General features: G+C 44.4%; 35 protein-coding genes (2 of these 35 running past the window's edge). 13 read left to right on the top strand and 22 right to left on the bottom strand.

Annotated features, from left to right (window positions below; translation table 11 throughout):
- On the bottom strand, positions 1–439 hold the 5' end (the start) of the coding sequence (locus B3E00_RS12730; protein WP_293938682.1) for a hypothetical protein. It extends 566 nt beyond the left edge of the window; the window shows 439 of its 1,005 coding nt (coding positions 1–439); it begins with the start codon at positions 437–439; its stop codon lies beyond the left edge, outside the window.
- A gap of 360 nt (positions 440–799) precedes the next feature.
- On the opposite strand from B3E00_RS12730, the gene B3E00_RS12725 reads away from it, so the two are divergent.
- Complete coding sequence (locus B3E00_RS12725) at positions 800–2,395, top strand: TlpA family protein disulfide reductase (protein WP_293938681.1); 1,596 nt, start codon at positions 800–802, stop codon at positions 2,393–2,395.
- A 175-nt stretch (positions 2,396–2,570) separates the two neighbouring features.
- Here B3E00_RS12725 and B3E00_RS12720 read toward each other — a convergent pair whose 3' ends face one another.
- From B3E00_RS12720 to B3E00_RS12695, 6 genes are all read right to left on the bottom strand, one after another.
- Positions 2,571–4,253, bottom strand: a complete 1,683-nt coding sequence (locus B3E00_RS12720; RefSeq protein ID WP_293938679.1) for a RagB/SusD family nutrient uptake outer membrane protein — start codon at positions 4,251–4,253, stop codon at positions 2,571–2,573.
- 16 nt (positions 4,254–4,269) lie between these two features.
- Entirely contained in the window at positions 4,270–7,248 is a 2,979-nt protein-coding gene (locus tag B3E00_RS12715; RefSeq protein WP_293938677.1) for a SusC/RagA family TonB-linked outer membrane protein, read from the bottom strand.
- Positions 7,249–7,643: 395 nt separating this feature from the next.
- Entirely contained in the window at positions 7,644–8,024 is a 381-nt protein-coding gene (locus tag B3E00_RS12710) for a response regulator (RefSeq protein ID WP_293938675.1), read from the bottom strand.
- On the bottom strand, positions 7,999–10,266 hold the full coding sequence (locus B3E00_RS12705; protein WP_293938673.1) for a PAS domain S-box protein: 2,268 nt from the start codon (positions 10,264–10,266) through the stop codon (positions 7,999–8,001). Before B3E00_RS12705 ends, B3E00_RS12710 begins: the two co-directional genes overlap by 26 nt.
- 183 nt (positions 10,267–10,449) lie before the next feature.
- On the bottom strand, positions 10,450–10,623 hold the full coding sequence (locus B3E00_RS12700; protein WP_293938671.1) for a hypothetical protein: 174 nt from the start codon (positions 10,621–10,623) through the stop codon (positions 10,450–10,452).
- A 39-nt stretch (positions 10,624–10,662) separates the two neighbouring features.
- Positions 10,663–12,222, bottom strand: coding sequence for a fimbrillin family protein (locus B3E00_RS12695; RefSeq protein WP_293938670.1), 1,560 nt, complete (start codon positions 12,220–12,222; stop codon positions 10,663–10,665).
- 248 nt (positions 12,223–12,470) lie between these two features.
- On the opposite strand from B3E00_RS12695, the gene B3E00_RS12690 reads away from it, so the two are divergent.
- On the top strand, positions 12,471–13,100 hold the full coding sequence (locus B3E00_RS12690) for a response regulator transcription factor (protein WP_293938668.1): 630 nt from the start codon (positions 12,471–12,473) through the stop codon (positions 13,098–13,100).
- 68 nt (positions 13,101–13,168) lie between these two features.
- Here the strand turns inward: B3E00_RS12690 and B3E00_RS12685 are convergent, their stop codons facing one another.
- From B3E00_RS12685 to B3E00_RS12655, 7 genes are all read right to left on the bottom strand, one after another.
- Complete coding sequence (locus tag B3E00_RS12685) at positions 13,169–13,660, bottom strand: DUF3347 domain-containing protein (RefSeq protein WP_293938666.1); 492 nt, start codon at positions 13,658–13,660, stop codon at positions 13,169–13,171.
- A gap of 65 nt (positions 13,661–13,725) precedes the next feature.
- Positions 13,726–16,239: a zinc-dependent metalloprotease gene (locus B3E00_RS12680; protein WP_293938665.1), complete on the bottom strand. Its 2,514-nt coding sequence runs from the start codon at positions 16,237–16,239 to the stop codon at positions 13,726–13,728.
- A 19-nt stretch (positions 16,240–16,258) separates the two neighbouring features.
- The gene (locus B3E00_RS12675) at positions 16,259–17,683 is read right to left on the bottom strand and encodes a RagB/SusD family nutrient uptake outer membrane protein (RefSeq protein WP_293938663.1); all 1,425 of its coding nucleotides are present in this window, start codon (positions 17,681–17,683) and stop codon (positions 16,259–16,261) included.
- Positions 17,684–17,695: 12 nt separating this feature from the next.
- Positions 17,696–21,304, bottom strand: a complete 3,609-nt coding sequence (locus B3E00_RS12670) for a SusC/RagA family TonB-linked outer membrane protein (RefSeq protein WP_293938661.1) — start codon at positions 21,302–21,304, stop codon at positions 17,696–17,698.
- Between the two features lie 31 nt (positions 21,305–21,335).
- Complete coding sequence (locus B3E00_RS12665; protein ID WP_293938659.1) at positions 21,336–22,499, bottom strand: FecR family protein; 1,164 nt, start codon at positions 22,497–22,499, stop codon at positions 21,336–21,338.
- Between the two features lie 56 nt (positions 22,500–22,555).
- On the bottom strand, positions 22,556–23,140 hold the full coding sequence (locus B3E00_RS12660; RefSeq protein ID WP_209579346.1) for an RNA polymerase sigma factor: 585 nt from the start codon (positions 23,138–23,140) through the stop codon (positions 22,556–22,558).
- A gap of 177 nt (positions 23,141–23,317) precedes the next feature.
- Positions 23,318–23,659 carry a helix-turn-helix domain-containing protein gene (locus tag B3E00_RS12655; protein WP_293938657.1) on the bottom strand — a complete coding sequence of 114 codons (342 nt, stop codon included), beginning with the start codon at positions 23,657–23,659 and terminating at the stop codon, positions 23,318–23,320.
- Between the two features lie 274 nt (positions 23,660–23,933).
- On the opposite strand from B3E00_RS12655, the gene B3E00_RS12650 reads away from it, so the two are divergent.
- From B3E00_RS12650 to B3E00_RS12615, 8 genes are all read left to right on the top strand, one after another.
- The gene (locus B3E00_RS12650; RefSeq protein WP_293879800.1) at positions 23,934–24,488 is read left to right on the top strand and encodes an RNA polymerase sigma factor; all 555 of its coding nucleotides are present in this window, start codon (positions 23,934–23,936) and stop codon (positions 24,486–24,488) included.
- 46 nt (positions 24,489–24,534) lie between these two features.
- The gene (locus tag B3E00_RS12645) at positions 24,535–25,575 is read left to right on the top strand and encodes a FecR family protein (protein ID WP_293938655.1); all 1,041 of its coding nucleotides are present in this window, start codon (positions 24,535–24,537) and stop codon (positions 25,573–25,575) included.
- Positions 25,576–25,734: 159 nt separating this feature from the next.
- On the top strand, positions 25,735–28,941 hold the full coding sequence (locus B3E00_RS12640) for a SusC/RagA family TonB-linked outer membrane protein (protein ID WP_293938654.1): 3,207 nt from the start codon (positions 25,735–25,737) through the stop codon (positions 28,939–28,941).
- Between the two features lie 5 nt (positions 28,942–28,946).
- Positions 28,947–30,542 carry a RagB/SusD family nutrient uptake outer membrane protein gene (locus B3E00_RS12635; RefSeq protein WP_293938652.1) on the top strand — a complete coding sequence of 532 codons (1,596 nt, stop codon included), beginning with the start codon at positions 28,947–28,949 and terminating at the stop codon, positions 30,540–30,542.
- A 12-nt stretch (positions 30,543–30,554) separates the two neighbouring features.
- Positions 30,555–31,430, top strand: coding sequence for an endonuclease/exonuclease/phosphatase family protein (locus B3E00_RS12630; RefSeq protein ID WP_293887187.1), 876 nt, complete (start codon positions 30,555–30,557; stop codon positions 31,428–31,430).
- Positions 31,431–31,438: 8 nt separating this feature from the next.
- On the top strand, positions 31,439–32,239 hold the full coding sequence (locus B3E00_RS12625; protein ID WP_293938650.1) for an endonuclease/exonuclease/phosphatase family protein: 801 nt from the start codon (positions 31,439–31,441) through the stop codon (positions 32,237–32,239).
- 385 nt (positions 32,240–32,624) lie between these two features.
- The gene (locus B3E00_RS12620) at positions 32,625–35,675 is read left to right on the top strand and encodes a SusC/RagA family TonB-linked outer membrane protein (protein ID WP_293938648.1); all 3,051 of its coding nucleotides are present in this window, start codon (positions 32,625–32,627) and stop codon (positions 35,673–35,675) included.
- A 5-nt stretch (positions 35,676–35,680) separates the two neighbouring features.
- On the top strand, positions 35,681–37,327 hold the full coding sequence (locus tag B3E00_RS12615; RefSeq protein ID WP_293938646.1) for a RagB/SusD family nutrient uptake outer membrane protein: 1,647 nt from the start codon (positions 35,681–35,683) through the stop codon (positions 37,325–37,327).
- 115 nt (positions 37,328–37,442) lie between these two features.
- On the opposite strand, the gene B3E00_RS12610 is transcribed toward B3E00_RS12615, so the two are convergent.
- Genes B3E00_RS12610 through B3E00_RS12600 form a run of 3 tightly spaced genes read right to left on the bottom strand, consistent with a single transcriptional unit; the run spans position 37,443 to position 43,437 of the window.
- The gene (locus B3E00_RS12610; RefSeq protein ID WP_209579354.1) at positions 37,443–38,369 is read right to left on the bottom strand and encodes a hypothetical protein; all 927 of its coding nucleotides are present in this window, start codon (positions 38,367–38,369) and stop codon (positions 37,443–37,445) included.
- A 2-nt stretch (positions 38,370–38,371) separates the two neighbouring features.
- On the bottom strand, positions 38,372–40,231 hold the full coding sequence (locus B3E00_RS12605; protein WP_293938645.1) for a RagB/SusD family nutrient uptake outer membrane protein: 1,860 nt from the start codon (positions 40,229–40,231) through the stop codon (positions 38,372–38,374).
- Positions 40,232–40,242: 11 nt separating this feature from the next.
- A complete protein-coding gene (locus B3E00_RS12600; RefSeq protein ID WP_209579356.1) occupies positions 40,243–43,437 on the bottom strand; it encodes a SusC/RagA family TonB-linked outer membrane protein in 3,195 nt (1,064 codons plus the stop codon).
- A 335-nt stretch (positions 43,438–43,772) separates the two neighbouring features.
- Between B3E00_RS12600 and B3E00_RS12595 the strand changes: the two genes are divergently transcribed.
- The gene (locus tag B3E00_RS12595; protein ID WP_293938642.1) at positions 43,773–44,750 is read left to right on the top strand and encodes an Rpn family recombination-promoting nuclease/putative transposase; all 978 of its coding nucleotides are present in this window, start codon (positions 43,773–43,775) and stop codon (positions 44,748–44,750) included.
- A 110-nt stretch (positions 44,751–44,860) separates the two neighbouring features.
- Here the strand turns inward: B3E00_RS12595 and B3E00_RS12590 are convergent, their stop codons facing one another.
- Positions 44,861–45,925, bottom strand: coding sequence for a glycoside hydrolase family 43 protein (locus tag B3E00_RS12590; RefSeq protein WP_293938641.1), 1,065 nt, complete (start codon positions 45,923–45,925; stop codon positions 44,861–44,863).
- 242 nt (positions 45,926–46,167) lie between these two features.
- Here B3E00_RS12590 and B3E00_RS12585 point away from each other — a divergent pair, with 242 nt between their 5' ends.
- Both B3E00_RS12585 and B3E00_RS12580 read left to right on the top strand, forming a co-directional pair.
- Positions 46,168–49,344 (top strand): ligand-binding sensor domain-containing protein, encoded by a 3,177-nt coding sequence (locus B3E00_RS12585; RefSeq protein ID WP_293938639.1) that lies wholly within the window; start codon positions 46,168–46,170, stop codon positions 49,342–49,344.
- 2 nt (positions 49,345–49,346) lie between these two features.
- A complete protein-coding gene (locus B3E00_RS12580) occupies positions 49,347–50,111 on the top strand; it encodes a response regulator transcription factor (protein ID WP_209579360.1) in 765 nt (254 codons plus the stop codon).
- 88 nt (positions 50,112–50,199) lie between these two features.
- On the opposite strand, the gene B3E00_RS12575 is transcribed toward B3E00_RS12580, so the two are convergent.
- The 4 genes from B3E00_RS12575 to B3E00_RS12560 all read right to left on the bottom strand — a co-directional run.
- Positions 50,200–51,738 carry a family 43 glycosylhydrolase gene (locus tag B3E00_RS12575; RefSeq protein WP_293938637.1) on the bottom strand — a complete coding sequence of 513 codons (1,539 nt, stop codon included), beginning with the start codon at positions 51,736–51,738 and terminating at the stop codon, positions 50,200–50,202.
- A gap of 70 nt (positions 51,739–51,808) precedes the next feature.
- Entirely contained in the window at positions 51,809–52,810 is a 1,002-nt protein-coding gene (locus B3E00_RS12570) for a DUF4973 domain-containing protein (protein ID WP_293887199.1), read from the bottom strand.
- Positions 52,811–52,890: 80 nt separating this feature from the next.
- Positions 52,891–54,909, bottom strand: coding sequence for a RagB/SusD family nutrient uptake outer membrane protein (locus B3E00_RS12565; RefSeq protein WP_293938636.1), 2,019 nt, complete (start codon positions 54,907–54,909; stop codon positions 52,891–52,893).
- A gap of 10 nt (positions 54,910–54,919) precedes the next feature.
- On the bottom strand, positions 54,920–57,671 hold the 3' portion of the coding sequence (locus tag B3E00_RS12560) for a SusC/RagA family TonB-linked outer membrane protein (protein WP_293938635.1). Its footprint extends 317 nt past the window's final position; only the last 2,752 of its 3,069 coding nucleotides appear in the window; its start codon lies beyond the right edge, outside the window — the gene reads right to left on this strand; its stop codon occupies positions 54,920–54,922.

The raw sequence follows: 57,671 nt of genomic DNA, 5'->3' as shown, positions 1-57,671 counted from the left end.
GGATTTTTTCTTCCTCTATGGATAATTTATAGCTCCAGGTGTCATCATTAATATGCACTGGTGGACCCATTAACATTTCTGTTTCTTCCCGAGATGCGCTCGGTGGAGGGAGTACATCCCAAAATTCTTCAGGTTTGGGATCAGGATGTTTATCAGAATGTTCTCTATGAGTGAAGATGATGCTGGATAAGTAAGCTTTAAATTTATAATTGTCGTTACGAGGGCTAATTGGGGGTTGATAATGATCATTAATAATATCGTAAGCAAACCAAAATGATATATTTAATGATTTACAAATAATGCTTTTTGTCCCCTGATTGCTAGTGATTGTTTTTGGCAACTTTCCTAAACCATGATGCTCAAAAAACTGTACCAAAGAGCTATCTGTTGAGGCTAGTCCAACTAATTTGATTAACTCGCTCTGTTTAAATCCACTCATAAATATGTTTATATTTTTAAATCAATCCATTATTTAAAATAAGAGCTTAATTATTTGCAGCGGATACACTCATCATATGGAGTGTGAAGACACGCAAGCTCTTTATCTGAGTAATACAATATTACAAAATGGCAAGTTTATCTGGGCTTGTTAATCTACAATTGGTAAGGTTGAATTTGTATTTGGTATATCCCAAGCGATTTTCTCGAGCATGCTAATAATATTGAGAATTTTGAAGGTTATACGTAAGCTGTTAAAACCATTTCCGAAACGGCGTGGCTTTAATGAATTCAAGCTTCTGTAATTTATATTGCACATAGGGATTAAATGATTAACTTTAGGAAAACCAACAGCCTAGATATGAAACTTACATTACTTTCTTTTTTTTATTTGTTCTTTTTATCTTTTGCTACGGCACAATTATCTACTGAAAAAACGCCGAAGGCCGATCCAAATGGCTGGATAACGCAGCAGTTGGCTAAAGCTAAAGTGAAAAAAAGTCTTACTTCGTATAAAAAGAATTTCTTTCAATTTGATACTGTGCGCATCATCGGATTTATCGAAGATTATAGTCCTGCATTAGAATTTACAAGTGGTATTATTTATAGCAGTAATGAGCTGACGCGGGAAGATTATCCTACCACTGTAAAGATTCATCCAGACGGCCGTTTTGAAGCGAGTTACTTAGCGACCAACCCAAAGCTCGCTTATATTCGGTTTAAAGATAACCTATTTGATTATTATATCGAACCAGGGCAAACACTGGCTTTACGATTTAAAATGACTGCAGACCAAAATGTAGAACTAATAGGTTATGAAGGTCCGCTTGCTGCCGATAATCAGCAGTTCAAAGATTTCAACTGGGGGAAGAATCCGCGCGCATTTTATCAAGGTCTGGAAAGAATGTTGAAAGAGAATGCTATTTCAGCAAACAAAAAGCAGGTTGTTGCGGAATGGGATTCCGTTCAAAATGATGTAAACAAGCGTTTGGCACAATCCAACTTCTCCGTCAAGTTAAAAAACCTGATCCGAACAGACGTTGCACTCTATTATGCCGTTCAATTAATGGATATGGAAATGTATCGAAATAATTATTTAAGAAGCAATCCGACAAATAGCTTCTTGAAAGAGCCACTCCCCAATGATTATTTTGATTTTATAGCACGCTTAGATCTTAATGATCAGGCTATTTTGACACAAAATGAATTTTCTACCTTTATCAACCGATTCGAGTATTCGACACTATTTAGCCGTGATGCCTTAAATGGTAAACGTCAAAAGGACTTTTATTTTGTATTGGATTCGGCAAATCGGAAAGCTAACCCTACTATAGCCAATACGTTGGTCTCAGAAGTTGCAAAACTACGTACATTACAATCTGCACTAAATGGTGCTGCCGATGCAGCCGCGATAGCAAAAACTACTGATCAGTTGCGGGCCATATTGACAAACGAGGATTTAAGAGGTGAAGCGCTCAGTCTGGCAGACCGTGTATGGAAGTCCAGAAACGGCTATGTACTACCCCAAACCGATGCCGCCGCCATTTTTAAAAAAATGACAGATAAGTATCGTGGTAAAGTCGTTGTCGTGGACTTTTGGGCACAGTGGTGCGGTCCCTGCCGATCGGGTATTGAATCAATGCAAGGCAAACGCCTAAAACTCAAAGATCATCCGAATGTGGTGTTTGTTTTTATAACAGATAGTGAAGGGACTCCAGATATGGAGTTTTATAAAGACTATATTGTTAAAAATAGCATGTTTGAATCTTATCGGGTTTCTGCAGATGAATATAGGGCCTTACGCGAATTATTTAAATTTAACGGAATTCCGCGCTACGTACTCATGGATCCGGATGGCAGAATTAGAAATGATGATTTCCAAATGCATAACCTGACAACTGAGCTCCCAAAAAACTATCCGCAGCTGTTTACATATCAATTCATGGAAGGGATTTGATTTCCTGTTTTTTATTATGGGCCATTTCCCAAACGGATTGGCTTTGCCTACATCATGACTTGCTCAGAAGAACAGGGATGATTAGAATCAAGGGTTGAACGTAAAAACGACGAAGAGCCCAGTTGTACTTAAAACAGACTGGGCTCTATTCGTTTAAATCGATTCTTTTCGCGCTTTAATAACCCGGATTTTGTGTCAGACTATTGTTGCCGGCAATGGCTTGATTGGGTACGGGAAAGCGATTCAGATGGGCCGAAGTACTTGGATTATGATCCCACCATTTTTCTGTGGTGAATGCTTTCCATCGGATCAAATCGGTTCGCCGGCGTCCTTCGCCTAAAAATTCAATACTCCATTCATCCAGAATACGGTACTTGTCTATATTGGCTACAGTTACGGGATTAGGATCCTGCTCTTGCGCAAAATTCCGTTTTCGGACGGTATTGAATAGTGCTGCAGCTTTTTCCTTATTTCCTAACCTGAATTCACATTCGGCAAGCATATAGTATATTTCAGACAGTCTGATAATCGGCATATCTGCACCCCAGCGCAATGTATTGTTGGCAAGATTTGGGATGGGTACCTTGACCAGGCGTATACCGGTGTTTTCCTCGCCTTCGGACATCTTTGAGGGCAGCTGGTCAATGGAGCTGTATTTTTTTTCAGGCCCAACTTCTGAAAAGCGGCCCACTTGGTCGACAAAGTCCAGGGGTTTATCTTTGTATTCTTCACCGCCAACAATCGCCTCGCCGCTGGGTGTCTTATGCGGGCCTACGATAAACATACCTTCGTATTGGTCGGTGCCGTGGTAGACATAGGGTGCTTTGCGAAGATCGCCTTGGTCGAAAGTCTCAAAAGGTGAACCTAGCTTAAAGTCTGCTGCGTAAAGGGAGCCATCGGGTTTCTTGGATGGGGTTAGGTGGGCACCATTGTTGCCGCCCATATCTTGTGCAAAGAACTGCCGGGTGTTATAATGGTAGAAATCTGCATAAAACCAATTGTACTCCAGCATCTTGAATTCTGATGGCATAGACCAAATCATTTCGGGCGATTCATGGTTTTTAAATCCATGTATGCCGTTCCATTTGGTATCCAAGCTGTAGTCGCCATAAACTTTATTGACAATGTCCTGAGCCAACTTTTGGCTCTCTGCGTACATGGACTTCCCGATATAGGCCTCTGCATTGAAGTAGAGCTGTGCAAGCATGGCTGCAGCTGCAGCTTTTCGGATTGCCCCTTCTTCTCTTTCGCCGGCCTTCTTTGCCGGTAGATTCTCTATCGCTGCTTTGAGCAGCTTCTCGATATGCGCAAAGAGCTCCTGATCGCTATTGCGCGGCAGGGATTCTTGGTCTAGGGATTCGAAAATAGGCATACCACCAAAATAATCTAACCCGCGCAGATAGAAATAGGCGATCAAGGCATCGAGTTGGGCCAGGTCTGCTGATTTGCGTTCCTCCGTAAGTGTAAATTTGCTGTAGTCCAGTTTGCTCAGGTCGCTCTTCGCATCAAGCGCCAGGGCAACACCCATCAGCGTGCCACGCCAGCTGCCCCAGACCCAGTTGTCGTCCGCTGTCCAACGGTGGTAATGGTAGCGCTCATTCTCGCCCCCATTGTACCAGTGCCGCCCTTTGGTGGTGATGGCAAAATTGTCGGCGGTGTATTCCTGCAAGCGCCAGCGGTCTTCGCCCATATACCACTTGGCATGGGTAAATGGTCTAAATAAGGCGGCCTTGATGTCTTTTTCACTTTTGAAGAAGGTGTCCGGTGTGACCGAACTATAGAATTCTTGATCCAATTTGGTGCATCCGGATAGCAGTAAGGCTACGGATAAGGTGGCTATGGAAATATATTTTTTCATGTTTGTCCTGCGTGCTTTAAAAATTTACTTGTAAACCCATCATAAAAGTCCGTGTCTTGGGATAGACATTGCGCTCTTCGAAACCCGGTTCAAGACCATTGATATTGACTTCCGGATCTAGCCCCGTGTAGTTTGTAAACACAAAGAGGTCGCGTGCAGTGGCATATACCCGCATGGATTTTAAGGGCTTGATCCAATTTTGGTTAAAGCGGTAACCGATATTGAGTGCGTCAACCTTGAGAAAGGTACCTTTCTCTAACCAGTAGTCACTCAGCTCTTTTTCTCCTTTGATATTTTTATGTTTGTCGTAGGCTTCTTCCAGAACATTCTGTCCTTTTACATTGGGTAAGCTGTAGTACATGTTGATCATATTGAACACATCGTGCCCGATCCAGCTGCGCATATAGATACTGGCATCCCAGTTTTTATAGCTGAACTGGTTGTTCCAAGAAAGCTGTAGTGTTGGAATCGCATTGCCGACAAATGACTTATCGCCTACCGTTTTATTCCGGTCGCGCACGTCAAATGCATTACCATCTTTATCGTATAGTTTCCAATAGCCGTCGTCGGTAAATCCTGCAAATTTCCAGAGGAAGAAGCGACCAATGTCCTCGCCGGGATATAACCGCACCGCCGATCCTGGTGAGCCGGGAGCCGGGAAGTCCTTCCGGTCTGTAAAGGTTTGGCTACCCCATAAGGTGTTGAGCCTGCTTTTATTATGCGAACCCACTAGGCTTGTTGTATAACTGAAATTTTCGTTGTCTACGGCTTTGAAGTTCAGTTCAAATTCGTATCCCGTATTTTGCATGCTGCCCACATTCATGGTTGTTCGATCGTGGATTGCTGGGGGCTGGGATACGCTGATGTCGAAAATCAGATCATCGATCTTACGTTTGTAGATATCAAAACGGCCACTTAAGCGATTGTTCAGTACGGAAAAGTCCAAGCCAAGGTTGTATTCTTTTTTGACCTCCCATTTGATATCTGGATTTTGGTTGTGCATCACACCGTATGTCCTAAACCATTTACCATCCTGTAGAAACCAGGTGTCGGCACTATACATCCGTGTTGCCACTTTTGCATCAAAGCCTTCATTGCCCGTTTCGCCATAGCCTGCGCGGAGTTTTAGGTCGTTGATAAAATTAACATCTTTGAGGAAGGACTCCTGTGAAATACGCCAGCCTGCGGAAAGTCCAGGGAAGAAGCCCCATCTGTTTTTAGGGGCAAATTTGCTGGATCCTTCGTACCGCGCCGTTGCGGTTAGGATATAGCGATCCAGATAGGAGTAGTTGACGCGGCCAAAGAAAGCGGCAAGTTTGACCCATGGGTTTTTCCAGGATCCAAGACCTGCCCGACCGTCTGGTAGATAGGTTCCTGTACCCATGTCGTTATCGGCAATACCATCCACGGGGAAATTTGAGTTTTCGGCAGAAAATCCTTGCCCATTAAAATCTTGATAGCTGTAGCCTGCTACTGCATTTAAAGAATGTTCGGCCCATCGGTTGGTGTAATTGGCAGTCCACTCGAAGATGCGGTCATTGAATCGGCTGTAATATTGCTTGGCAAATCCATCCACATTATTTTCCCGCGAAATGCGATGTTGCGCTGATCGATAATAGTTGCCATGTTCGCTGTTGTTTTTTACACCGATGGTCGCACTGGTGGTCAGGTGTTCTGTGAGGTTTAATTTTAAGGTCGCATTGGCCAACAGGTATTTGAACTGCTTTTCATCGCTGCGCAGGCGCGCCTCAGCTACAGGATTCCAGGTGTCATATCCACCTTCCAATACATTGTATCCGCTCACATCGTTGGCATCATAAGGCGTTTGGGTAGGATTGAGCACCAAGGCCATATTAAAAATGTCATTGTTGTTGAAGATATCGCGATTGGAACCGAAAGCTTGTACCTGATTGTAACTTACATTGGTGCTCAACTCGGCGAAGCCGTCGAAAAATTTAAATGCGCTGTTGATCCGCCCACCAATTTCTTCCCGTTTGGACGTGATCGCCATGCCTTTGGCGTCGCGTTTGGTAAAGGTGGTATAAACATTGGCATTTTCGGAACCACCACTGATGTTGGCGACCTGGCGATGGCTGAATGGATTGTTATTGGTAACCTCATCATACCAGTCTGTACGGTGTCCGAGGTCTTCACCGAGACCATATTCGACAAATTTCTCTGCCGATAATACCTGTGGACGTTTGCGAATAGTTTCGACAAAGTATTCGGACGTAAAATTCACTTGCGCCTTGCCGACCTGAGGTCTTTTGGTGGTGATCAGGATGACACCACCGGAAGCCCGGGTGCCGTAGATCGCTGCCGCGGAGGCATCCCGAAGTACGTTGATGGTTTCAATATCTTCTTTCGCAACGGAGTTGATGTCGCCCCCGGGAACACCGTCAATAACCACCAAGGGACCTTGTGAGGCATTGACCGAATTGACACCACGCAATTGCAAAGAGATACCTGCATTGGGATCCGTGCCGTTGTTGGAAAGTACACTGAGACCGGGTACTTTTCCCTGAATCGCCAAGAGCGGTGATACAGCCCCCGCGACCATGTCTTTCTGCTTGATGCTCGATACGGCACTGGTCAATTCTTTTTTGTCGAGTGTACCGTAACCCACCACGACAGCCTCCTCAAGCTGCTGGGTGTCTGACAGCAGTTGCACATTTACACTGGAAGAGCCATTATAGGCAATTTCCCTGGAGGTAAAGCCAATCATTCGGATGATAAGGACGGCATTTTTCTCTACATTGGTGAGTGTAAATCCACCATTGGCGTCGGTGGAGGTGCTGATGGTGCTACCCTTGATGGAGACAGTGGCACCAACAATGGGGTTGCCCTGCTCGTCCTTGACACTACCCTTGATTTTAGTTTGGGCTTCCTGAACATAGGGGGCATGAGGCAATGCGTAAGCGGCTCCAGCAGATAAACTGCTGCTGAATAGCAATAATTTAGTAGCCACTTTAAAACTGTTCATTTTAAAATTCATGTGCTAATGTTTATTAATAAGTGTATTGGTTGTTTACGCTGAAAGGGGTAGTCGCAATCTTTGTAGCATGGTCAAGATGCTTTTCGGACTCCAGATAACATAGTTATGTTTAAATTCAAGATACTGCATATAATTGGTGTGATTTGAACCCTAAATGTACAGCATAGAAAGGAGAGGTATTGCCTGTTGAGACAATATGAGGATATTTTGAGAAGATTTGATGCGATGAAGGCAATGATAATGCCTAAGATCGATAATTGCTAATATCGGTATGACCCTAAATTGTATTGTTTTTTAAGATGATTCGTGGTTTGACGGACAGCGTTGAGGTCTACAATGGGGTTAGCCTTGAAATCTCATGTTTTTAAGGTTAATAGCGTATATTTGTTTTTTACTTATGCCGGCTCCTCTCCAAAGGGTATCGATCTTAAAACATCCTTTGTTAAGGGTTTTGGAAGATAAGAGCGCACCATGCTGTTGTCTTCCGCTCGGCTTCGGTCTCTTAAATCTACCGAAGAAGTTAGCATATGTATATTTAGGTTTTCCTTGTTGGGGTAATCTTGCATCGATTCCAGAAATTCCCAGCCATCCATAATGGGCATATTGATATCCAAAAACACGAGATAAGAGTTTTGCTGATTTTTTTGGATATAATCGACCGCCTTCTGTCCATTTTCTAAAATAATAACAGTCGCATCGGGATAAACACTCGAAATGATTTTGTCATGGATAAAATTGATGACAGCGTCGTCATCTATCAGTAGTATCTGTTCCATTTTCGTGATGAATAAGGTTTGTTTTAACAATGATCTGCGCAATCACTTCATCTAATTCTTTTGCGGAATCCATAATCAGATCCATAATTTCGGCCGTAGATTTTCCGCCCCCTTCTAATTCCCTTGAAAGGTAAATTAAGCTCATGATGCGTGTCAGTGGAGCGCGGATGATGTGAGACTGCAGCCAGGCGATTTCATGAAGGGTGTCGTTCTGCTTCTTGATTTGATCCATAGCCTGACGGGAAGCCGTAATGTCTTGTATCGTGCCCTCAATTTTAATGGCATTTCCTTGCTCATCTGCAACCAATCTCACTTCTTGATGCACCCATTTCAGCCTTCCCGACAGGGTAATGATTTCGTGTTCAAAGCTTTTGGTAGTTCCGGGCTTCAGATGGTAAATGGGATCATCCTCCAGCAGATACCGATGTTTGGGCGGCAAGGTCTGCTTTACATTTTCTAACGTTGGAATAAAGGTGTCCGGTGAACAGTCATAAATTTTGTACATCTCATCACTCCATTCGGAGATGTCCGAATCTATAGGCCTAAACCAGTAGCCTAGCTTAGCAATTTTTTGGGCCGTCTTTAATTGCTCATAAGCCGTTTGCAATGCTTTTTCTGCGAGCTGCTGTTTGGTAATGTCCTTTCCGACAGCGACAATGGTTTTTGATTCTGCTGCGACAGTGGCTGACCATTGTAACCATTTCAATTCACCCTGCGCCGTTAAAAACCGACCCGAAAAACGTTCGGTTAATTGACCGCTTATTAATAACGATAATCCTTCAGCTGCACGTGCCCGATCATCGGGATAAATAAGGTCAAAAATTGCTGTAGTATATAAATAGGATTTTTGATACCCCATTAGGTGGGCAAAAGCATGATTACATTTCTGGATATAGCCATCAAACCCAACGATGCAAAGTGGATCTGAAGAAATATTAAAGACATTACGATATTCTTCTTCTGTCACTTTTTGTTTGACAAGTGGGCCAAGCTTTTCACTTATCTGGGTCAGTAACGTTATTTTCTCCGCGAGGATTTCTGGTGCCGATGTAGAAAAGCATACGATGCAGCCGAGAAATTCATGGCCATACATAATCGGTAGACCAATGCCTGTCGAAAGACCTACCATCCGGGCAGCCTCAGCGCGTAGGAAATGCTTATTTTCCCCGAGCTTGTCCCAAACAATCACCCTTTTTTCTTTCCAAACGCCACCTGCTAACCCATCACCTTCTGTACAGGATGTAAATTCTGCTGTCTGTTGGTAAAATAGGTCGAACTTACGCTGCTGTACTGATGTCGAGACAAGGTGTAACTCGCTGTGGTCTGGAGCAACTAACCATATTTCGCTCACGCGTATTTTGGGGAGCAGGACAAGCCGCTGTAGGGCTTGATCGAGCGAAGATACCAACGAAATAGACTTCGCAAATGTTAACGTCAGTTCGGTAAAAAGATCACTAACGATTTTCTCTTTAATTTCGGACGTTACTTCGTGTGTGTTCGCTATAATACCTTCAATCAGCGGTGTGTTGAGGTGATTGGACAATTCTGTTTTAAACCAGCGCAGGTCGCCGTTTACATCGGGAAATCGATAGGCGTCAATGGATACGGACATTGACTCTTTTATTTTGTCAAGTTGCTCCATTACGCGCGGCACATCTTCTTCATAGATAAAAGCAAACGCATTTTTGCCCAAGAATGCGTCGGGCTCAATCCCCAAAACGGTGGTGGAGGTGGGTGCTACATATTTATAGTTGCCTTCTAGGTCAATAATGGCAACCAGATCCCGTCCATTTTCGATCAATGATCGATATCTTTTCTCACTGAAGGATAGCTCCTGATACGCCGTGACTAAATTTCGTTCTTTCTCATAGAGCTCCGTTAAATCGGTGGCGGTAACGATTTCCGCTTTTTGGCCGTTGAAATTGATGGTGTTGCCCCTAATCTGTACGTATATGATGCTGCCATCGCGTCTCTGGTGTCTAAAAATACTTTTCTTAAACTTTGTACGTCGATTTCTGGTTCTTTCTACTGCTGCCTCCAGTTTTGGAATATCTTCTTGCGGACGAATATCCTTGATCGTCATCTGCTTAAATTCTTCCTCGCTATATCCGTATTGATGAATGGCTTCTTTATTTACCGCAAGAAAACGCAATGTATCCAGGTCATAGATCCACATGGGTAATGGGGCGAGATCAAATATGGCTCGATCAAAATCGGATTTTTCGGTCGTTATACTTAGCATACAGATACATGAGTATATGTTTTTAAACAGTAAAAAGTCGTGTAGCTAAATATAGGAAAAAATAGATAGATTATATCATTGACAAGATAATGGTAAAAAAAAGCAAGAGCGACATTCGCTCTTGCTCTAATATCTCCATGAAATGCTTGTTAAATAGCCTGATTGATATCAGGTTTTATGGTATTACCAATCAATCGTTCGGAAATCGTCATCGGATCTACTCCAAGACTCCTGTGGATCCGCGCTGCGGACGGATTCGGATCCTGCTGCAGATCCTGCCGCAAATCCTTGTTCAAGGTCTACTTCCATGCCCACAATGCGGGGGGCTATATAATTTTTCTTTTCTTTATGGCTCATGATAACATTATTTTTTGTTCGTATAAATAGTGATAGAAATTAACGACAGGCAATTTTTTTTCTGCCACTACCGCCTCCGACCATAGTGGTTTTGCCTTGCACGACCTGTGTAATTTTGACTGTATTTGAAACCGGGTTCCAAGGCACGGTATTGAATGAACCTGCTGTCAGCACCAAGGGATATAGTTCGCCGCCAGAGCTTTTACTGCCATATAGGCTAACGGTTCCTTCGCGGCTAATAACGACCCGTATGATGGGATTCGCTTGGGTACCGGTCATGTTATAAATTTGAGGAATTGTACCTCCAGCAGTATTGATGCCACCATGAAGGCTGCCATCTGCAAAAGCGACATTTCTAGGCGCAATAGCGATATTCGGTTCAAATTGCATTTCTTGTGTCGCTAATTTGATTCCGTTCACCTCCATATTGAACGAGTTGTCCATCTGTAAAATATCAAATACGAAACCATAATCTGCTCCTGGTGCTGTCAATGTCTGCTCAACAATACCCCCATTAGAAACAACTGTGCCGTTCACATTTGCACCGTTTCCTGAAGCAGGATAATTCCAATTGAGGTTGGCACCACCGGTTACTTCTTCTGTACAGGTTTTGAAGTTGAGGTTTAGATTGTAACGCTGACCGGGAATAATTTTTAGGCCCGCAACGGACACATTATTCTTGGTTTCGCCATCAATGGTAATGGATCCAAAATTGAATACAGCATTTGTTGTACTGGGATGAATCAATAGCGTTGGTGCACTGGATAGGGCGCGTAGGCCTGTACCAAGTGTGGGAAATACAACAGCTGCTGTGGCCGTGTTGCTGTTGTAGGTGATCGTACCGTCTGCTAATCTGAGGTTGGCGCTTGGATGTGTTGGCCCAATAGTGATGCTGCCAAGATTGGTAATAGCTCCCGTCATTTCAGTAGCCATGCTGAGATTGGTGGTCACTTCGCTATATTGATGTTTGAGGACAACGTCGACATTATTGTCTCCCGCTTGAACTGTTAGATCCTGTTTGAAATACATCAGGTCTGCGCTGATATGATCAAGACTGGCTGTGGTAAGCGCCGTCTGCGCTGTCACGGTAGGTACTGTAGCTGTACTATTGGTGGAGAAGGCTACAAATGTGTATGCCTGTCCTGCATCTAACAGGATTTCATGGTCATTATCGACCTGGTTTGTATAGGTCTTTTCGGTGACATAATCTCCCGCTTTGTTATAGACAACAATTTTGTACTTTACATTTTGCCCGAGTGGGGTACGCTCTTCGGTAACAGCGGCACGATGAGCCGTCGAGCCCCGCAAAAGGCTACGCTGTGAAGTGGACGGCGCAGGAGTCAACGTGGCGTCAAAGGAACTGGATTCTGTTAAAGGGATCAGGACTGTTTGGTGGGATGTCGTCGTGCTGCTTCGGTTGCCGGCTTTTATGCTGGTGACAGCTGGATTCTCTACACCCAAAAGATGAATACTCACGCTAGCCTTCCCAGCCAATGAGACACTGTCCTTACTCTCTTTACAGGAGTAGATGCTCATACTGGTCAATGCCGCGAATGACAGCATGCTTATACTGCCAATAGTTCTTAATTTAAATAACATTTTAATTTTCAGTTGATTTATACGATGCCTATCTTCCCATAGAATCTTCAGTAAATAACTGGAGAGGGAAAAATTTGTACAAAGCAACTATAACGCGGCTCAAATAGCAATCAAAGGGTGTTCTTATACCAATTTTTTGCTATGTATCGGGATTAGAATAGCAAATTTTTGCTATATAAGCATGGGGCTCATAAGGAGTTGATTTAAATAATTTACCTTTAGAGCATCTTTACTTAAAACGAACTATATTGAAGAAATATTTTGATAATGCAATTGTACTGGATGATCAGGAGCTCTTTTCGGCTGCATTTTCACTGCTATTGGAGCGTTACAGCCTTTTTAGCTTTGTTAAAGCCTGTAACGATTCACATGAATTTTTTGCTTTTTTAAATTCTTTTGGCCGCAAAAGCATTGTGGTATTTCTTGATTATTATCTTCCTGAAGGCAATGGTTTGTCTTTATTATCTGAAATCAACAGAATCAATAAAAATGCAAAAATTGTCTTTTTAACCAGTGCATCATCTCCATTTCTGATTCGGAACTTGAAAAGCTACAATCCAGCGGGCATTTTGAGCAAATCGTGTCATCTTGATACTTTAAAAGAATGTGTTCAAGATGTGGCTTCGGGAAAACCATTTTTGGATCCGCTATTCGAAGACATTCTCAGTCAGCAAGAGTTTCTGCAAGTAAAATTCACAGCAAGGGAGATCGAGCTTTTGAAGCACTTTGCTGATGGCCAAACAATCGCGACGACGGCAGAGAAAATGTTTTTGAGCCCTCATACCGTTGTGGCACACCGCAGAAATATGATGGCTAAAGTTGAATGTAAGTCGATAACGCATTTGCTGACTTTTGCGAAGGATAATGGTTTAATTTAATTAAAAAGTTCAGAACACCGAAATGTCCTGAACTTTTCTTGAATGAGAGTACCGCGTTCGTGCGGGAATTAATGGCAGGCTACGGGCTTGGGGTAATCGGCTGTTGCCATTCCCTTAACCACTTGGCCACAATTGCGCATCGAGGCTGCGTACGGATTTTCTATCGTCTTGTCGTAACTTAACCAATACCCCTTTTCCATCGGACAGTACTGTAGGTACACGGCTTCGTCGGTACATTTCATCGTCTCCATAATGGTAAATAGGGATTGCGTAACGGCAGAAAAAGACGCTTTCATGGCGGTTAGATCTTGTGCGGCTTTCAGGCCGGCTGCGTCGGCCTTCATGGTTTGGCTCACTTTCTTTAGACGCATCATGTCGTCGAGCTGTAATCCTTTCAGCCGAAAGTTCTGGACTTCTTTTTCCAACTGAACGGCATGTGCTTTGCCGCTGGCAAAATTTTCATCCTGGATGTCCTTTTTTACCTCCATGTAGCTTTTAAATAGTCGGTCGCGTTGGGCCTGTGCGACATCTTGCCCGTGGCTGGATTGACAGGAAATCATGAGAAGACTGATCAGGCAGGTGATGTAAATTCCTTTTAGTTTATTTTTCATGCTATTATTTTCTTTTAAATGGCTGATGAGCGCTCGAGTAAGCTTTGATTTTGAATGCGTTTAATTTCGAGCAACATCAGCTCAAGGTGTTGTCTATTTAAAGGGTCTTTTTGTTGTGCGGCAAGTTGATTAATTGCCGGCACGAGAGTGCTCAGATAATTTCGGACATACAGCTGTACATCGCTGCGCTGTGCTTGTGAAATGATATCGGATCCTTGTGCGATTTTGGGATTGATAAGTTGATTGACTTTTTCAAGAAAATAGCGTTGTTGTGCGCGTTTAAATACGGCCATACGGCTGTCGTCCAGGGGCAGGGTCCATACCGCTCCGCCAATATCATTCAGATATTCGTTGAGGCCGTAGGGGTTGGTACTGGTGATAGACTTCATGTACACATTATAGAGCATGCCGGGACTCATCAGCATATTCAGCATTTGCTCTTGCTGATCGCTGATCTCCTTGTTGGCATCTTTGCCGATCAGCTCCTGAATGTCTTGGGGATATAACCATAAGGGTGGGGTCAATACGTTGTCATTGACATACTGCATGGCCGATTTGACCTTTTCTCTGGGGATGGCTGCATAGACGGGGCCAGCTTGGCCACGTACTTTTTTTGTAATCTGCTGACTGCCTATATTTTTTAAGACATGGTACAGGTAACGGTCGAACTGTGCCCGCACGGCTTTATGCATATCCTTTAGGTTGCTGTAATCGTCGCCGGGTTCATTGGTCCATTCGACCAAATTGGAAACCACTCGCTTTAGATTTTTGATTCCATATCGGCTAGCCAGCATGGCATCGTCACCAAGATCTTCTTTTTGGCCACGTGGGTCTTCGTCGTTCCCTTCGCCGCCAAACCACAGCTTGGGATTGGCCGTCAGGCTATCGGTCACCTGTTTGCTGAGGTAGAGTTGCTCGTCTTCGCCGCTCGAAAATTGGGGTAGATATTGGTACCCCCATTGGATGGCCCATTTATCGTAGCTGCCGATACGGGGATAGATGCCGGCTAGCCCCACACCGTCTTCGGGCTGCGCCACATAATTGAACCGTGCGTAGTCCATAATGGATACGGTATGGCCATTTTTTTCTACCCACTTCTTGTCGCGCAATTTTTCTACGGGCGTTTGGCTACTGGCGCCCATATTGTGACGAAGGCCCAAACTGTGTCCTACTTCGTGCGACGACACAAAGCGGATCAGCTGCCCCATCACTTCGTCGTCTAGCTGCATTTTTTGTGCTGCCTTGTTCAATGGACCCACTTGCACCATAAACCATTGCTGAACGAGTTTCATGACATTATGATACCAGCCTACATGGGCTTCGATAATCTCGCCACTTCGGGGGTCGGATATGCGTGGCCCATAGGCATTCGCTTTTTCGGAGGCAAAATACCGGATCACCGAGAATCGGGCATCCTCGAGGCTCATGGTGGTATCTTGCTCAGGCCATTCTTTGCCTACAATGGCGTTTTTGAATCCGGCTTGTTCGAATGCCTGGTTCCAGTCGTTGATGCCGGCAATCAGATACGGGCGCCATTTTTTTGGGGTCGCCGGATCGATATAATAGACGATCTGCTGTTGAGGCTCTACCAGTTCGCCTTTTAAGTAGCGTTTTAGATCTTTCGCTTTGGGCTCGAGACGGTAGCGCTGTATAAAATTCAGGGCTTTGGACCGCTGGTCTTTATCGGTGAATAGAATATACTTGTTGGCAAAATATCCTACGCGGTCATCGTAAATCCGTTTGTTCATCGGTACTTTTGGCAACAGGACCATGGAGGTGTTGGTGGTAAAGGTCAATGAACCGGTTGCGGTTGCTGCGGGCGTACCTGATGTGGAGCTGTAGGTTTTGGTGGTCTTTACTTCCAGATTGATGGGGAATACCTTCATATCGGTAATGAAAGAACGGTCATCTGCCAAGGAGGATAGCTTATTTTCGCTTTTTATTCTGCTGTCAAAGGAAAGTGCGGCGTTGTCTTTTCGGAAAAGGTCGGTCACCTCCACCAAATAACTGTTGCCCCCTGCTTGTAGTCCTTTGATATCCAAAATAGCGATAATGGGATCTTCCTGCGACTGGATCAATGCCGTACGAATGGCATCGTTTTCGGGCGCGTCCTGCTTGTAAATCGCTGCCCGCAGCTGGATACGGTCGCCCAGGCCTTTTTCGAAGTAAAGTGTCTGCTCATTCAGCTTTTCGCCTCCATACATCGTAAATCCCTGTGGAGCCGACACCAGACGCGTTACGGTCAGAAAATAACGGTTCAATATACTGTCGGGTATTTCCAGGTACCACTTCTTTTCGGATTCGATGACATTAAAAACGCCTGAGCGGGAAATTCTTTTTTTATTTAAAATTTTACTGTAGGCCTCATAGAGGTCATTTTTTGTTTTCAGGGTATCTGTTTTAGCCGCTGTCTTCGTATCGGTCTTACTAGCCGTTTTATCGGCTTTCTTTTCCACGGGTTGCTGCGCTTGGACTATACCGCCAGACAAAAGCAGGGCGAGGGTACTAAAGATAATTTTGTTTTTCATGTGTTTGTTATAGCATCTATTAAAACGGTACGGCTTCGTCTGTATTTAACCGTAAGTTTGGGTTTAACTTCATGGCATCCAATGGAAATGGAATGATGTACATCCTGGAGTTTGGCGCCAGCGTATAGGTCTTTTGCTCGACCGTCTTATTGACAATCGGGAAGACACGGACGAGTGTTTTGGCATATTCTTTTTCGAGATTTAAGCGTTTCAGATCAAAGAAACGGTGGTACCCGATCGGCAGCTCGCGACGGCGCTCGTTAATAACCAGATCCATCGCTTCCTTGCGTGTCGTCGGAACCGGAAGGATGGCCTTTTCGCCTTCAATGCGCGTTTTGCGTAAGCTATTCAATAGGCTGATGGCTTTGGCATATTGATCTTGACGGGCATAACATTCGGCCAGCATCAGGTAGATTTCCGGTGTTTTTAATCCTACGGTAGGGAAGAAAAATGCGGTATACCTGACATTGTAATAACTTGCTCCGGCCCCGATATCCAGAAAGCTGGCATTGGTCTTGGTATAGAATAGGCTAAAGCGCTTGTCTTCTTTATCGAACATGCTCGTCAGTTCGGGGCTCAACATGTAGCTGTACCCAAAGTTCATTTCGGTGTACCCGTTGATATACATGTAGCTCAATACTTCGGGATTATTTTCGGCGATGATAGGCGTCTTGCTTGGTCCGCCTAATTTTTCGTACTGCACCAGGTCAATGAGCTGCCCATTCAGCTGCATGGCTTTTTCGGCAGCCGCCTGTGCTTCGGCAATTTCCCTTTTAAAAAGGTGCACCTTGGCTTTCAGTGCATAGGCAAAGGCCAGCGATGGGTGATAGGGATTGGCGGGTTTTTCCTGCAGATGGGGTATAGCGTCGTCAATATCCTTTTGGATAAAATCGTATACCTGCTGCACGGTTGCTTTGGCTGGTTTGGCCTCCAGGTCATATTTGTCCATAATGCAGACACCGCCGTCCTGCGCTGCGGTGCTGGCATCATAGGCCTTGGCGTAGACATTGATGAGGTGGAAATAATCAAAGGCCCGAAACATCTTGGCCTCGGCTTTGGCCAGGGTTTTCAATTGGCTATCACCTGTACTCTCGTCGACCAAAGAAATAATCATGTTCCACTGTGCAATGTATTTGTAGCACTGGTTGTAAAAGCTCGATGAGTTGAGTTGACTGACCCTGTCTTCCTTTTCTTGAAACAAAAAGTTGATGGTATTGATGTTCGGCGTCAAACCGATCACATTGGATTCTTTGAGGTATTGGTCATCGACCAGGTACTGAAAATTATTGACGGGGTAGCCTCTATTGGGATAGGCCACCAAATCGTAATAATCTTGCGTAGTGCTTACCAGTTGGGATCCTTTTGGTGTAATGTCGAGGTATTTATTGCAGGCGGTAAAGACTGCCAGAGTCGCACATGCCGCCATTATGGTTTTTATAGTCATCGTAGATTCGGGTTAAAAAGTTAATGAAAGTCCCATCAGGAATGATTTTGCCAGGGGCAAGGTGCGTGTTCCACTATTGAGCGAATAGGATTCTGGATCGATATCATTGCCGGCAGCGCTCCATGTCCATAAATTGTTGACCTGCGCCGTTAATCTGACGTTTTGCATGCCGGCTTTATGGGCCAATTGCTTAGGCAATTGATAGCCTACGGCTATATTTCGCAGCTTGATGTAATCTGCCGAAACAATCTGCTGATCGCTATAGCGCCATAATTTTGATAGGGTGCTCGCCCCACTCCGTAGGTTGTCTGGATAATCGACCAGTAGCCGGGGATAGTCGTTATTGGCCCCTTCTGCCCAGCGGTTCACCAAACCCGCGTTGGTCAGTTCATCGCTTGCGAAGTCGATGGCATCTTTGCGCAATTTATGTCCACCGGAGAAGACAAACATCGCCGAAAGATCAAACGCTTTATAGCGCAGACGCTGATTGATGGATCCTGTATATTTTGGAAACAATGTCCCTAAGTTGACCAATGCATCGGGTGAATTGATATCATTGATCTTTGTAGGGGTGCCATTTTCATCATAAACAACATTGGAGTCGCCGTTTTGATCCAGAAAATAAGGGTAACCATTCATCATGCCGGCATAGCGATAGGCGAGTACAGCATTATAGCTGTTGCCTTCGAAAAAGTAATTGCTAGGTGAGCCAACATAGGACTGCGCGGTCGCTGTTAATCCGTTTACTTTCTCGACCTTGTTTTTGTTGAAGGAGAATAACAGTTGGGTGCTTGCTGTTAAATTTTTCTTTTTGAGCCACACGCCATTGATGTTAAACTCGATCCCTTTGTTGCGTAATGCCCCATTGTTGATAACACGTGAATTGGCTCCGACGGTTGGGTCGAGTATAGCACTGATCAACAAATCCGAACTGTAGCGATTATAGGCATCGATAGTGGCGGACAGGCGGTTGTCTAAAATTGAAATATCTACACCGAGGTTTGTCGTTGCTGTTTTCTCCCAGCGCAACATGGGATTGGGCAACGATTTTTGTTCAAGATACTGTAGGTAGGGAAACAGCTTATCCGATTTCCAGGTGGCCGTACCATAGCTGGAACTTTCCTGGTCGACGTTGCCGGTAATACCGTACGTTGCGCGCAGCTTGAGCGAGTTTAGCCAGTCGCTGTTTTTCATAAAGTCTTCGTTGCTGACATTCCACCCTGCTCCGACAGACCATAAAGGGCGGTATCTAAACTTTGGATCTACCCCAAAGAGATCAGCCTGATCGACACGTATGCTTCCCGTAAGGTTGTATCTGTTGTTATAGGTATAGCCGGCATTGGCATACAGCGAGGTATAGCGGTGTAAAGTTTCTTTTTGTGCACCGCCGTTTAAGTCGCCCAAGCGGACATTGCCCCCATAGATATAACTCGATATACCGGTCTTACTCAATGTGGCCCAGTCGATGGTGGTGGAGGTCAATGTAACGGGATTGTACCCCACAAGCAATTGTTGGATAGGGCGCGGTGTATGCGACTGACGCATCTCGAAGCCGGCCAGGGCGGTTAGCTGATGCTGGCCATATTGGCCAAAGGTATTATCATAATTAAATTGATTCCGGAACGTATAGTTGTACCGTTTGGATTCGAATTGATAGTAACGGCCTCCGGCTGGCAGATTTTTGGTGTATACTCCCGTCGCCGCATTGTAGCTGACCATTGCGTTTGAGGCAACACGCATCATGTAGTTATCTTCGTCGTAGAAGCTTTCACGGGAAGTTTGCCCCAATTCATAGGAAAACTGTGTTTGAAACGAGAGGCCTTTATAAATAGTGGCCCGCAACGCTGTAAATGCGCGAAGACTTAGATTCTTGTTGCTCTCGATGCCTTCGCCTAAGGCTTCAAGCACATTAAAGGCGGTACTTTTTAAATTTGGGTTTGCAGCAATCTGTTCTGCTGTCTCGCCGTTAATGGCCGATCCGGGTCCGACGGAACTTGAAAGGTCAACGTAAGGCGCATACACGAGGTTGCCATTTTCATCTTTGATGCGTGTATACCGTGGCTGTAAAAACAGATCATTGTAGACACCATCAGTTTGTTTGTTGACACCGTAGGTACCGTTCAGTCCCACTGTCGCATTTAGCCATTTGGTGACGTTGAAGCTGGATTTCAAATACAGGTTGAATTTCTCATTCTTCTCATGGCGTACTAGACCTTTTCCTTTATCGTAGTTGAACGAAACAAAGGTGTTGCTTTTGGACGAATTCTGTGAAATGCTGGCGTTATATCGTTGGCGTGATTCATTCTGCCAGATATTGTCGGTAAATTCTTTAATATAATCGTTGTTGCGCCAGGTATTGATCGTCGCATCGCGTTCTTGCTGGCTAATGGCCCCGGTAGATTCTTTACGGAATAGATCGTACAGTGGCGAATAGTATTTTAAATTGCCGCTGCCCAGCTTTCCATAGTAATTGAATAGCGATTCGGTGTTTGCGTAGCGTGAACGTTCTTTGTTGTAGACATCGATTTCGTAATCGATCAGATCGGATGTGCTGGCGTAATGCATCTTGGCGATATCCGGTTTTTGCGTGATGAACTGATCGACATTGAAGTTGACGGAAACTCCTTGGCCTTTTCCTCTTTTTGTGGTGACGACTATAACGCCATTGGCTGCGCGGGCGCCATAGATGGATGCTGCTGTTGCGTCTTTCAGTACGGTAACGGACTCGACGTCATAGGGGTTGATGTCGCTCAGGGTGAACTCGGTGGGTAAATCGTCCACGACAATAAGCGGATTGGTAGTGACACTATTGGAGTAGGTACCGATACCACGAAGGATGGGCTTGTCTGCATCAGAACGTGTTGGGTTTTTGATATAGGTCAATCCGGCCACCTGGCCTTCGAGCGCAGAAATTAAGTCGACGTTGATCTGTTTGTTTAACTGGTCATTGTTGACCATGGTATATGCTCCAGGGCTACGCTCTTTGCTGATGCGTTGATATCCTGTGATCATAATTTCGTTGAGCATAGACTCTTTTGCGCTCAGCATGACCCGCACAGGCCGCGCCATTTGCTCTGGACTGAAGCGCATGACCTTTTCATTAAAAGACACATGGCTAAAGGACAGCTGGATGTCGGCGGAGCTGGCAACATTCAGTTCAAAATCGCCATCTCCGGAACTCATCGTCTGGCTATTATCCTGTAGATTATGAATAGACACGCCGGGAATAGTATGGCCCAAACTGTCGATTACTTTACCGCGTACAAGCTGACCAGTGGTGGATGCCGCTTTGCGATAAAGGATGATGCGCTTGTTTTCCAGACGGTAACTGAAGGGTTGATCCTTAAACAAAATGGACAACGCGTCCTCAACGCTCGAGAGTTTGAGGTTGACACTGATTGGACGGGCTGATTTTAACAGGTTGCCGTCAAAAACAAATTCGTAGCCGTAGCGATCCGATAGGCTTGTAATCACTTCTTTGACCTCGGCATTTTTAAAATTTAATTGAACCTGTTGAGCATGTAGTTCGTAGGGATCAATCATGCTCATCAGGGCAATTCCAGCGACCAAACTCAAGTATTTCCGCAAAAATACCGGTCGCTTTGGGGTTAGGTAGGACATGGTAGATGTAGGTTAATGTAAAATTTAGTTTTTATTTTTTATACGTAGTTTTTAAGGTGATTTTTTTATTGTTCAATTGAAAATGGAGGCCGCTTGCTTCGTTTAAGAGGTTCAACATTTCCTGTAACGGTATATTTTTTCGGACCTTCATATAGATCGATTGATCGGTAGGTAGTGTGATGGTATCGACTTCGACGCCATACCATCTGGACAAATCAGCGAGGATGACACGGAGCGACTGATCGCGGTAGTCAAAGTAGCCTGCGGTCCAGGCGGTAGCTTGCTTTGGCGCGACCTGCTCCCGATGTATGCCATTGTGGTCGGTGATGGCTGTTTCCCCGGGATGAAGCACAATGCGCTGAGCCGTTCCGGATTTGCTCAACGCGATCCGGCCGGACAGCAGGGAGGTGGTGACCTGTCCGTCACTCGCATAATTTCGTACGTTGAAAACGGTGCCCAGCACTTCGACGTTTGTGGCTCCAGCGTGTACAGTAAATGGTCTTTGTGCTTGGTGAGCTACATCGAAATAGCCTTCTCCTTCTAAAGAGACTTCTCTTTTGACAGCATCAAAAGGAACCTGAAAGGTGAGGGTAGATGCTGCATTCATCGTAATCTTGGTGCCATCTTCCAAAATAATCCTAAAGTCGGAATTGGGGGTATAGATGGTTTGCAGACTTGGGGTTTTTCCTGTTGCGGTGACTTTAACCGTTTGGCTGTCGATACGAGCAAATGCGATTTCGCCGATCTGCCATGCCGAATCTGTTTTTGGTAAAATGGCGATTTCTTTGCCAGACTTATCTCTAACATATAAGGTAGGTGCTGATGGTGCAGCAATATCGGAAGGTGCCACGCGCTGTGCGAGGTAAAACCAGGTGGCCAATCCGGCAACCAGTAGAATGGAAGCGGCAGCCCACCACTGCTGTTTGTATCTTAAACGAAGCGGTTGTTTGTTCGTTTGGTTTAATCCTTCTGATTGGTTTAGCCTATCTTCCAATCTTTCTTTAATACGGGCGATATGGGACGCAAAAGGTTGATCGATTTGATGTTCGTCAATATCGATCGAGGCCAAAGAAGTGAGCTGTTCGAGCTCTTCGTCGCTGGCACGTTCAAAATAGTGGAGCAGTCTATCGAGGTCGACACGATTGATACTTCCATCTAAATAGTTCTTGTAAATATTTTCTATTTTTTTTGCCATATCTATAAGTTAATACGCAACTTATTAGCAAAAACACTATCGTTGTGGTGTTTTTTTTAAAAAAAATAGAATGTGACAAGAATTGCTAAAATCTCTTCATAATGGTCTTGCACAAATTGGCGGATATGTTGGTTGGATTTGACCATGGCATTACTCACGGTGGATACTGAAATATGCAATTGCTTAGCTACCTCTTCGTAGCTTTTTTGCTCTATTTTGCATAGCACAAATATTTCTCTTCTACGCTCACTTAGGGTGTTGAGCGCTTTTTCTAATAATGCGGATTGTTTTTCTTCGATATCAACCTCTTTTTCCATCAGGTAAAGCTGCTCAAAATGCTGGTATAAATTTTCCTGCATCGCGGCTTCCTTCGCTAATTTTCTATACCAGGAGATCACATCATTTTTAGCAATTGTAAAAATCCAGGATTTAAAACTTCGAGTGGGGTCAATGGTCGATCTTTTTTGCCAGACTTTTAGAAATACATCCTGCACGAGCTCTTCACTGACCTGCCGATCTTTGACCATTCGAAAAATAGTAGAAAATAGGGCATGGCTATACTGATCATATAAGGCAAAAAAAGCTTGTTCGTCGCCATGGGAAAGCGAAATCAATAGCTTATTTTCTGCAGTAATATCCATAGTAAACTTTTCAACGGTCAGATCCTATGCGGTTTAAATCTGAAGCCAGCTGTCAAATTTACAACTTTTCGGCTTAATACTTCCTATTGCGGGCAATAGTTTTCTGCCGACAGTATGCTATGCTGTAAAATGTGGATAGGCTGGCTGGAGAGGACTGTTGACTTCCGTTACCGGAGCTTATGGCGTTGGATTATCTTTTTCTAATTGCTCATAGAGCTCAATGATTTTTTTGCGGAGCTGGATAACCTCATCGCCTTTTTGTTGTAGCTTTTCGTTCAGGAGTCTTATTTCTTTGGTGTAATCTTTAACGTCGTCTGTCTCCGAATTGGATATCAGCTGCACCAATGTCAAATTAAATAACTTGGCGATTTGATTTAACCGAGAGAGGTTAAGATCTGTAATCCCTGTTTCCATTTTTGAAAATGCAGGAATTGAAACGTCCAATTTCTTTGCTACATCTTGTTGCGTCCAACCTTTTTGTTGCCTGAGCAACCTGATCTTTTTGCCTAGTGTTTTCATTTGAAGATTTGTAATGGGTTAAGGTACGAAAAAAAATGCATAAACAATTTTTTTGGTGTGGTATTAAAAAAGTAAGGGCTTAAATCTGGATAGGAAACAGACACTCGGCAGGGCTTATTTTTAGTTTGATTATTGATTTTAAATTTGTTATACTTGCCATGAGGGTTTCCAGCTCTTGTCTTGATGAAATAGACCTAAGTGATAACATAACCATTATTTCATGTAAGATTAATATTAAAAAGAGGAAATTAGCGAAAAATTTCTACCAGCTTTTATGTCTTGGATTGGATTTATACAGGGTAACCGAAGTTCATTTGAGGAAATCTACGATACTTATATCGATGATTTGTACAGCTATGGTAAGCAGTATCATTATGATAAGGATACCGTGTTGGATTGTATCCACGACCTTTTTGTGCACTTATTTGATAATCCAAAAATAGCGAAGGACGTTCAGGTGAAATATTATCTTTTCGCGGCGTTGCGGCGGAAGCTGCTGCGGCTGAAGGTGGAGACTGTGGCTATCGACTCGCTTTCGGAAGACATGTATTGGACGAATAGCCACGAACTTGAACTCATCAACGATGAGGTGGAAGCCGGTGTCGTGAAAGTAATCAAAGAAAAGGTAGATGCATTGCCGAAGCGGCAGCGGGAAGTACTTTTTTTGCGCTATTACCTCGATTTTTCCTACGACGAGATTGCGCAGATGATGGGGGTAAATGTGGAGACCTGCAGGACATTGACGTTTCGGGCAATCAAGCAATTAAAAGTGGAATTGAAGCCCATTGAACTTTTTACTATTTTTTATATTTTTTTTAATAGATTTTAGTCTATGTTTTTGAAAATTATGCTCTATAGTTATAAAAGCATAGTTTGTGAAAACCAAGAAAGAAAAATTTAAGCACATATTCAACCTCACGCCAGAGCAGGGCTTGTCGAAAGAAGATAAGGCAAAGCTCTTTGAGCGGATTGTCCGCAGTACAGCCAAAAGACGTACCCGTAGGTTGCTATTCTATATTGGGCCGCTCGCCGCTGTGGCCTGCCTGTTAGTTTGCTTCAAGCTGTTCTTTCCAAGGGATGCAGCAATGGAGCCGAAGCTTGATATCGAAAGGATAGCATCCATCAGCCAAACGTTGAATACACACAAAGATAGCCTCCAGCTTATTTCTGTTGATCCGCATACCGAAAGCCATGCGATTTCATTTTTGAACGTAAAGGGTTCATCTGACATACTCGACTTGATGGGGCCTGAGCCTAAAGCAGCTACACCTCAATACCATACCCTATTTGTTCCTTACGGAAAAAGGCAGGAGTTTACGTTGCCAGACCACTCCAAGGTATGGCTCAATGCAGGTTCATACCTCACCTACACTCCAGATATGCTGGGCAAACCCCGCGAAGTATACCTCAATGGCGAAGGATATTTTGATGTCGCTCATACGGGTACAACGTTTATCGTTAGAACAAAAAACGCATCCGTAAAAGTTTTGGGCACCAGCTTTAATCTATCGTCGTATGAAGAGGATAAAAAAATGGCTATTGAATTAATTACGGGCAAGGTCGAACTGAGCAGTCCGCATTTCAAAGACATCACCATGGTGCCAGGTCAATTGATTACATATGATCTGCAACGGCAGAAAGTCATCGTGGATAGTAAAGCGGAAGGGAATGAAATTTTATGGACTAAAAAGCAGCTTGTACTAGACCGTCTGTCTACGAAAGATCTGATCAAAAAATTGGAACGTATTTATAATGTACGCATTCATGCTGACCCATCGGTGCTGGAAAATGCAACAGTCTATTCTGGCAGGATCAATCTGGATGTTGATATACTGACTTCGCTAAGTACGATATATGCGCTGAGAAACTATAGGATAACACAAGTAGAAAAGGAGGTGTGGATAAACAACAATTGATTACTAACCATAAAATTGGATAAAGAGGAATTGCGGTCCCCTTTATCCGTTTAAATTAAACGTTTCTAAAAATTTAATTTCATCAAAATTATGAAAAAAAAACAGGTGGGACAAAATCTCTCCTCTAGACAATTATTGTCACCTAAAATTAGGTATAATATGAAGATAGGATCCCTTGCCATTACAGGAGTTTTACTTTCTGTCAGTGCACTCGCGTTTCCCCAGCGAATAACGCTCAAAATGAAAAATGTACCCTTGAAGCATTTTCTGCAATCTGTTCAAAAACAGACTGATATTGCGCTGCTTTACCCTGAAAATTTATTGGCCGACAAACGGATAAACGTCGATATTGACAAAGAGGAGCTGGTGCCAGCGCTAAGGCAGGTGCTCCGGAAATTTAATTTGACGATTGCACAGGGGGCTGGGCAAATCACTGTAATACCCGACCTGACTGCCCGCAGTCAGCCAATTAGCAGACCGGTTGTTTTCCAGGAAAAAGTAACGGTCAAAGGGCGCATTTTTAATACGGCTGAACCTCCTGTTCCTCTTTCGGGTGTTACGGTAGCTGAAAAAGGCGGGATGGCCACGTCGGTCTCGGACGATGAAGGCTATTATTCGATCACGATAGCTAAAGGGAGCAGGTTGTCGTTTTCGGCAGTTGGCTTCTTGAGCAAAGAGGTGCTGGTGAATAAGACCGAAGCGAACCTTACGGTATCGCTTAAGGAAAATGTCTCGGATCTGGATGAGGTGGTGGTCGTGGGGATGACGGAAATGCAGCGAAAACATATAGCCAGTTCTGTCGCCTCATTGGATATTAAATCCAATATCGAAGGAAAACCTATTACCAATCTTTCGCAGTCGCTGCAGGGCGGTGTTACAGGACTTACCGTTCAGCAAGGCTCAGGCCTGCCGGGGGGTGATGCGGCCAGTATTAAAATACGGGGTATTTCGACGTTAAATAATTCGGACCCGCTGGTGCTTGTCGACGGCGTACCCATGGATATGAATCATATCGATCCGGTAACGGTGGAGAGTGTAACCATATTAAAAGATGCGGCTGCAGCAGCTATATATGGTGCCAGGGCGGCGAACGGTGTTATTTTGGTGACGACCAAACGCGGGAAAGCGGGGCAGATCAATGTGCTCTACGATGGTTACTACGGTCAGCAATCGCCGACAATCCTCCCTGAATTTGTGGATGCGCCTACTTACATGCGTATGTATAACTATGCGCAGGTGGCCTCCGGAGGGCAAATATTGTATACGGATGAGCAGATTAGCAAAACCGAATCTGGGGAAGATCCCATCAATTATCCGAATACCAATTGGACGGATATTGTTATCGATGATTATAGTCCGCTAACCTCCCATTCTTTAGCTGTGAGCGGTGGAAATGATGTGGCGCGATTTGCGGTAACGGGCAATTACATGTATCAGAAAGGGATGTTGCCGCTCAACAAGATGGATCGCTTTAATATCCGTGCGAATACCTCCGTATCGCTTTCGAAGCGGTTTTTGATTAATCTGGATGTTTTGGGTATCAGACGGAATACCTTGTACCCAAACCGAACCATCGATAATGGAGGCAGCAGAATCTTGGACGACCTTTATCGGCTGCCGCCTACGGTACTGCCCAAATATCCACAAGAGGAGGGATGGCCAACCATCTATGGTCGGTATGCGGATATTGTCAACCCACTGGCTTATGAAGAGGTTGGCGGTACCATTGGGTATCAATATGATCAGGCAACAATCAATCTACAGCCAAAATGGTCTATTACTGACAATTTAAACTTGCGGGGGCAGTTTAGCTATAGGCTCAACAGTGATGTTTATAAGCAAAACCGGGATAATTTCTATTTCTTCGATTATTATACCAAACAGTTGGTACAGACCTGGGCGGTACAGCGGAATGCATATTCGGAGACCAGAAATACCTATTATTATTTGAGCGGCGCGCTGGATTACAACAAGACGTTCAAAAAGCATAATCTCTTTGCCATGGGTGGATTTTCTGTTGAAAAATTTAATGAGGGTTATTGGAAAGAATCGTCGTTGGTGTCGAGCTACGCGAAAGCAAATTATTCGTACGACAACCGCTATCTTGCCGAGCTATCCTTTCGTGCAGATGGTTCTTCCAAATTTGGCCCTGGAAAGAAATATGGTTATTTCCCGTCCATCGCATTGGGATGGAACCTACATAATGAAGCCTTTTTTCATGTGGATGCGATCAGTAATCTGAAGCTGAGGGCTTCGTATGGACAGCTTGGCAATGAGAATATTGGTTTATATCTGTACCAAAATCTTATCAATGCGACCAATGGAACAGAGTCTGTATGGGGTAATCCAAACATTACCTGGGAAAAGGTGAATATCCTGGATGTGGGCTTGGATCTGTCGGTTTTCAAAAATAAGCTTTCTTTGACCTTTGATTATTACGACAAAAAAACGAAGGATGTGCTTCTGAAACCTACTGTGGCACCCTCCGGCGCTATTGGTTCGGCTCCTTTGAATGCAGGTAAGGTGAGCAATACCGGAATGGAACTGTCGCTGAATTATAACGATAAGCTCGGCGATGACTTTAGTTTTTCGATAAGACCGGGCATCTCTTACAATAAGAATAAGATTACTGAACTATTGGGTGGTCCGTACTATTCGGGTATCTCGACGAATGAGGTGGGGTATGCTATAAAGAGTCATTATGGTTATGTAACGGATGGTATTTTGCAATATGCTGATTTTGCTACTGATAAAAAAACAGCATTGGTTCCGGCGCTCGCGGGCGAAGGCCCGGGCGATATCAAGTATGTTGACCTTAATGGCGACGGTATGATTGACGAGAGCGACCAAAAAGTGATCGGTGACCCTACGCCGAGGATCAATTATTTTAGTAATGTAAGTTTCAGTTACAAGAACTTCGATTTTGAGTTTTTGTTGCAGGGGGCAGGTAACCACGATTATTCGGCAAATCTCGGGGGTAAATCTGCCGGTTACTTATGGCATCCGCTGAACTTGAGTGCCTCGGGTGGTATCCCGACAACCTATCGGGCGGCGAATACCTGGCGCGAAAATAACCAGGATGCCATCTATCCTCGTTTGCTGGCAAATCCGGCAAATAACGTGCTGCGCAGTGACTTTTGGTTGTTTAATGCGAAGTACCTCCGTGTCAAATTTATTCAGGCTGGGTACCGATTGAATAGCGCCTACCTCAATAAATACGGAATTAAAAATGCGCGCTTTTACATCAATACGCAAAATCCTTTTCTCTTTACCAAATTGAAAATGGCTGATCCGGAGTCGCAAGGGGGATCGTGGACCTATGGTATGATGCGTATATTTTCTGTTGGGTTAACGGCTAATTTCTAATAAACATGAATACAATAAAAACTAAGATAAAATTACTGAGCCTACTTGTGGTGGTCCTGTCAACTAGCTCATGTGAAAAATTCCTGACGATCGACAGTCCGGACGGTGTATCGGACGAGCAGTGGTGGAATACAGAAACAGATGGGTATAATGCCTTGGGAACTGTTTATGCGGGAATACCGGGGGGCAGTTCTGGGCGGAACATCATGTATTATGCTGGACTTACGGACGAAGCCGTACAGCGCGGTGACTTTAAAGGTGATTACGACGGTTTCACCCGCGGCCTGGCCTCTAGCCGCTGGGGGGTGTCGAATAGCTTATGGGCAGATGATTATACGTGTATCCGTCGGGCCAACAGGTTTTTGGAAAACATAGACGGGGCTTATATTGATGCCGAACTGAAAGAAAGGATGAAGCTGGAGGCTAGGGCATTGAGAGCGTATTATCACATGGAATTGATGTTGGTGTTTGGTGATATCCCCTTATTGACCCAGTCTTTGACGCCGACGGAAAATCAGTCTTCTCGAACCGCTCAAAAAGAGGTATACGATTTTATTGTAGCCGAATTGAAGGACTGTGCTGCCAAGCTGCCGGCAAGTTATGTAAATGCTGATCGGTGGCGGATGACAAGCGGTGTTTGCCTATCGCTGCTGTCGCGACTGGGATTGTACTATAAAGATTTTGAACTTGCGAAGGCTTCGGCAAAGCAGGTGATCGACTCCAAAGTATATAAACTCTGGATCAGTACGACAAATAAAAATGACAGTTATTCGGAGCTCTTTAGCTACGCGGGTGAACTGAATGATGAACGGATATTTTTTAAAGAAAATGGCTGCGCGAATGCCTGGACATCTTTTGCTCCTTTTGGTATCGGGGGCGAAACTTATCTGTCGCCCACGAATACGGTAGTCAATAATTTTGAAACCAAACAGGGCAAGACCATCCAGGAGCTTGGACGTGACTCGGTGCTGATCTATCAGCGTAATCCAAATTATAAAAACAACAGGGATCCACGGTTGGCAGCGTCGGTTTTTTCACCGAACGATAAATTTCAGAACCAATATACCCTTGATCCTTTTTATAATCCGACAGATAAAATCGGTGAAACGAAGTCTACTGCCACAGGGTATTGGATAAAGAAATATATTGATGCCAGAGATCGTCAGGCTAAGAGCGGAAGTCTTGATTTTATGATCATACGCTATGCTGAAATATTGCTCAACTATGCGGAGGCAATGATAGAGACGGGGCAGTGGAGTAATGCTGAAACGCTTGCTGCGATCAATGAAGTGCGGGCAAGGGCAGCGATGCCTGCTGTTAACAGTGGGATATACGGCACGCAGGCAAAAATGCGCGATCTCATTCGTCGGGAGCGTCAGGCGGAACTTGCTTTTGAAGGAAGCCGTTATTTCGATATCCGCCGTTGGGGGATCGATGAAGCTGTAATGAATGGTGAGGTCTTTGGAGCCACAAACCCTAAAACGGGAGAACTTGTGCGGGTACAGAGCCGTATGTACAAAAGAAATCGCGAGGGCCTGTGGCCTATTCCAGAGGCTGAAATCATTGCAAATCGCAATATGGTGCAAAATCCAAATTATTAATATTTCATACTGATGAAAAAGAAAATAAAGATCGTTTTGTTGGGCCTGCTCCTGCTGCAGGCTGTTGTGGGCTTGCAGGGATGTCGCAAGACCTATAGTCCAGGTGATTGGAATTTGCTGCCGGCGAAAGAGCCGGAGCAGCCCCAGGAGCCCGATGATACAGCTACCAAAAGTTTGAAAGTGATGTCGCTCAATATGAATGTGGGTACAACCGTTGCGAACTTTGATGCTATGTTGGATCTGATTAAAGAATATGATCCTGACCTATTGTTTTTGCGGCAGGTGGATAGTGCGACGACCCGGGCGGGGAAAGTAGATCGTCCGGCTGCCATCGGGAAAGCATTGGGTATGGTATCCTATTTCAGGAAAAATATAGATTACCAGACGGGGGGATTTGGGAATGCCGTGTTGTCCAAATTTCCGGTGAAGGAGAAATATAGCCAATTGTTGAGTCGTGAGGAGGGGAGTACGGCCGAGCTTCGGAGTATGGTGATGATTAAAGTGGAGGTACAGGAAGGGCATGCACTGTATTTTGCGGGCACTGAGCTGGATCCATCGGTTGCCAATAACCGGGCGCTTCAAGTCGTTGACTTGCTCAATGCGACGGAGAAATTGATGCAACCCGTGATTTTGGTCGGTAATCTCAATGAACAGGAGTCGGCCAATGGTCCTGTACTATCTTATCTTAAGGGCAGCTTTACCTTTGCGTGTTTAGGTACTGGGTGCCCCTGGAATGCACCAAAAGATAAACCCACAGGTGTATTTGACTATATCACCTTTAAGAATATGGACGATAAGCTCCAACTCAGTAAATATGGCCCTTTTTCTAAATCGGCCAATAACTTTCTGCCGATGACTGCAGAGTTCAAATTAAAACTTCCTAAATAAATTATACCATGAAAAAAATAATTCTTGGGGCGATGGCCCTGTTAAATTTAATGAGCTGCAGTGGGGATGAGAAATTAGATCTTACGCCTCCTGCAAAGAAGAAGTTGGTCACCATGACGTACAATATTCACCATGGGGCACCTGAAAATTCAGAGGTGGTCAATCTGGCTAATATTGCTGCGGTGATAAAAAGCAGTGGAGCGGAAGTTGTTGCACTTCAGGAAGTGGATGTCAATGTGGCACGTTCGGGTAAAGTGAATCAGGCTGCGGAGCTGGCAAAGCTACTGGGAATGGAATATCATTTTTCGAAGTCCATTGATTATAATGGTGGTGAATATGGTGTGGCTATTTTAAGTAAGTATCCGATGACCAACAAGCGGCGGGAGTTGCTGCCCATGCCGACAGCGGGCGAACAACGCAGTATTGCTGTGGCCACGGTGACTCTGCCCGATGGCAAAAGCATTGAATTTGCATCGACGCATCTGGATCTGAATGTGCCTAACAGGACCGCACAGGCTGAATTTTTGAACCAGCTGAGCACTTCGTTAAACAAGGCGCTTTTTGTAGGGGGAGACTATAATGCAATACCGTCGAGCAGCGAAATGCTCAAACTTAAAGAGCGGTTTACTTTTTCTTGTATGAGCAGCTGTCCGCTTTCATTCCCGGTTAAGACACCGACGAAAGCCATTGATTTTGTTTTATTTAATGCTCAGGCCGCCAGTAGCTATACCTTGGTTTCATCCGTTGCGCTGACCGGTCAATATGCATCAGATCATTTGCCTGTATCGGTTGTATTTCAATACGATTAAGAAACAGCCAAGAGCGCTGGATAACAAGAAAGATGTGGCATCAGTAGTAAGAAAGATTAGGCCTTGATAAAGAGAAGATTGAGACGTTGATCATGAGGATTTGGCGGCCTAGTAAAAAGGGTGCAGTAAGGGAGTCTTGTATTGGACTCCCTTTTTTATGTACTGATGTAGACTGCTTTTTTCTATAAAATTTTTCATGCAAAACCGATTTTGCCAAACGAAATGGATTTGAGGTTTGTTTAATTCATTGTTGTAAACCTGCAAAACAGGCGGCGCAGATGTGTCTGAGTTATTCCAACGAACTATTTATATATAATGCTAACTATTAAACAAGATGCGATTTTGGCTAAAAGCTAAAACGTTTTAAAACCAACAATTATTAGACATGAGCAATGTTGATTTAAAGACAATGGTGCGCTTGACTGGGAAATCCAGGTTGTTTTTCTCACTGATTGTGCTGGCAGGTACGATCACTCACGCACAATCAGCTCCGAGAGCCATTCTGGAGAGCAGTTTCCTGAAGGAGACAAAAACTAACCAACAACAATTAACAGGTAAAGTGCTGGACAGCAATGGGAAGCCAATTGCAGGTGTGACTATCACTGTCAAAGGAACTGCTAAAAGTACACAGTCTGACGCATCGGGAAATTTCACGCTGGATGCGAAGGCGGGGCAAGTACTGGTGGCGACTTCCATCGGCTACAAAACCAAAGAAGCCTTTGTGGAGGACAGCAGTGTTTCGATTCAACTGGAGGCTGATCAGAGTCAATTGGATGAAGTGGTCGTTGTCGGATACGGTACACAAAGGCTAAAGGAGGTCACTTCCTCCGTTGCGCATGTGAGCGCAGACCAATTTCGTCAAAGTGGTGCGCGAAATCCCTTAGATCTTATACAGGGTAAAGTGGCGGGTTTACAGGTGTCCAGAAGCGGTTCTAACCCAAATTCAGGTGTAGCGACGCAATTGCGCGGAGCAATTTCTGTGACCGGAAGTGCAAGTCCTTTATTTGTAATTGATGGAATACCTGGCGGAAATCCGGATCTGCTCCAACAGGATGATATCGAGTCTGTGGATGTTTTGAAAGATGGTTCGGGCGCGGCGATCTATGGTACCAGTGCCAACGCAGGTGTCATATTGATTACGACCAAGCGAGGAAAGCCGGGAAAATCGGTATTTAACTATTCCAATTATTTTCGAAAGGAATTTGTGTATAATAGACCCGATTTTTTGACTCCACAGGAATTCAGGGATAAGATTGCATCGGGCGAATTAAAGCAGCCGGATTTTGGCCACTCAACAGACTTTTTTGAAGATTTGATCAACAAGGATAATTTTTCACAAAATCACAATCTATCCCTGTCTGGTGGCAATGAATCGACCACATATCGTGGTAGTGTAAATTTCAGAAATCTGGAAGGTATCGCCAAGGAAAATTCGCGGAAGGAATATACGGTGCGCGCCAGTATTAATCAGAAAGGTTTGAATGACCGCTTGAATGTATTGATGAACATCGCGACGAATACCAACAATGCGAATCTGCTGGGCGGGGGCGGCTGGGAGAGTGAGGCGACTAAAAATCCCACCTTGTCAAATTTTAATGACGATGGATCGTATCGTTACGACCGCACAAGCACAAATGAATTTGCACGCTTATTTACGGAAACCAGTTACCGGAAGCAACAAACATCGTCGCTGGATGGAAAGGCGGATCTTACCATCATTGAGGGACTAAAAGCCAGCGTGTTTGGATCGGTGCAACGCAACTCGTATATCGATGGTTCGTATCGGGCATTGAACAGTGAAGCGTCTATGGAAGATGAGGATTATCCGGGTGGAGGCTATGCTTCGAAATCGAATTTGCTGAATGAGCGGTATGCGTTTGAGCCTACACTCCAATATAACACAACCCTTGCTGAGAAGCATAGCATAACAGCATTAGCTGGCTATAGTTATCGTTATGAGAAAGATGAGGGGCAGAGTGCAGATAATAGGGGTTTTATAAATGATCGTTTTCATGAGGATAACCTTTCGGAAGGGCAAGCATTACGCGATGGTCGTGCTAATATGGACAGCTACAAGAATGACAATACGTTGATTGCTTTTTTTGGAAGGGTAAATTATACGTATTCCGATAAGTATATGGCTCAGTTTATCCTTAGACGAGAAGGTTCTTCTAAATTTGGTGCAAACAATAAGTGGGGCAGTTTTCCTGCCGTATCGGTAGGCTGGAATATCAGCAATGAAGACTTTATGCAGGATGTTGATTTTATCAACAATTTGAAGCTTCGTGCGGGTTATGGAGAAACGGGAAATACAGGGTTTTCCAACAACGCTTCCCGATTGACATTAGGGGGCGGCGGAAAGTACCTATACCCCGACGGAGCCTACCGGGAAACCTACGGTCCTGATCGTAACCCCAACCCTAACTTGCGTTGGGAGACAAAAAAGGAGACGAATATCGGTGTCGATTTCACGCTATTCAGCAACAAACTTTCGGGTTCGATTGATGTTTTTCAGCGTAAAACCGTTGATCTGTTGGATACGTACACTACACCTCAACCACCTTACATACGAGAGAATGTCTATTCCAATGTGGGTACTCTTTCTTCCAAAGGTATTGAATTGGCGCTAAGTTATCGCGCTATTGAACGTGACAATTTCAAATGGAATATGGACTTTACAGCGAGTACGTTGAAGAATGTAATGGATAGTTACTCGAATGATATTTTTACGGTTAAGTATAAGGAGTTTGGGGACATCGGCGGAGCAGGTGCCCTCGGCAACGCATTTACCACCTATGAAGGACATCGCATCGGGGAGTTTTTCGGTAAAAGATTTGCCGGATTTGATGCGGATGGGAAATGGCTATTTTATAACCGAAATGGTGAGGCGGTAAGAAATGATCAGATTAATAATTCTCGGGATGATCTCAACGCTTCGGATTTATCGGTGATCGGAAATGCTGTACCCAAATATTATCTTTCGTGGACAAACAATTTTTCCTATAAAAATTTTGACCTCAGGGTGTTTATGCGTGGGAAATTTGATTATGACATCTTAAATACGACTGCGCTTTCGTATGGTAATAAAGTGTGGTCGGGCAACCTGTTGAGAGATGCTTTCACCAAATACAAAGATATAAACGATACCTATATGTATTCGGACTATTACCTCGAAAGTGGAAGTCACTTAAAAATTGACGAAGTCACCTTGGGCTATCGATTTAAATTAAAAAATGACAGCTGGGTAAACAACCTGCGTGCTTACATGACTGTACAAAACCTGGCGACGATATCCGGTTACTCGGGCAACGATCCGGATTTGGTATTGGATACGGGTTTGGGGAATGAAGTGAATGGGCAGCGCTTGGGGATCGACAGCCGCGGTCCTTATCCGAATACGCGGTCGCTTTTGTTTGGTGTAAATTTTAGTTTCTAATTCCTATGAAAAATATTTTTAAAATTTTAATGCTTGCGTGCGTCGTCAGTGCGTCAAGTTGTACAAAATTGGATGAAAATGCTTACGATGTTATTGTCGCAGAAGATTTTTATGCAAATAAGAATGAAGTGATTTCTGCTGTATTGCGACCGTATACCCACGCCAACGCCTGGATATCGCCCTCGGGACAGGATGGCTGGTGGCGTCCAGCCGAATTATCGGCCGATCAATTGGCCTGGCCAACAAAAGGGCGGCATGGAGAAGATAATGGAAAATGGAAACGCCTTCATTACCATACTTGGACGGTCGATGAAGGTGGGTTGAATCAAGCCTGGGTACTGATGTACTGGGGGGTAGGTCTATGTAATAGCCCCATCGATATTCTTGAAAAATCTGATGTGGCCAGTATGGGAATTACAACGGAAGAAAAGAATCAATACATTGCCGAGCTTAAGCTTTTACGCGCATTGCACTACCTGAAGCTGATGGATCTTTTCGGAAATATTCCGATAACCACAAAAGCGCCCACTACTGCTGAAGAACCTCTTCCGGAGCCCTCTTCTACCAAAGAAGTGTTTGAATTTATTGAGAAAGAAATTCGAGATAATATTGACTTAGCCCCAAAATTATCGCGGGCGATGTTGGGTCGGGTGTCGCAGGCTACAGGGTACGCGATGCTAGTCGAACTATATTTAAATGCTGAGAAATGGTATGGACAGCCGAGATGGGATGACTGTATCGCGGCAGCTGATAAGTTGATATCGGGTGACGGGGGTGGTTTGAATGGTGCCATGGAATTAGATCCGAATATTAAGGACGCTTATGTTCCGACGAATGATCTCTCCAAGGAAACCATTTTTTCTATCGCTTACGATTATAAAAAAGCTGATTTTTCGGCGGGTTTTCCGAGTGAGTTCTATCATTTTGTGCAGAGTGAAATCTATGGTGGCGGCAGAAACGGAAATAATGGGATTGTATTGGTTCCCGGTGTTTTCGGTCAGTATGCAGCAAATGATCTACGGAAAAAGGAATGGTTTTTAAGTGGCCCAATGGTGAAATTTGTGGACGGTAAAATGGTTGAAGGATCGGAAGAGTATAAAGGTGAACAGCTTGTCTTTGTGGATTATATTCGTCGGGCAAAATCGGGGGGTACATCGTCTACCATGAGCGACGGTGAAGAAAACAGTGGAATCCGATTTAATAAATATAAAATTGGAAATAACGTCGAAGGGAATGTGAATGGCGTTGTTATACCTGTTAATGAAAATTACAACAATACCGATTGGAATGTGTATCGCTTGAGCTGGATTTATTTTGCGAAAGCCGAAGCGCTGATGCGCAAAAGCGGCGGTACTGCTTCACAAGTTGCAGTTGACTTGATTAATATGTGCAAAAAAAGGGCATTTGCTGATGCCGACTGGGCGGCAGCACAATACAATACGAGTACGCTGACGTTAGATGAGCTTTTGGCGGAGCGTGGGCGTGAGTTTATTTTTGAGGGGTTCAGAAGGCGTGATTTAATCCGTTTTGGTAAATTTCATACCGCAACGTGGTGGGATCATAAACCTACTGCTGAAAACAAAACGGTGTTTCCGATACCTCAACAGCAGATATCGATGAATCCCAACTTAAAGCAAAATCCTGGTTACTAAGATGCTTTGGGTTAGGAGCGGTTAGGGGGGTAATTTACATTTGAATAATGTTATTATGTTAGGGGTACCAGCAGAGCTGCGGTACCCCATACTATAAAGGGATAAAAGGGACAAATTAGTTTTGACGTTTAATGCTGATGTTTAGATAGCGACTGTTGTCATATCCGCTCAAAGCATTGACGATAACGACACCATATTTTTCGTCTGGTGTCTTAAAGTAGAACATGCTGCCCACTTTAAGATCATTTAGCGAAAGGTTGGTCGTTTTGCGGGAAATTGCATTGTTCTGAATAACTGTTCCAGATGTTAAGGTGTTTAGAAATGTGGAGGCCTGATTGGTCTGTATACCGGAAAAATAGGTTGCCCGGCCTTTTCCGGATAGATCCGTAAAGTCGAAAGCTTTAAAGGGAATTGGACTGGCTTGTAGCGAATAGATATTATAGGAATAGGTAATGGCACCATTGGCTTCTACTTTATAGGTGCGATACATCCCCAGATCGATTTTTCCTGCATTCGCTTTGGCTTCAGCATAGGTATATGTTTTCCCTTCCATCAGATCAATAAAGCAAGCGCTGCTTTGCGCTGTGCTATCTGGCATATAGAGCACGCGATTGTTCAGATGGGCGTAATCTGATAGCACATTATAGGTCACTGAAGTATAGCCATCGCCCATAAATACGCCTTCGCTGTCCACCGCCATTATTCGAAAAGTGGTAAGACCCACCTTATCGGCCTTAATTTTATAAACATAGCGGAGGCTTCTTTTTTCGCCGTCTGCCAATGGGATTTTGAGCGCTGCTGCACCGGCGCCATTGTAAAAGATCCATACCTGATGCATGTCTTTGGAAGCTGAGCTAATCGTAAAATCGACATAGATGGAGTCTCCGGAAGCAACATCCTTGTAAGTACCAATACTAAATTCATTTTCTTGGTGCAGCGTCACTTTAACATCCGTAAACTGATTGAAAATATTGTCGCCTTCCCGTTTGCAGGAAAGCAATATGCTGAAGAGGATAAGGAGCAATAAATATTTCTTTTTCATAATTAGTTGTTTAGTGGATCGAATGTACCGCCTTCATAACCGATTGTTTGTTCGAGCAATGGAGAGGAGCTCATAAAGGTATTTGGCAGTGGGTAGAAATAATAATAATCACGGAAAGCAAAGGCTCCATTCGCGCTTTCTGCGCGTAAATTATAGGGATATTTGAAGTAATTCAATACGGTATCTCTATTGTTCATGTCCAAACGCTCGCGATGCATGATCCCGGCAGCGTTCTTTGCTTCTAATATTTTCTTTAGAGCATCGGATTTGGTTTCGAACAGATACGTTTGGATCGTTCCTTCGAGGGTATGCATGCGACGCGTCCGTCGTAGGTCGTGATAGCGCTTGCCTTCAAAAGCGAATTCAATTTGCCGTTCGTTCATCAGTAGATCGCGCATCTGTTCTTTGTTGGCAGCAAGGGACAAACCGTAATCGTATTTCCCCTGTTCGATGCCGGCGCGTTGCCGGATACTACGGATCAGTTCTTTAGCGAGCGCCAGATCGCCTGTTTCATTTGCTGATTCAGCATAATTCATCATGACTTCGGCAAATCGGATTTCAATCCAGTCCATACCATTGCCGCCTATGTCATTGAAAATGCCCACAGATGCAGATGAAAGTGATGGATTGACAAATTTTTTGCAATAAAAGGATTTTATGGAGGATTCTCCGTCTGCATTGGTGTAGTTCCACTGTTTTCGTCCTGTCTTGCCGCTCAATGGCCAGTCTGCACCGTTATAGACGATGGTGTTTTTGAACCGTGGATCTCTGTTTTTCCAAAAAAGCGCATCATCATATAGGAGGTTATCCCCGTTGGCGGGTGTGCCATCTTTCATGCGATAGGCTTTGAGCAAAAGGGTGGTCGGAACATAATAATCTGCTGGTGCTCCGCCTTCGGAGGCGGGGCGCGATGCGCGTTCGACAATAGTGTAACGCTTAGGTGATGTGGCAGAATAGGAACGAAGTAGTACCGCTTCTGTATTGGCTATGCCTTCTTTTAAAAAGATTTCATTATAGTTGGGCATTAAGGCCCGCCCAGTAGCTTGACAGAGTTCATAGGCTTCTTTGCTTGCCTGAAAAGCAGTTTGCCAACGTTGTGCTTCGTAGGGATGCGCTGCATTGTCGGTTGGATTAAACTGTGGACTGGCCCAGTATAGCAGCGCTTTGGCTTTCAGCGCTGCTGCTGCTGCTTTGGTAATTTTACCGCGGCCAGTGCCATCGTCCCAGGTTACGCCATCTAAATTCGTCATTGCAGCATCCAAGTCGCTGACGATTTGTGTAAAGCATGCTTTTGCGGATACCCGACCACTTAACTCCAGTTTGTCTGGATTTTGAGGGTCGAGTACAAGGGGCACGCCACCGTAGAGCCGTGTAAGCTCAAAATATACTATGGCGCGTAGGGCATAAAACTGTCCTAAAAATTTCTTCTTGACCTCTGGTGGCAGGGTTCCTGCTGGAATATAGGCGATCGCATTGTTGCAGCGTGCAATGTCAAAGTAGCGGTTATCCCCAATATTGGTACCCTGGTATTTGGTGGCAATGTATTTGACATCATTAAGTGTGATTTCCCCACTCAGACCCAATACTTTTTTGCTGGCTGCATTCGTTCCCGAAAAGTAGTTTTCGTCACTGGCATAGTGCATCTGCATATCGTTTGTTGTGACTTCATGCGGATGGGTAGGCATGATCATGCTATAGGTACCAGCCAGATAGTATTCAATGGCACCTTCGTTGTCCCAAATGCGGGCGTCCAGACCACCATGATCTACGAGCTCAAAAAAATCATCTTTACAGCTCTGTGTCATCAGGGCTGTACTCGACGCCACCAATAAGGCTATTATGTATGTAAAATGTCTTTTCATGTCTTAAAATTTTAAATACCAAAGTTTAAACCAAAGGAAATCGTACGGATTGTGGGATAATTGTACAAAGAAGAGGAATAGGGGTCGCGGTGTTTAAATGGTGCGACAATGGTCCATAGGTTATTACCCGACAGCATCAGCTTGAGCGAGCGTACATTGATCTTATCTGTAAAGGTTTTAGGGACACTCCAGTTGAACACCATATTGTTGATCCGGATGGTTGTACCATCTTCTGCCCAAAAGGTAGAATTCCACTTTTTCATCATCGCAGCATCGTCATATCTTGGGAATTTTCCATTGGGGTTTTCCAACGACCAATGGTCTTCCCAAAAACTTGGAACATTCACGAATGCAGTAGGAGCGGTCATGGCTTGGGACTCATAGAATACCTTTCCGCCAAATACGGCCCTGAAATTGGTGTTTAAGGAGAACGATTTATAAGCCAAGCCAACGGTGATCCCTGTTGAAAAAACCGGCGATGTATTATCAAACATGGTGGTTAGGTCTTTTTCGGTGATCTTGCCATCGCCATTGGTGTCTTCGTATACGGTCCAGCCGACCTGTGGTACTTTGCCGTCGATGGTATAGTTGGGGTTTTTGGCCAAGAAATTATCCACTTCCTGTTGTGTACGTAACATATCCTGATAGATCAGTCCATAATTTGAACTGTTGTATTTACGGGAGTCTGTTCCCATTTCCACCTTCCAGTCTGGATAGGAGAAATCCCATAGCTGGAATTTGTTGAAGTACATTTGGGTCGTGTAACTTGCCGAATAGCCAAAGTTCATATTGGTGGAAAGTTTGAATCCGTTGGAGAAGGTGTTTTGGTAACCCAAGGAAAATTCGGTACCCCAGCCTCTTCGTTTCTGGTAGTTGACGACTGGTGCTTTGAATCCGGCGTACATCGGAAAATTCTCGTCGTTACCTTTGTCAAATACATCGTACGAGTTTCGGAGATAGTATTCGAACCCAAAGCTCAGTTTGTTGTCAAACCAGCGGGATTCTATTCCGAAGTTGAAGGTACGGTGTTTCTCCCAGGAGATATCGGGATTGGCAATAATGGTTGGGTTGAGTGATGCGACCGGTGTTTCGCCGTAGAGATAGCCTGTATTGACGAGGTCGACACTGAACCGTTCTTGCCATAGCCGCGCTAACACACGGTCTTCACCTACCAGTCCATAGTTAGCCCTTAGTTTTAAGTAGCTGATATAATTGAGGTCTTTAAAAAATTCTTCGTCACTGACCACCCAACCAGTCGCGACCGTGGGGAATACCCCCCAGATATTACCTTTCGCAAAATTGGAGGAGGCATCGACACGGGTAATCACTTCAAGTAGATACTTTTTCTTGTAATCGTAATTGAGCCTTCCAAAGAAGGATCGTTTGACGGCTTCGGTGATTGATCGGTCGGACCGCGTGAAAGTCGATTGGTCGAATGCCCAATATTCATCTAAATTTAGCAGCTGTTGATTGGTCCAGTAAGCGGATAATCCTTCTGCATTGGAAGCCGACTGCTCTGCACCTACCATGAGATCAAGGCTATGCTTTCCAAAAGTATTTGCATATTGTAATACGATATTTCCCTGGTAACTATTCCCTTTACCCAAGGAGGGTAAAATCCTTGTCTTGCTACCATCCATACGAAACACTTTGTCTACGGTGTTGGTGTAGAGCTTGTTGTTGTTGCCTGTGCGTACAAACTCGTATAGATCGTAAGCCGGGAGGTATTCTTGGCCACTGGAAGATGTTCCCGAATTGGAGATCTGTATGCGGGCGCTGAATCCTTTGAGGTATTCTGGCGCATAATTTAGGGAGGCGTTAATGTTATAATTTGCGTTGCTGCGTTTTTGGTAGTAGCCTGAGTTGATGATTGCCAGTGGATTGGTATTGCTATTGGCATTGATGTTACTGAAGTTTACCGGTAGGCCATCGATCTGTATGGGTACCCATTGCGGCGTCGTAATCAGGGTTTGATAGAAGTTTTGATCGCGGTCGTCGGATAGGCTGTTTTGGCTATTGGTCTTTGTATTATTTACATTAAAGGCAATATCAGCTTTTAAACCGTCAATAATTTGTGTATTGAAGCCGGATCGGAATGAATATTTCTGTTGGCTCATACCTGCATAGTTACCGTCTTCTTTTTGATAGCTTCCGCCTGCAAAGAAGGTTATCTTTTCACTTCCACCGGAAATGGATAGGTTATGGCGTTCCATTTTAGAGGGTTTCCAAAGTTCATCATACCAGCTTTTATACGGATTTGTTTTTAAATAGGCTAAGTCTTCATCCGAAAAGAAGTCTGTGGGTTGGGCATTATTGAGTGCGTAGGTTTCGTTCAGTAATTTGGCGTGTTGATAGGCTGAAAGCATTTTTGGCTTTACCGTAGCGTCTGAGATACCGAGGTAACCGTTGTAGGTGAGCTGTGTCTTTCCTGCCTGCCCTCTTTTGGTGGTGACTAGGATAACCCCTTTTGCTCCGGAGGCTCCATAAATGGCTGCGGATGCGTCTTTAAGAATCGAAATGTTTTCTACCATGGACGCATCTAGGTTTTCAAAGACATCGGATGATGAAATAATACCGTCAATAACATACAGTGGCTCATTGGTTACCCCTTGCAATTTGGCTTGGTCTGAGGCGAAAGCATTACGAACATTGAGGGTAACTGCTGCTCCTGGCCTGCCCGAAGACTCGCTTACGCCCAATCCTGCGACGCGGTCGCGTAGGGCTGCGGCAATATTGGCTGCCGGGATGTCCTGGATTTCTTTTGGGTCAACAGAGGCCACGGCACCCAAGACTTCGCGCCGTTTTTTTGTGCCGTATCCGACCACGACAACCTCATCTATGCTGGTATTGGACTCGAGTCGGATTGTGATATTGGTTTTGCCCTTCGTGTCTATTTCTTGTACTTTATAGCCCACATAGCTCACAACAATAACTGTATTGTCTGCAGGAAGGTTGATATGGAACACCCCATCTTCTCCTGTTTTTACGCCGGCTTTGCTGCCTTTGACCAGAATAGTTGCGCCGTGGACAGGCTTGCCGTCTTGATCAAGCACACGGCCGGTGACACCAGCAAATTTTGTGGAAAGCAGAAGTGGAGAATTTGTTGTTGGCAATGCAAAAACCGGGGCTGGCGAGAGCGCAAGCAGGGGGCAAAGAAGCTTGATACTCCGCTTTAGCAAAGATTTTTTGAAAAATGGATAATTCATACATTTAACTTGTTTATAATAGGTTTTAAAAAGCGTTTTACGGCAGATTAATTGGTTATCGTGCAAACCTGAACAAGTTCGTATTATCCACTATTTTGCGTGGACGATATTCCATTAAAGAATTGCTTTGTAACAGGTTTGTTGGGTAATGATAGGGGTAATTTTTTAATCAACTGTCCTGAACTGTTGGCTCGGCTGTAAATGAAATGAGCGCAGCTACTTAAAACATTTTTTGGAATGGCCAAAATAAAGGAAGTGATATATTAAACTTATTTACTAAATATTTTAGTTTTTTTTTGTTATATTTGTATTGATAACCAAAAACTTAAATTATTATGGCAAGATTAAAATCGATTGGTAAATATGTTGATCCCCGTACTGACTTTGGTTGGAAGCTTTATTTCGGGCGAGAGGAAAATAAGATTCTTTTAATCGAATTCCTCAATAGCTTATTTGAAGGTGAGAAAATAATTTCCGATTTATTTTATAAGTCTATAGAGTATGACGGTGATCAAGAAGATATGCGAAGGGTTGTTTTTGATTTACATTGTATCGGTACAGATGGAGAGATATTTATTATAGAGATGCAGCAGTTATTTCAGGAATATTTCAAGGATCGCGCTGTCTATTATACGTCACGTTTGATTAATAAGCAATTGTCAAAGGGGAAGAAGGGTAATGATTACTGTTTACCTGTGATTTATTTTATAGGGGTTTTAGAATTTAAACTTCATGGGGAGGATGAGGCTTTTCTTTTGCGCAAGACTGATCGTCCTTATTTCTATGATGTCGCATTATGTGATAAGACAACGCATGAAATCTTTTATAATAAGCTGGGGTATAAACTAGTGTCTTTGCCGATGTTTAATAAAAAGCCCGGGGAGCTTCAATCAGTCATGAATCAGTGGTTATATGTACTTAAACACTTGAGTACCATGGATAAATTACCGTCTTTTTTGGATAAAAGGATATTTGGCCTTATCTTTGAAATAGGAGAAATAGGTAAATTAACAGAGGAGGATCGGATGTCATACGAATCGAGTTTAAAACATAAGCGTGATGCAGAGAGCGTTTACAATTCAGCTATTCGGTCTGGCGAAGCAATGGGTCTTAAGAAAGGTCTTGCTAAAGGTCTTGAGAAAGGTCTTGCTGAAGGTCTTGAAAAAGGTCTTGCTGAAGGGCTCGCGAAAGGAGAGCATAAACAGGCTTTGGAATCTGCTCGAAAGATGCTAGTGAAGGGATATAACAAAGCGGATGTTAGTGATATTACAGGTCTTTCTATTGAAGAAATTGAAAAACTTAAAATGGTTTAGTCATTTTGATCTAATAGGTGCATGATTTTTAAATCCAGTTAATAAGAGATTTTGTCTTTATATAAGCGATGTATTTCTACTGTGTAGGAATACATCGCTTTTTTGTGTTATCACTTTTTTAATGTGGGTCCATGTACGATAAGCTTGCCGTCAGCGGTAATTTCCATCGGGTCTATAAAAACCAGTCGTTGATGCCCCGTTGCTTCGGTGCGACCGTGATAGACACAATACCGCTGCTTGCCATCCCGCGAATAGGCTATGCTATTGTGACCAGTACCTGTTACCAGCCCATTTTTTTGTAAAATCGGATTGTTTGAGGCTTTTTTAAATGGGCCTAATGGACTTTTCGAAGTGGCATAACCGATTGCATAATTTTTGCCATCGAAATTATTCGCCGAATACATCATATAATACGTGTGGCCTTCTTTAAAGAGATAAGAGCCTTCTGTCCACCGCCGATTTACTTCTCTGCTGGTTACCGATCTGCTCTCCCAATCGTCGGAAACGCCCATTGTTAGTGGCGGGCGCAACAGTAATTTTGGCTCGCCAATGATACCGGAAAAATCAGGTTTAATTTCTACGCCGTATACCCAGCTTTCTTCCACCTTATCATACCAGCCTTTCTTTTTTGCCCAGGTGGCCACCTCGCTTTCGACCGGATGTTTGTAGCAACATCTGGAATAATAGAGGTAAACCCGGCCATCTTCAAACCAAAGATTGGCATCGATAATGGGATAGCCTGGATCAAAAATTGGCCGATCGTAGCAGTCGATAAATGGCCCCGTGGGCTTATCTGATACGGCAACACCGATCCTGAAATTCTCAAGTTCTCGCGTCGGATTATCTTTCCACTGGGCGCTATACAGCATATAGTAACGACCATTTCGCCGGTATACTTCAGGTGCCCAAAATGCATCTATTCCCCATCCGTTTTTATTGTCATGATGATAAACCTGCCCTTCAAAAGTCCAGTCTTGCAGGTTGGTGGATGAATAGGCTCCAAAGCCTTTGTGTACATCGCCGCCGGTGCCATACATATAATATTTCCCATCGGAATCCGTCAGGACGAAAGGATCACCGAAAGCGATTGGTAAAGGATTTTGTATTACGGTCTGTCCCTTTAACACAAAAGATAATAGTAGGATAAATAACAATAGGGGAAATGGTCTTTTCATCGTCATGTATAATTGGTGTTAAATTCTTCAAAAGAAGTCAAAATTTCATTCCTTTTTTGCTCAATCTTTTGTCGTTTTGTCTCAAAGTGAATAGACTTAGCTAACATTTTCTTGATTTAGACCGCGCTGTACCATTTTTTGTTTCACACGGCTATTGGCTGTCCGTAATGTCATCATATGTGCTCTTGTCATTTTTTGGTACATTTGATTATATTTGAAAGAACCGATTGCCAACATAGATTATGTCTTATCCTACTTTTTTTGTTTGGCTGATCCTGCAGTTTAGCGTGGTTGTTTGTCATGCCCAATATTATTTCAAGCACTATCAGACGCAGGATGGACTTCCTCATCAGGCTGTTCGCTCCATCTTACAGGATGGCAAAGGCTTTATGTGGGTTGGCACGCGTGCTGGTCTGTGCAGATTTGACGGCTACAATTTTAAGCTTTGCGAAAATAAAGATGATCCTTTTAATAACATCGGCAACAATGTAATCAATACATTGACCGAAGGGCAGCCAGGAATACTATGGATCGGCACAGGAAAGGGAATGTACCGGTACGATACCATTGGTGAGGTGATATCGCCGGTTGATCTGATTCCGCAGGTGTATATCGAACAGGTAATTGCCAATGGGGATGATATCTGGTTTATTGCCAATTCGTCGCTTTGGCGCTATAGCATAAAAAAGAGCATGGTCAAAAATTATCAGATACAGACTACTGCCTTATTTTTGGATGGTGCCACAAATCTGTGGACGGGTAATAAGCAGGGGGAACTCCGTATTTTCGACTCGCGTGGGGTGCTTGCGAAAACCATGAAAACGGTGAACTTTAACAGGCCTTCGAATATGAATACCATTAGTGCTATTTTCCCGCTTGATGATGGTGCCGTACTCGTTGGATATTTTGGAGCTGGGCTTAAGCGCTATGATTTGGATAAGCAAACAACGACAACGATTGTGCTTAGTGAAAAGGAGGATAGCGCTATTTTTGTGCGGGATATCTGTAAGGGAAATAATGGCGATTATTGGGTCGCAACTGAATCTGGGGTGTATATCTATAATGCCAATATCAAAAAATGCCGGCATCTTGGTAAGCGTGCTGATGACCCGTATGCTATGACGGATAACGCGGTCTATAAAGTGTGCAGAGATAAAAGCGGGGGGATGTGGCTGGGTACTTTTTTTGGTGGCCTGAACTATTGCTCGCTTGAAAACGCACGTTTTCGGAAATACTACCCTATTGTGGGACAGAATTCGATATCAGGATATGCCGTCCGTGAGCTAGTTCCTGATCGGGATGGTCACCTCTGGATTGGCACGGAAGATGCCGGTCTCAATAGGTTTGATCCACAGAGGCAATTTTTTAGGCACTATCCAACAACAGGTGAAAATGCGCTTTCCTATCCGAATATCCACGGTCTGCTCGCTGTGGGAAATGATCTTCTTGTGGGGCCCTTTCATCGGGGATTGGAGATTATGGATATTCGGACAGGGCTAATCCGTCAGCAGCATCGTGCTATCGGTCTACCCGCCGAATCTGGCAACGATTTTGTGTTGAGCATCTTTCAGACAAGTGACAGCACGGTATTAGTGGGTACTGCTTATGATGAGAACGCCGGCCTGTTCAGGTACGACCTCAAAAGAAAGACTTTTGATCGCATCAATCATATCCCTGGTCGTCCTTATGTGCTGAGCATCCGGGAGGATAGAAATGGGTTTATTTGGGTGGGCACCATGTCGAACGGCGTTTATTACTATCATCCCAAGTCGGGTGTACAGGGGAATATTCGATTTGGGAGCAGCACTAAAATAGGTCAGATTCCCGAATTTCCGGTATATGGTATCCATGAAGATAGCATGGGGGCGATCTGGTTTGCCACAGAAGGTGGTGGGCTGATCCGCTTAAGTCGAGACCGAACGTCAACTAAAAGATACGACACTGCTGCGGGCTTTCCGACCAATGTGTATTTTAGTATACTGGAAGATGATTTTCAAAACCTTTGGATAAGTTCGTTGAAGGGAATTTTGTGCCTGGATATTAAAACGGGGGCCTTTAAAAACTATCAGCAAGCCAACGGATTGATCACTGATCAGTTTAATTTTTGTTCGGCTTACAAAGACAGGTCTGGTATCTTGTATTTTGGGTCAGTGAAAGGGCTGATCGCCTTTGATCCCAAAGATTTTTTAAACACTGGACCTCGCCCGGCTTTATTTATTACTGGCCTGGAGATAGACAATAAAGCTATCCATCCTGGTGTGGATAAAAGTCCAATCAAGCGTTCGGTAGTGTACCTCGACAGTATTTGTTTAGCTTATAACCAAAATAACTTCAGTATTGAATTTGCTGCGCTCAATTATGCTTCTCCGGCCGTTACCAGATATGAATATATATTGGAGGGGTTAGCTCAAAAACGCACAATTCTTGCTAGCAATAGAAAGGCTTATTTTACGGATATACAACCGGGTAAATATATTTTCACTGTGCGGGCGAAAAGTAATACGGGCAGCTGGAGGAGTATTGAACGTAGGCTTGTGATTATTATAACGCCGCCATTTTGGAAAACTTTTGCCGCATACAGCTTCTATACTTTGCTGGTGATCGTTCTTTTGGTTTTGATTGCTTTTTATTACCATCGATGGACCATTCGAAAAAATGTGGCTAAACTTATGCGGTTTGAACATGAAAAGGAACGTGAAATCTATGCGGCTAAAATTGAGTTTTTTACGCATATCACGCATGAAATACAAACGCCGTTGACATTGATCCTCGGTCGTGTGCAAGGCATGCTACGAAAAATTACGGATAGCGACACTATCCGTAAAAACTTGTTACAGGTTGAAAAAAATACATTGAGACTGACCGAACTGACAGCGGAACTGCTGGATTTTAGAAAAACAGAATTGCATCAATTTGGGCTCAATTTTGTGAAAACAAATATTGTTGATTTGTTAAAAGAAGTGATGTCTTCTTTTGAACAGATCGCCGAACAGAATAATATCCGTTTGAACAGTGCTTATCCGGAGGATGATGTCATCGCTTTTGTCGACCGTGAAGCTACGGTAAAAATATTGAACAATCTACTCTCTAATGCTATAAAATATGGTCTCACCTACGTGAATGTGCGGCTGGCAGATCCAGATATCGAAAAAAACAGTTTTAACATTACGGTAGAAAATGATAGTGAACCTATTCCTGATAAATATGCAAAAAAGATCTTTGAGCCGTTTTTTAGGATAGAAAATAGTCTTGGGTTTGGAACCGGGATTGGTCTTTCGCTGGCCAAGTCGCTCAGCGAGCTGCACAAGGGTACGCTCCAGCTTATAGAAAATGGTGGTAGCCTTGTTGTATTTGAATTGGTGCTGCCGCTACGGCAGGAAAGGGAGTTTGAACTTAGCAGTTGGAAAAAAATCAGATAATTATGAGACAGCACATATTGATTATTGACGACAATTTAGAAATTCTGGAATTCTTGTCTGAAGAATTGAATGAAAATTATTGTACACACACCGCTGACAACGGTGAAAGTGCAAAACTTATCTTAGATAGCGAAATGATTGATCTGGTTATCTCGGATATTATGATGCCGGGAATCGACGGTTTCGAACTCTGTAAATTCATCAAATCGAATCTGAACTATTGCCATATACCGGTACTATTGCTGACTTCAAAGAACAGTTATACTGCGCATATCGAGGGGCTTGAAGTGGGTGCCGATGCTTATGTTCAGAAACCTTTTCCTTTGGAACTTTTATTGGTGCAGGTGGACAATCTGCTAAGAAATAGGGTGAATGTAAAAACTCATTTTGCTCATGCGCCGTTTGAAGATGTCCGTTTGCTGGCGCCTTCGAAGCTGGACGCTGAGTTTTTGCACAAGCTGGATGCTTATATCAAAAAAAACTTTAGGTATCCGGAACTTGGTATTGATGAACTTGCTGAACATATGTTGATGAGCCGGCCTACATTTTACCGAAAAATAAAGCAGCTTTCTGCGCTTTCGCCCAAGGAACTTGTCGATAAAACGCGTTTAAAGAAAGCGACTGAACTCATGGCGCAAAATGAATTTAGTTTACAGCAGATCGCTACCCTGGTCGGGTATAGTTCACAAAGTATCTTTAATAAGAACTTCCAAAAATATTATAAGGTATCTCCATCGGCTTACCTGAAGTCAATGCCGAGATCCTGATTCGATGTAACGATAGGGGATTAAAAAGGGGCAATCCAATAATTTTGGACTGCCCCTATAGTTTTCAGTAATCATCGTTTAGGGTATACTAATCGCTATTGCGGAATATACCGACTTCCGCCAGGCCGGGCTGCTGTTGATTGTCGTAGCCTGACTTTGGTACGAGTTTAAAATAGCGAAATTGCTTGGTCTGCGCCAGGTCGATAAACTGCCGCAGGAGATTGACATCGCTCAAGCTAAAGGTGCCCAGATTTTCCCAGTTTTGATTGTCATTGCCGACATGGATTTCCAATTCTTTGATCTTTCTGTCGCCATCTTTCTGATGGATTACAAAACCATCTACGGGTTGGGCTGCTCCGATGTCGATGGTGAGGTAATGGTCGGGGTACTTTGTTGGATTGACTGAATAGCGGGTTATCCATATGGAGTTGATATTGTCATCGATCACTGCTGCAGCCGACCGGTTGTTATTGGGTTCTTCGGAACTGAAGCCAGCGACCGTCCACCCTTTCTTGGTATATATTTTCCGCCATTTTTCTCCCGCTGGCCGCTTTTGTTTGAGTGCAGGATTGGCCGGTAAACCGAAGTTTGGGGAGCCATCTGTATGCCAGGAAAATCGCTGGATATAGGGACGTCGTGTGGCATTGCCGTCGTTGGCTACATTACGTGCGTGATAAATCATCCAGTCTTCTTTTCCATCAGGAGATTTAAAAAAGCCGTTGTGGCCGGGGCCATAAATGCTACTTTCGGGTCTCATGGAAAATACGGGATGGTTGCGTTTTGTCCAATCTGCTGCCTGTAGTGGGTCTCCGTCATCTTTTAGTGTGAGCAGGCCGAGGCAATAGCCGTCAGACCAGTAACCGCTACCCGAGTAAACGATATGTACTTTGCCCTGTGGGTTGATCAACACCTGGGGGCCTTCGTTGATTGGATTTCCGTTTTTCTCCCATGCATAGTTGGGCGTGGCAATCATGACCTTGGGTCCGGAAATGGTCCAGGGGTTGCTCATGGGCGCTATATAAATGTTTTGGGGCGGTGCGCCGGCATTCCCGCCCGACCAGATCATATACATCTTTCCATCATGCCGCAAAATGGTTCCGTCAATGGCCCATTCGCTTGCACTATCGGAAATCTTACCTTTCATTTCCCAGTTGCCCTGAACGGGGGTGGGAGAAGAATTTTCGAGTACATACATTCTGTGGTTGGCATTGCTGCCATTATCTGCTGCAAAATAGAAATACCATTTACCATCGATTTCATGCAATTCGGGTGCCCATAAATTTTTTGAATAGGGCTGATCTGCAGGAGGGGTATAGACTTCATATCGCCGTGCGGAGGCGAGTTCGGACATGCTTTTGGTTTCGAGGATGACGAGCTTGCTTCCCTGGGTATAGGTATAATAGTAAGTACCGTCTTTTTGGATTACCCAGGGGTCGGGACCTCCGGGCATGAGTGGATTGGAGAAGGTACTATCTACAACTACTGTATCATCTGCAGTGGGATCTACGGGTTGGGTATTGCTTTTTGGGATGGGATCTAAATCGTTTGTCGGACTGTTTTTTTGACAGGCAGATACCCATAACATGCTGCTCATCATAAAATAAAAGGTCACTGTCATTCTTTTCATGGATGTGTTTGTTTAAAGATTTTCAATTGGATTGCATCGCTTATTTGATCAGCATTTACCTGGACGTATGCTACCACTGTATTGCCTGGTCTTCATCTGGAATAAGGGTGTTGCGTGAGCGTTCCATTGTCATGCTTCCTTCGGCGCGGTAGCGCACGGGCACACCGGGCATGGTGGTGATATCGTCATATTTGTATTTTAGGTTGACGGTGCAGTACTGTTTGACCAAATATTTTTTGGTCGCATCTTCGATTTCCCTTAATTGATAGGTGGGCTGCCCGAGCATTTCAAAATTGATGGATTTGTCGGCGGCATACACATGAAGGGTGCCCGATTTTATACCGTTAACATCCTCTGAGGGTTCCATAAACTCCATGATAATCTTGTAACGGCCCCGATCTTCTGATTTCTCTTCCAGAACTCCGGCGTAGAAAAATACTGTTTTTTCGTCTACCACCCACGATGTTCTGACGCTAGATACAAGTGGATTTTTAGTTTGCCCGTCGGCATAGACATTCATGGACGTGGCTGAATAATTGCCCGAATAATTATTGAATGGTTTGATATAGAGCAATGCTTTGCGCCATCCTTTGCGCTTATTGGTTACATAGGAGGGGTCTTCCTGAATGGAGAGTGGAAGTACATAGCGTTCGACAAGATCGAGGTTGTCAAACTTAAATTTGATCGGATAATTTTCGGTATGTGCTCCTTTGGGAATCAGGCAGCTCTCCTTGGGCAGTGCAAAAAACTGTTCGGGAAGCTGTTTAAAATATAAGTCTTCGCGGTACTGATATTTTTCCTGGTTAAAGGTGGCCAGTGTATCGCTATCCACAACCACCTTGACATATAGATCTTTGTCGTTCTCGCGGGAGCCGCTCAGGATGACAGGCAATTTGTAGGTGACTTCGCCGGTCTTGTTGTAGCGCAGATAGACTTCGGATACACCTTCACTTCCAATTGGGGCTTTAAAAGACACCATCTGTGTATACAATTCTTCTTCCCATTCATCGTTGCACCCCGTTTGGAACAAGACCAAGACTAGGGTTAAAATATAGATATAAAGCTTTTTCATGTGTTTTTATTTCTAATGCTTAAATAAGTATGCAATGTCTCTTGCGGTATTTTCTATCTAGTTCTTTTTGGCTGGTTTGATTAATCGAAAGAAGGCCATCCCGGTGCCTGCGTCATGCGTCTGTTTTTGCGGAGCTCATCCCAGTCGACGGGCCAGAAGTACATTTTTTTAGAAAATATAGTTTGGAGTTGCGGTACGCGCACAGGGGTATAGAATAGGTCTGCATTGTCTTTGGTCATATAGACATTGTAACCGTAGATCTGTTGCGCCTCATCTATTGGAGCGTCTTTCCATCGGCGCAAGTCGTAGTAGCGCTGATTTTCGCCCAGCAATTCGATCTGCCGCTCACCTTTGATTTGGCGGCGTAAAGCTGTCTGGTCGGTATATATGGCGTTGTCATAATTGGGCACTCCCGCGCGGATACGAACCATACCTATACTGTTTTTCATCTGATCGATATTTCGAGTGATCTGATGGGTAGTTTTGCCATCCCAGCTAGCAATCATATGGGATCCATTGATCTCATTGAGCGCTTCAGCATACATGAGTAGCAGGTCGGCATATCGTATGGCAATTTCCACTTTGGGGTATATCTTGCCGCCATTGCCTGTGGCATTATCTTTTGGGTTGACAAATTTCATCATGCCTATCCCTGTAGGTAGCCAGCGGTCGCCATTGATCATACCCTCATTTTCACCCCGATAATAGAAGATCTGCTTGTTCGTGACATTGGATAAGTTGGAGGTGGCGCTAGACATGGTCCACAGCGTACCACTATAGGCCACTGAAGCATAAAATCGTGGTTCTCGATGGGCAAAGTCTTTCCAAACATTTTCCAGGAGTGGCTTGAATTGATCGAGTTCAGCCTTTTGCACAAACATATTTGCTCCGTATTGCTGCCGGATTTGCTGTCTATTAAATGTGGTTCCGTCATTCATGGCGTAGGCATCACATTGTTTTAAAGTAATGCCATGGCAGTTGTATCCGCCGCCCACCTGGGGCATCTGGTGCCTTGTCAGCGCGATAATACCATGGTTTTCATCGGTTTGATTTTCGCCTCTGGTAAAGATCATCTCTGGATTTTCGGCCGCATATAGATCACCGTTAAATACGGCGCGATAGGATTCGAAGGGATCAATATTGGCCCACCCTTCGGGAAAATTCTTTTCGGAGTATGCCGGATGATAAGGGGGGGTGATGGTGGCCGGATAGTCGGTAGTACCCTTGGCTTTAAAATCGGCTGTATACAGCTTGTAGGCATTTAAATCGATTACATCTTTGGCTGCCGCTGCTGCGCGTGCCCATTTTTCTTCGTTGTATTGTGCCGAAATCAGCGCGCGGCCTTTATCGTCTGTAAAGTCGCTCATTTCTGCGTTACCATTGGCCAGGGGGCTTGCCGCAAATAATAATGCTTTGGCGCGTGTGGCCAATGCTGCTCCACGCGTAGGACGGGCGATGTTGCGATTGTCGCGTTTTAGGGGGAGATCTTGCGCTGCCAGGGCCATTTCTTCGGCAATAAAGGTGGCTACTTCATCGTAGGTGTTACGCGGGTAGGCTAGTTTGTCGTAGCTTTCGTCGTAGTCTACGCCTTTATCTGGCATAATTGGTACTGGACCATACTTGCGTAGGAGTAGCCAGTAGAGGTAGGCGCGGATAAAGCGTGCCTGCGCCTTGTAATCCGTTACCTGTTTTGGCGTGAAAGCGCCGCCTTCAGCCATGCTGTGGATCATGACTGAGGCTTGACGGATTCCGCCATAGGACTGTGCCCACGATTGACGCTGCCAGGTATAATCGTACTCTCCAAATTTAAATCGTCGGTACTCATCGCCGTTGCCTCCGGCAGATTCATTGTAGAACATATCGTCCGAGTAGTTGGAGATGGTATAATTTCGATGGCCCATTTCGAGGTTGTAATCCAATAGTTTGTTGTAACAGTTTCCGAGCCATTGCTCGGTATAATCCTTGCTTTTAAAAATGCGATCTTCGCTCTGTCGGTCATCAAAAAAATGCTCAACATCCAGGTATTTGGAGCAGGAGCTGATGGATAGACATAAACTGACGCTGAGCAGCAAGGGTGCGAGTAGTGGTATTTTCTTCATGTTTCTATCGTTAGAGGTTGATGGTAAGTCCGAGGGTGATTGTTTTGGCCAGTGGATAGGCTTGGCCATTGGAACTGTTCATCTCGGGGTCCCACAATTTAAATTTGGAGAAGGTCAGCAAGTTGGTGCCCATGGCATAGAGCCGTGCCGATTTGACGCCTATTCTTTTTGTGAATCCGTTGGGTATGGCATATCCTATATCGAGGGTTTTGAGCCGTAGGTACGAACTCTCGCGGAGCCAATAGGTTGAAGCGCGGTAATTATTGGCGCTACCGCCGTAACTGAGTCTGGGGTATTGGGCATTTACATCTTCGTTGACGCCAAGTATCCAGCGGTTGGATTCGACCACATCGGTCAGAATATTTCCCCAGTCGCCCTGGCTGAATGGGTATACGGTATACCCATTGATAAAGAAGGAGGATTTTCCAGCACCCTGGAAATGTACGCTGGCATCAAATGATTTGTAGTTTGCTGATAAGCCAAAGCCATAGACGAGGTTAGGGTAACGCGTTGCGCCGATGGGTACGATATCGGTGTCGTCGATTTTACCATCGCCATTAATATCTTTGTATTTGATATCTCCGGGGGCGGTACGGCCAAAGTTTTGGGTAGCACTGTTTCGGATATCTTCATAGTCTTTAAAAAGTCCTAAGGCGATGAGCCCTTTGTTCTGATTGACCCGAAAGCCGGAAAGGGTGGTGTATGGGTAGTTGCTGAACTGGTCGTCAGCTTCGAGGATGGTGTTTTTACTGTAGGTCATGGTGCCGCGCGCCGTTAGACTGAGCTGATTGATCTTTTGGGTAAACCGCATCTGGCCATCAAAGCCTTCTGATCGTGTAGAACCGACGTTGGCCCTGGGATCTTGTCCTTGTAGGCCGACCACAAAAGGGATATATTTACGTTCCATGTATATTCCATCACGTTGTTCATGAAAGTAGTCGAGCTGTCCACCGAATTTGTCATTGAAAAAAGAAAAATCAAGTCCGAGGTCGTGCTTGGTGGCAATTTCCCAGGTAATGGAATTGGAGGCTATGCGGGAATAGGTGAGTCCGGGGTATAGATTTTTGCTTTCGATATCGCCCCAATTGTAGCCGAGATTCTCATCGGTGCTAAAAGAAGCTAGATACGGGAAGCGTACGGGCATGGCGTCATTGCCGACCTTACCAAAAGAGTACCTGATCTTGAGCATATTCATCCAGCTAAGCCGCTCTTTGATGAATTTTTCTTCTGCTATATTCCATGCTCCGGAGACGGCTGGAAAGAGGTCAAACTGATGGCCTTTGGCAAAATTCTCTGATCCGTTGTAACCGAAATTGAAGTCGAAGAAGTAACGCGACTGATAGCCATACGTAAACCGACCTGCGAGCCGCTGATTTCGGCGTTCTATGCCCTGCATGATGTCTTCGCCATAATTGGAGGTGTTGACGCGTTTTTCTTGTGTATACTGTACGACTCCGCCGAGGGTATGATCTTTGAGTTGTTTGTTATAGTGCAATTCACCTTGCATGGTTTCAAAGCGGTCGCCGGTGGCATTGGAGCGCTGTGTGAGGAGCTGCTCGGTGATTGTTCTTTTGAGTACAAGCTCGCCGTCGGAGTTGCGCAGCCGTTCGGCCATCCAACCTTCTGGCCATTTCATCCTGCGGATATTATTGTTGTTGTTGATGTCGTAACCAAAGCGTCCTACAAAACGTAACCCCTTGGTCAGCACATCTAGGTTTTGCTCTAGTGTAACGTTGGTCTGCAGTTTGTTTGCCCAATTTTCGATATATCCCTGCTGTGTGATCAATACCCAGGGGTTCTGCTTTTCTGCTCCACCTCTGGATGCAACACGTCCATCGCTGTATTTAATAGGAATAGAAATGGGATTCTGCCCCATGAGCGAGGCCCAGATTTCATCATAGGTGCCACCGGGGAGGTTCTGTTTGCCCAACGACCCGCTGATACCCACGCGTAGCAAAGTGGATTTGGTGAGGTTCATATCGATATTGGCGCGGTAATTCCATCTCCTATAGTTGGCGTTGGTATTATAATTTTTGAGGTTCTCGTCAGTTTCGTACATTCCGCCTTCGTTGATGTAACTTCCGGAAACAAAGTATCTTGCCAGTGAGCCGCCACCGTCGAAATTGAGCGAGCTACGTTGTGTAAAGGCACCGTCCTTTAAAAACATATCCATCCAATTGATGTCGGGGTATAGATCAGGATCGAGCCTGTTTTTTATGAGGAAGAGTTCCTCGTTGTTGTAAAATGGTTCTTCGTTGCGTGTGATGCGTGATTCATTCATGAGGCTTGCATAGGTATGCCCATCGACATAACTCGGTGTAAATGTTCGTGTATTGTAGGAGGCCTCGTGTTTGCCGTTGATGCTCACGCGATCTGTTTTTCCTTTTTTTGTGGTGATCAAAACGACACCGTTGGCTCCCCTAGAACCATATATCGCGGTTGTGGAGGCGTCTTTGAGGATCGAAAATGATTCGATATCTTCAATACTGATTTCATTTAGGCTACGCTCAAATCCGTCGACAAGGATTAAAGCTGAGGTGCCGGCGCCAAATGTGGAGATACCTCTTATCCAAAATTCGGACATGTTACTTCCGGGCTGACCACTAGACTGCATCGCCATTACGCCCGCCACATTTCCTGCTAGTGCGTTGGTAATACTCGAGGTTGGTGTCTTTAGCTGGGAGAGATCGACAGTAGTGACGGCACCGGTGACTGTGGCTTTCTTTTGTGGCCCGAGCGCAGTGACGATGACCTCGTCCATG

This window comes from Sphingobacterium sp. UBA5996, assembly GCF_002429765.1.
Lineage (GTDB): Bacteria > Bacteroidota > Bacteroidia > Sphingobacteriales > Sphingobacteriaceae > Sphingobacterium.
This window is presented reverse-complemented; position numbering and strand designations above follow the sequence as displayed.

Bases quoted from the DNA above. Each gene is read 5' to 3' on its own strand.
- B3E00_RS12725 (WP_293938681.1), top strand. From the start codon at position 800: ATGAAACTTACATTACTTTCTTTTTTTTATTTGTTCTTTTTATCTTTT.
- B3E00_RS12720 (WP_293938679.1), bottom strand. From the start codon at position 4,253: ATGAAAAAATATATTTCCATAGCCACCTTATCCGTAGCCTTACTGCTA.
- B3E00_RS12715 (WP_293938677.1), bottom strand. From the start codon at position 7,248: ATGAATTTTAAAATGAACAGTTTTAAAGTGGCTACTAAATTATTGCTA.
- B3E00_RS12710 (WP_293938675.1), bottom strand. From the start codon at position 8,024: ATGGAACAGATACTACTGATAGATGACGACGCTGTCATCAATTTTATC.
- B3E00_RS12705 (WP_293938673.1), bottom strand. From the start codon at position 10,266: ATGCTAAGTATAACGACCGAAAAATCCGATTTTGATCGAGCCATATTT.
- B3E00_RS12700 (WP_293938671.1), bottom strand. From the start codon at position 10,623: ATGAGCCATAAAGAAAAGAAAAATTATATAGCCCCCCGCATTGTGGGC.
- B3E00_RS12695 (WP_293938670.1), bottom strand. From the start codon at position 12,222: ATGTTATTTAAATTAAGAACTATTGGCAGTATAAGCATGCTGTCATTC.
- B3E00_RS12685 (WP_293938666.1), bottom strand. From the start codon at position 13,660: ATGATTTCCTGTCAATCCAGCCACGGGCAAGATGTCGCACAGGCCCAA.
- B3E00_RS12680 (WP_293938665.1), bottom strand. From the start codon at position 16,239: ATGAAAAACAAAATTATCTTTAGTACCCTCGCCCTGCTTTTGTCTGGC.
- B3E00_RS12675 (WP_293938663.1), bottom strand. From the start codon at position 17,683: ATGACTATAAAAACCATAATGGCGGCATGTGCGACTCTGGCAGTCTTT.
- B3E00_RS12670 (WP_293938661.1), bottom strand. From the start codon at position 21,304: ATGTCCTACCTAACCCCAAAGCGACCGGTATTTTTGCGGAAATACTTG.
- B3E00_RS12665 (WP_293938659.1), bottom strand. From the start codon at position 22,499: ATGGCAAAAAAAATAGAAAATATTTACAAGAACTATTTAGATGGAAGT.
- B3E00_RS12660 (WP_209579346.1), bottom strand. From the start codon at position 23,140: ATGGATATTACTGCAGAAAATAAGCTATTGATTTCGCTTTCCCATGGC.
- B3E00_RS12655 (WP_293938657.1), bottom strand. From the start codon at position 23,659: ATGAAAACACTAGGCAAAAAGATCAGGTTGCTCAGGCAACAAAAAGGT.
- B3E00_RS12650 (WP_293879800.1), top strand. From the start codon at position 23,934: ATGTCTTGGATTGGATTTATACAGGGTAACCGAAGTTCATTTGAGGAA.
- B3E00_RS12640 (WP_293938654.1), top strand. From the start codon at position 25,735: ATGAAGATAGGATCCCTTGCCATTACAGGAGTTTTACTTTCTGTCAGT.
- B3E00_RS12635 (WP_293938652.1), top strand. From the start codon at position 28,947: ATGAATACAATAAAAACTAAGATAAAATTACTGAGCCTACTTGTGGTG.
- B3E00_RS12630 (WP_293887187.1), top strand. From the start codon at position 30,555: ATGAAAAAGAAAATAAAGATCGTTTTGTTGGGCCTGCTCCTGCTGCAG.
- B3E00_RS12625 (WP_293938650.1), top strand. From the start codon at position 31,439: ATGAAAAAAATAATTCTTGGGGCGATGGCCCTGTTAAATTTAATGAGC.
- B3E00_RS12620 (WP_293938648.1), top strand. From the start codon at position 32,625: ATGAGCAATGTTGATTTAAAGACAATGGTGCGCTTGACTGGGAAATCC.
- B3E00_RS12615 (WP_293938646.1), top strand. From the start codon at position 35,681: ATGAAAAATATTTTTAAAATTTTAATGCTTGCGTGCGTCGTCAGTGCG.
- B3E00_RS12610 (WP_209579354.1), bottom strand. From the start codon at position 38,369: ATGAAAAAGAAATATTTATTGCTCCTTATCCTCTTCAGCATATTGCTT.
- B3E00_RS12605 (WP_293938645.1), bottom strand. From the start codon at position 40,231: ATGAAAAGACATTTTACATACATAATAGCCTTATTGGTGGCGTCGAGT.
- B3E00_RS12600 (WP_209579356.1), bottom strand. From the start codon at position 43,437: ATGAATTATCCATTTTTCAAAAAATCTTTGCTAAAGCGGAGTATCAAG.
- B3E00_RS12595 (WP_293938642.1), top strand. From the start codon at position 43,773: ATGGCAAGATTAAAATCGATTGGTAAATATGTTGATCCCCGTACTGAC.
- B3E00_RS12590 (WP_293938641.1), bottom strand. From the start codon at position 45,925: ATGAAAAGACCATTTCCCCTATTGTTATTTATCCTACTATTATCTTTT.
- B3E00_RS12585 (WP_293938639.1), top strand. From the start codon at position 46,168: ATGTCTTATCCTACTTTTTTTGTTTGGCTGATCCTGCAGTTTAGCGTG.
- B3E00_RS12580 (WP_209579360.1), top strand. From the start codon at position 49,347: ATGAGACAGCACATATTGATTATTGACGACAATTTAGAAATTCTGGAA.
- B3E00_RS12575 (WP_293938637.1), bottom strand. From the start codon at position 51,738: ATGAAAAGAATGACAGTGACCTTTTATTTTATGATGAGCAGCATGTTA.
- B3E00_RS12570 (WP_293887199.1), bottom strand. From the start codon at position 52,810: ATGAAAAAGCTTTATATCTATATTTTAACCCTAGTCTTGGTCTTGTTC.
- B3E00_RS12565 (WP_293938636.1), bottom strand. From the start codon at position 54,909: ATGAAGAAAATACCACTACTCGCACCCTTGCTGCTCAGCGTCAGTTTA.